A 57,671-nucleotide genomic window follows, 5' to 3' on the forward strand; every position below is an offset into this window, starting at 1 on the left:
TGAGATGGACCATGGTGAGATGGACCATGGTGAGATGGACCATGGTGAGATGGACCATGGTGAGATGGACCATGGTGAGATGGACCATGGTGAGATGGACCATGGTGAGATGGACCATGGTGAGATGGACCATGGCGAGATGGACCATGGCGAGATGGACCATGGCGAGATGGACCATGGCGAGATGGACCATGGCGAGATGGACCATGGCGAGATGGACCATGGCGAGATGGACCACGGCGAGATGGACCATGGAAGTGATGGTTCCGGATCTTGGACACGCGCCGAGGTGCGTAGCCTGCACCGCGGTCAGCGCGCTGTGGTGCTGGCGCATGACATGATCCACTCCATCGGCATGCCACCGATGACCATGGGCTTTTCCGTGGCGCCGGCCGTCAACCTCGAGCCGATCGAGCAGGGCATGACGGTGCGTATCCAGGTCGACATGCCCTCTGACGGGGTCTACCGGGTCACGGCCATGGAGCCACTGCCATGATTGCTGCGCTGATCCGGTGGTCGTTGGCCAATCGTCCACTGGTGCTGCTGGCCACGGCCTTTGTGATCGTCGCCGGTGTCATGGCCGCGCGGGCAACGCCGGTGGATGCGATTCCTGACTTGTCCGACGTCCAGGTCATCATCCGCACGCCCTTTGCAGGTCAGGCGCCGGCCGTGGTCGAGCAGCAGGTCACCTATCCGTTGTCGACCGCCATGCTGGCGGTGCCCCATGCCCGTACGGTCCGGGGTTTTTCCTTTTTTGGGGACTCCTACGTCTACGTCATTTTCGACGATGGCACGGATCCGTACTGGGCCCGATCACGCGTACTGGAGTCCTTGTCTCAGGTTGCGGCTTCGCTGCCGCGTGAGGCCAGGCCGCAGCTCGGACCGGATGCGACCGGGGTGGGTTGGGTCTACGAGTACGTGCTGGTCGACCGCAGCGGGCAGCATGATCTGGCCCAACTGACCAGCCTGCAGAACTGGTTTCTGAAGTTCGAACTGCAAACCGTCGAAGGGGTGGCCGAGGTCGCCACCGTCGGCGGCATGGTGCGTCAGTATCAGGTCATCGTCGATCCCGTTCGGCTACAGGCGCACAGCCTGCCATTGTCCAGGGTGCAGCAGGCCATCGAGTCGGCCAACCAGGAAACCGGTGGTGCCGTGATCGAGATGGCCGAAGCCGAGTACATGGTTCGGGCAACCGGCTATCTGGACTCGGTTGATGACCTGCGCGCCGTGCCGCTGCGCACGGCAGACGATGGTGTTGTCGTGCGGCTGGAAGATGTGGCGCAGATCCAGCTGGGCCCGCAGCTACGCCGTGGGGTCGCCGAGTTCAACGGTCAGGGCGAAGTGGTCGGTGGCATCATCGTGATGCGCCAGGGGGGCAACGCCCAGGCCACCATCGCCGCGGTCAAAAAGCGCTTGGACCAGTTGCAGGGAAGCCTGCCGGCGGGCGTTGAGGTCGTGCCGGTGTACGACCGCTCGGCCTTGATCGGGCGGGCCATCGAGACATTGCAGCGCACCTTATTGGAGGAGCTGGCGATCGTGGCGGTCATCTGCCTGGTGTTCCTGTTCCATCTGCGCTCCGCACTGGTGGCGGTGATCAGCCTGCCGATCGGGCTTCTCGTCGCCATGCTGATCATGCGCGGGCAGGGGCTTAACGCCAACATCATGTCGCTGGGCGGCATGGCCATTGCCATCGGCGCCATGGTCGATGGCGCCATCGTCATGATCGAAAATCTGCACCATCACCTCGCGGCCAAAGATGATCGGCGGCACTGGCAACGGGTGGCCGACGCCGCGCAGGAGGTCGGTCCGGCGCTGTTCTTCTCGCTGGCCATCATCACGCTGTCGTTCTTACCGGTGTTGACGCTGGAGGCGCAGGAAGGCCGGCTGTTCGCACCGCTGGCCTATACCAAAACCTGGGCCATGGCTGCGGCCGCCGGGCTGGCCGTGACGCTGGTTCCTGTGCTGATGGGCTACGTCGTGCGCGGGTCGGTGCGGCCCGAGCAGGACAATCCGCTCAGCCGTGTTCTGGCGGCACTGTACCGGCCGCTGATTGCATGGGTGACCCGTCATCCCTGGGTTGCGGTCCTGCTGTCGGCGGCCTTGGCGTTGACTGCCATCTGGCCGGCGGCACAGCTCGGCAGCGAGTTCATGCCACCGCTGGACGAGGGCGACTGGATGTACATGCCGACCACCCGGCCGGGTCTGTCCATCGGCAAGGCGCGGGAGCTGTTGCAACAAACCGACAAGCTGATTAAATCCGTGCCCGAGGTCGACACGGTGTTCGGCAAGATCGGGCGTGCCGAAACGGCCACGGACCCGGCGCCGCTGACCATGATCGAGACCACGATCACCTTCAAGCCGGAAAGCGAGTGGCGACCCGGCATGACGCTGGAGGCGATCCGCGACGAAATCCGCCAACGCGTGAATCTTCCGGGGGTGACCAATGCCTGGGTCATGCCGATCAAGACCCGCATTGACATGTTGGCCACGGGCATCAAGACCCCGGTGGGGATTAAGATCAGCGGTGCGGATCTGGGCACCATCCAGGCGATTGGGCGGGAGCTGGAGACCTTGCTGGGGGAGGTGCCCGGCACCTTGAGCGTCTATGCCGAGCGGGTTGCAGGGGGGCGCTACATCACCATTGATATCGACCGTCGGGCGGCGGGGCGACTGGGTCTCAACATCGCGGATGTGCAGGCCGTTGTCCGCACGGCTGTTGGGGGGATGGCCGTGACCGAGACGGTTGAGGGCCTGGAGCGGTATCCCGTGAGCCTCCGGTATCCGCAGCACTGGCGCGAGTCACCGGAGGCCTTGAGCAGGCTGCCCATCGTGACCGCAGCAGGCAGGCAGGTTCAGTTGGGCGATGTGGCCGACATCCGGGTCGAGGAGGGTGCGGCGGTGATCAAAAGTGAAAACGCCCGCCGCGCGGGCTGGGTCTACATCGATCTGGACCAACGGGACATCGGTTCCTATGTGGCGGAGGCGCAGCGGCGAATTGCCGAATCGCTGGATCTGCCTGCCGGTTATTCCCTGCAGTGGTCGGGTCAGTACGAATATATGGAGCGCGCCAAGCAGCGCCTGCAATGGGTTGTTCCGGCCACGCTCGCGGTGATCGCCTTGCTGCTGTATCTGGCGTTTCGCTCGGTCACCCAGGCGCTGATCATTCTGGTGACCGTCCCGCTGGCCTTGTCGGGCAGCGTCTGGATGCTGTACTGGCTGAATTACGACCTGTCCGTGGCGGTGGCGGTGGGCCTGATCGCGCTTGCCGGGGTTGCGGTGGAAATTGGCGTGGTGATGTTGACCTACCTGAATCAGGCACGTGCTGCGCATCGGGCTTCGGGCGAGCGCGGACCGCGGGCCCTGGTCGCAGCGGTTCGCGACGGTGCGCAGCGACGCCTGCGGCCGGTGGTCATGACCGCAACCGCCACCATTGCCGGGCTGATCCCGATCATGCTCAGTGACGGCACCGGCTCCGAAGTCATGCGCCGAATTGCCGCGCCTATGGTGGGTGGGCTGGTCAGTACCCTGGTGCTGGCGCTGGTGGTGCTGCCGGCCGTGTATGTCCTGGTGTATCGCAGAGAATCGAGAGGCGGATGAATCGAACCCGAATAACGCGCTGGACCCGAAAATTGCATCGCGGGTTGGGGCTGTTGGTCGCGATCCAGGTCGTCCTCTGGATCGCCGGCGGCCTGATCATGGCCAGCCTTGACCTGCAGCGGGTTCGCGGTCTGCATTACGCCGCCGAGCAGCCGGTGGAGTCGCTGGAGCTCAAGGCGGTCACCGTCTCTCCGGCCCAGGTGCTTGAGGGGCTGGATCTGGGGGCGTCAGCGGTCGCGGAACTCAGACTGGTGCAGTGGCAGGGTCAACCCGTTTACCGCGTGCGGCCGCTTGCAGACACCGCCCGACCGCAGTTGGTCTCGGCGCATGATGGAGTCCGTTTGTCACCGCTGGATGAACCGACTGCACGGCGTATTGCCCAGGCCGATTACGCCGGCCCCGGGCGACTCGTCGATGCCCAATGGCTCGAAACCGTACCGTCGGAGGCCCGTGGCCGCCGGGGCCCGCTCTGGCGCATCCAGTTTGATGACGCCATCGACACCGCGCTCTATGTGTCGGCCGACACGGGGCAGGTTGTGGCGCGAAGAAACAACTGGTGGCGCCTGTTCGATGTCGTGTGGATGCTGCACATCATGGACTACGACACGCGCGATGATTTCAATCACCCCGTGCTGGTTCTAGCCGCTGCCAGCGCCTTGCTGTTTGCCCTGAGCGGCGTACTGCTGCTGGGGCTCGCCTGGTGGCCACGTGGGTCACGCCCAGCGGCGGGCACAGGCCGCTAGGAAGACGCTGATCCAAGCGCTAGTAGCGCGCGATGTCGGCGGCGGCCACGGCCGAGGCGTCATGTCCCCAGGCGCCCCGGATATAGCTGATCACCGCGGCGATCTCCTCGTCACTGAGCTGGTGGCTGAACGGCGGCATGCCATGCGGGCGCGGGTGCGCGGCGGTGCTGGGCGCGAACCCGCCATCTAAGACGATGCGAATGGCGTTATTCGCCGATGGTGCCAACACCAGCGGATTGTTGGCCAGGGCGGGGTAGGTGAAGGGCTGACCCTCGCCGTCACGGCCGTGACAGTCCGCGCAATGGTTCGCGTAGACCACGGACCCCTGTTTGATCAATTCGCTGCGCCGCACGCCATCCACGCGGGTGGTGACCCTGGGGGCTGGGGAGTCCGTGACGGGCAGGCTGGCGATGTAGGTGATCATCGCATCGAGATCGCTGTCGTCGAGATATTGCGTGCTGTTGAACACGACCTCGGCCATGGGGCCGCTGACCGCGTTATCGCGTGAGGTGCCTGCCTTTAGGAGTGCATGCATCTCGCGTCGGTCGACATCGTTCATGCGCCGGTTGAGATTGAGCGGCAGCGCATCCCATTCCATGCCGGCGATCGGGCCGCCGGCATAGGCGTGGGCCTGGCTTTCCTCGCCGAGTGGGCCACGGATGGTGTGGCAGGCGCTGCAATGTCCGAGGCCCTCAACCAGATAGGCGCCACGATTCCAGGCCGCACTGGCCTTGGGATCCGGCTCGAACGTAGACGGTTTGAAGAACAGGCGCTGCCAGCCGAGTCGTGCGAGCTGGGTATCAAACGGAAATCGCATGTCGCTGGGTGGCCGCACGCGTTCGACGGGTGCGAGCGACTGCAGAAACACGTAGAGCGCATCGGAGTCCTCGCGGGTGATCCGGGTGTAGCTTGTGAACGGAAAGGCCGGGAGCAGAAAGCCACCATTCTTGCTGCGCCCGAGGTGCATGGCCCGGTAGAAGTCGGCCGCACTCCACTGTCCGAGTCCGGTGGCGTCGTCCGGCGTCAGGTTGGTGGTGTAGAGACTCCCGAAGGGGGTGGGGACTCGTCGGCCGCCCGCGTAGGGCGGCCCGCTCTTGGCCGTATGACAGCCAATACAATTGCCGGCTCGGGCCAGGTAGGCGCCTCGTTCGATGCGCTCCGGTGTCATGGCTGGCTGGGTGTCGGCGACGGGCGTTGGAAACAGCACCGGCCAGATGAGCCAAAGCCCGGCAATGAGTCCGACCCCCAGGATGCTGGCCGTCGCGAGCTTCAGCCAGTTCATCGGCTTGCCCCGCAGGGTAGCGGCAAGGGCGCGGGCAGCTGTGGCAGGGGCTTGGCGTTTCTCGGATAGGGTTGGCTGGCCAGCCATCGAGATACACGGTCAATCTCCGCCGGGCTCAGGCGGATGGCCACCGTATGCATGCAGTCAGGCGCGGCGGCACGGCGGGTGCCTTCACGCCAGGCGCCCAGTTGGGCCGCCAGATATTCCGAGCGTAAACCCAACAGGCCCGGGATCGTCGGCTTAGCGCCGATCAGGTCATCACCATGACAGGCCGTACAGGCCGGCAGGTTGCGGGTGGCGTCCCCGTGCCGGATCAGCATTTCGATCTCACCGGCGTCGGGCTCCGACAGGCGGGTCGGGGAGTGAAGCTTGGGTGTCTGCGCCGCGTAGTAGACGGCGATCTCGTTGAGATAGCCCTCCGACAAGACCGCAAACATGGCCTGCATAATGTCGTGCTGTCGCCGGCCATGGCGAAAATTGATCATCTGCTCGTACAGATACCCGGCGGGTTTGCCGGCAATTGAAGGAAAGTAGTCTTCGTCGGCCGCAACCCGACCGGACTCGCCATGGCAGGCAGCGCAGGGCTGAACACGCGCGTCCATGTTGTCGGGCGGTGACGGTTGGGCCCAGGCGATTGAAGTCGCGAGCAGCCACACGCTGTGGCGCAGCATGCGGCGGAGTCGTCGCAGGGTCATCAGCGCCGGGATGATCGGTCGATCCATAAAACAGTCCACGGTTGGGGCTTTGGCGTGCTTTCGGTGTGTCCGACCCCCCTCACGTCGACCGTGGAGCACGGCCCAAGTTTACCGGAGACGACCGCGCTCACGAAAACTGCCCGAGCGAATCGCGCCTTCGATACCATGGGCGCAGGCACCCAGGCGGAGCGTCAGCACGACGAGTGCGATTGCGTCTATCGACTAAAATCATTGCAGTGATGTCGGCGTTGGTCATCGTCACCGCAGCCAGTTCAGCGGGCCTGATTCTCAGCCGCCTGACCGACCAGCTGATTGAATCCCGGCTCGGCGAGTTGGATCGTGCCACGGCATTGCAGGCTTCGATGTTCCGGGCACGCATTAACGAGCTACAGCGCGACGTCACGCTGCTGGCCGGCACCCCGCCCATCGAAGGGATTGCGCGGGCCCAGGCCCATGACGGCGCGGACCCCGAGGATGGGTCGACCGTGGCCCAGTGGCAGCGTCGACTCAGCGTCATCTTTGAGCAGACCCTGTTGAGTAAACCAGCCTACCTGCAGGTGCGCTACATCGGCATGGCGGACGATGCCCGGGAACTGGTTCGTGTGCAGCGCCGCCGACCGGGCGAGCCGGTGGAGGTCGTTGCGGACGGGGGGCTGCAGTCCAAGGCCGATCGGAACTATGTCCGGCAGGCCCGCCGCCGGGCGCCGGGGCAGCTCTACCTATCGGCGATTAATCTCAATCGTGAGCTCGGTCAGATCGAGTCACCGGATCTGCCTGTAATCCGCGCGGCCGTGCCGGTGCATATTGATGGCGAGCTGTTCGGTCTGGTGGTCATCAATCTGGCGATCCAACCCACACTGGTCGAGATTGTGGCGGCGACACAGACGCCCCAGGCGGTCTACCTGACCAATGATCAGGGGCAGTTTCTCTGGCATCCGGAACCGGGGCGGGCATTCGCCTTTGAACGCGGTGATCCGGTGACCGTCGACAGCGTCTTCCCCCGTCTGGCCGCTGTATTGACCAACCCGCAGGCGAACGAACGATTGTTACGCGCCGAGGCAGATCGGGTCATGGCGGCACGGTCGGTGGCCTATGGTCCGCCTGACCTGGGTCGTCGCCTCGGCATCTTCATGGTCACGAGCAAGGCCGACGCCACCCTCCCGGCCCGGCAGCTGGCCCGTCAGGCCGCTTTGCTGCTGTTGGCACTGGTCGCCGTGACCATTTTGATCGGCGTCTGGCTGTCTCGGCTGGCGGTCCGCCCGATCGCACGCCTGGCGCAGGCTGTCGAGCATGTGGGCGAGCAGCATCCTACGTTGACGCTGCCGGAGGAGCTCAGCGGCGAAGCCCGTCATCTGGGCAAGGCCTTGAGCGATGCGTTGGGTTCGCTGCGACAGCGGAACCTGGAGCTGCAGGCAGGCAATCGTGAACTCAAACAGTTTGCCTACATCGCCTCACACGATCTGCAGGAGCCGGTGCGCACGATACTGAGCTTCAGCTCCTTGCTGGACAATCAGTACCGGGATCAGCTGGACGCGCGAGGGCAGACGAGTCTGCGATTCATCATCGAGTCCTGTACCCGCATGCAGGCCTTGATTTTCGGTCTGCTTGAATACAGCCGGCTGGGCATTGAGGCCGTCCCGACCCGGGCCGATCTTGGCCTGTTGGCCGCGGGCGTCTGCGATGATCTGTCCGAGGCGATCAAGGCTGCGCGTGCTGAGGTCACCGTCGGCGAGTTGCCGGTTCTCAACGTCTTTGGGGTGGAGATTCGCCTGCTGTTCCAGAACCTGATTGCCAATGCGATCAAGTTTCGTCGTCCGGATGTCGCGCCGGTGATCGAGTTACAGGCCAAGCCCTACGAAGACGGCTGGCTGGTCACCGTGGACGACAATGGGATCGGGATCGAGCCAGCCCATCGCGAGAAGGTGTTTATGATCTTTCAACGCCTTCATAATCGGACTGAATACAGCGGTACCGGCATTGGTCTGGCGCATTGCCGCAAGATCGTCGACATGCACCACGGCAGAATCTGGGTGGAAGACAGCCCGCTGGGCGGCAGCCGGTTCTGCGTTTATCTGAAAGAGATCCGAACATGAACAAGCCCTTGAATGAAGTCCTGCTCGTGGATGACAACGAGGCGGATAATTTTCTGCACCGCGCGGTGCTGGAGGACATGGGGGTTGCCGATCGCATTGTCGAGCGGCTCAACGGCCAGGAAGCGCTGGATTACTTGCTAACGCCCGACGATCAGGGGCGGTTCCCGTCACCGGACCTCATCTGTCTGGACATCAACATGCCGATCATGAGTGGTTGGGAGTTTCTGGATAGCTATGAACAGCTACCGCCGGAGCGCCGGCGCGGGGTTGTGGTGATGATGCTCACGACCTCCCTGAACCCGGAAGATGCGGAGCTGGCGCGCGAGCGCAGCGTGATCGGTGCGTTCTCGAACAAGCCACTGACCTCGACCAAGGTCTTGCAGCTAATCGAGGAGCATTTCCCCGGGCGGAGCTAGCGCCCTAGGGCTCCTAGGGCCTCGGTTGATGCCGGATACGAAAACGCCGCATCCAACTGGATGCGGCGTTTGACGTTCATCGACTTGAGCAGCCGGTATCAGGCAGCCGCTTTCTTTTTCAGGCGATAGCGATGCAGCAGCGGTTCGGTGTAGCCGCTAGGCTGCGTGGTGCCTTCGAAGATCAGCGCTGAAGATGCGGCAAAGGCGATTCCATCGTAGCCCGGCGCCATCGGCGTGTAGCTGGGGTCGCCACCGTTCTGACGATCCACCACCTGGGCCATCCGCTTGAGCGTTTCCTCGACCTGCTCGCGCGTGCAAAGCCCGTGATGCAGCCAGTTGGCAATATGCTGGCTGGAAATCCGCAGCGTGGCTCGGTCTTCCATGAGTCCGATGTCGTTGATGTCCGGCACCTTGGAACAGCCCACACCGGCGTCGATCCAGCGCACCACGTAGCCGAGAATTCCCTGGCAGTTGTTGTCCAGCTCGTGTTGGATTTCCTCGGCTGAGGGACGGTCGTCGCCCAGCAGCGGGATCGTCAGGATGTCGTCCAGGCTCGCATGCTCACGCTTGCTCAGCTCCTCGATCCGCTCGAACACGTTCACATGGTGATAGTGGATGCTGTGCAGTGTTGCACCGGTGGGCGAGGGCACCCAGGCCGTGGTCGCGCCCGCCTTGGGGTGGCCGATCTTCTGGTCCAGCATGGCGGCCATCTCGTCCGGCATCGGCCACATGCCCTTGCCGATCTGGGCCTTGCCAGACAGGCCGCAGCGAATGCCGACATCCACGTTCCAGTCCTCGTAGGCTTTAATCCAGGGCTGGGCCTTCATTTTGGTCTTGGCGATGAAGGGGCCGGCTTCCATCGAGGTGTGGATTTCATCGCCGGTCCGGTCCAGGAAGCCGGTGTTGATGAACACGCAGCGCTCCTTCGCCTGGGCAATACAGGCAGCGAGGTTGACCGTGGTGCGGCGTTCCTCGTCCATGATGCCGATCTTCAGCGTGTGGCGATCCAGGCCCAGGGCATCTTCGATGGCGGCAAACAGGTCATTTGCATAGGCCACTTCCTCGGGACCGTGCATCTTGGGCTTTACGATGTACACCGAGCCCGTGCGCGAATTGCCCTTGTGCTCGGGATCACGTTTGTCGGCCTTCAGGTCATGCATGGCGGCCAGCGACGTGACCATGCCGTCCATGATCCCTTCGAAAATCTCGTTGCCTTCGGCATCGAGAATCGCCGGGTTGGTCATCAGATGACCGACATTGCGCACGAATAGCAGGCTACGACCGTGCAGCCGCAGCTCGTTGCCATCGGCGCCGGTGTAAAAGCGGTCGCCGTTCAGCGTCCGGGTGATGGTCTTGCCACCCTTTTGCAGCGCGGTGGACAAGTCGCCCTTCATCAGGCCCAGCCAGTTGCCGTAAACCTCGATCTTGTCCTCTGCGTCGACAGCGGCCACCGAATCTTCGCAATCCATGATGGTGGTGACTGCGGCCTCGACCAGCAAATCCTTCACGCCGGCGGCGTCGGTCTGACCGATGGGGCTGTCGGCATCGATCTGGATTTCGACGTGCAGGCCGTTGTTCTTGAGCAGGACGGCCGCCGGGGCGTTCGGTTCCCCGTTATAGCCAACGAAACGCTCGGGATTCGCGAGGCCGACCGTTTGATCATCGGCCGTCGTGACCTGCAGGGCGCCGTCGACGATGCGGTAAGCCTTAGAACCCACGTGGCTGCCGCTGGCCAGCGGGGCGACGGTATCCAGATGCTTGCGGGCGAACTCGATGACCTTGTTGCCGCGCACGGGGTTGTAGGCACCACCACGCTCGGCCCCGCCTTCTTCAGAGATGGCATCCGAGCCGTACAGCGCGTCGTACAGGCTGCCCCAACGCGCATTGGCGGCGTTGAGCGCATAGCGCGCGTTCTTGACCGGCACCACCAGCTGCGGGCCGGCCTGCGCTGCAATCTCGGTGTCCACATTTTGGGTGCTGACCTTAAAGGCTTCGGGTTCTGGCAGCAGATAGCCGATCTCTTCCAGAAACGCCTTGTATGCAGCCGCGTCGTGGGACTGGCCACGACGTTGCAGGTGCCAGTCGTTGATCTTGGCCTGCAGCGCTTCGCGGGTTTCCAGCAATGCGCGATTGCGGGGCGCAAAGGTCTTGACGATGGACTCCAGCCCGCTCCAGAACTGATCGGGACTGACGCCGGTACCGGGGCAGATTTTTTCATCGATCAGGGTTTTGAGGCCGCTATCAACCTGCAGGCCACCCGCTTGCGTGTAATTGCTCATAAAGTTCCTTGTCCTTCTGGAGAAAACCGTCGGGCAGGTCTTGTGACCTGCGCCATGCATCACTGCGATCGGAGCCAATGGCACCCGCTCATTCTGGGTCAGGGGGGCGCCGGCCATGTCTGGCGCGCCAAAACAACCCCATGACGGGCGCGGGAGTGTCCCATCGGGCTTACCTGTGAATCAAGCGAGGCCCTGCGGCCGCCCTGAACACAGCCTGCTTTCGGCGCTGTCTGGGAGTGGCTTGTCGAGTGACAGCGGCGCGCGGGCGTGCACGGTCGCCGTGAGGACGGTGGTGCGGTGACAGAGCAACAACCGGACCCGGTTGCTCCGCCGTGGTGTCAGCAGCGGGGGCCAAGCGCACAGGCCACGGTTAGCGCAGGCCAGCGACCGCGCGGTACGGCCGAGCTGCACGGCGGAGACGCCGGGCGTTCAGCGTGCGCGCGTTCTCAGTCCAGGGCCTTGATCCAGCGGACGCCTGACGCCGGCTGTCGCGTCGCGTGTAGAATAAATGGGATCAAAAGCCCACCGCTCGTGATGGCCAGCGTATGACTGCTGGTTTCCGCCGCCAAAAGAAAACCCGGCGCCGCTAGGCCTGCCGGGTTGTCGGAAAGAATGTCCGCTTTTGGCTGCGGAATTCGTTTAAGCAGTCTCGTGCAACTTTTTCACCGGTTCAGGCATCTACAAGATGACTGTGCCCAACCCGCCGGTCCCGACTTCCATGGAGTCTGCCTGCTCGGGGATGTCCCCACCCAGGCGACTTGTTGCCCTCGGACGTAACCGTTCGGGGGTTTTTTTTGTGCGGTCGGTCGGATTTGGCAGTGGCGAATCAGTGGCAGGACGCCTTTGACACAAGACTGCCATATTTTTTTGCACGCGTCTTCTGCCGGCCTGACCCCCTATGTGGCCTGTCTGGGCTGGGCTTCTGGGTACAGTGGTGGCAGGGTCGCGATGGGCGTTGCTGCGGTTGGCCGATCGGGTAATTGCCGGATCGCCTGGCACAGCGATTCGGGCGACCAAGCTCCGGTCATCTGGCCTGCGTAGAGGTGGGCGTCCAGGGCTGTCAGGGCCTGCGTCAGTTGTGGGTCGGCCTCGCGGCGCGCCCAGTCCTCCAACGTGTACACGAAATGGGGCGCATGCCGCTGTCGCGCCCAGCCCAGCAGGGCCTGCCGTGCCTCTGACGGTGTCGCCGACTGCAGTGTTTTGATCAGTTGGCGTGTGGAGGGCGCGGCGGGTTGGGTATCCGGGATTCTCCGGTCCTGGGAGCGGCGACGAGACGCAACAAACCAGGCGCCGATGGTGAGCAGCCAGCCCAGCCCCAGAAACGCCGCCAGCCACGGCCAGATCCCGGAGTCGGCGACTGACCGCAGCGGGGGGGTATACGGGGTGGTCGTAACATCGGGTTCACTGGTGACCGCTTGCGAAGGGGGCGGGGGCGTGGTGGCCATGGCGCCTGGCTCCACCTGGATGCGGCGCTCCGGAATCACGGTTTCCCGTGGACGGTCAGCGGTGGTGTCCCACCAGCGCAGTCTGATTTCCGGAAGGACCAGCTCGCCGGCCTGGTTGGCGATCAGTGCCCATTGCTGGGCCAAACGGGCTCGTACCCCGTTGCGGGACTCGCTGGTCTGGGTATCGGCGGGCTCGCCATAGGCCTGGACGCCGTCGGGCTGTTGTGGGGTTAGCGGATCAATCTGCGTGTGTAGCTGACCGTCGATGACCAGTTCGGTGATTCGGCTGAATGGTTCGCCTGCCACAAAGGGGCCGCTGTTGGGCACCAGGGACTGTTCGAGTTCAACATTGGATGCAGGCAGCCACGGGCCCGTCCAGTCTGCAGGGGGCGGTTGGATGCTAAGCGTCATCGGCTCGCCTTCTGCGAATATCTGCCGGGTCTGGCCAGCAAACTGCCCCAGATTGAACATCGATGAGCGCCGACGCCCGGTCGAAATTTCGCCTGTGAACTGCGGTGCGGTGATGACCAGCTCGCCGGGCTGCTCCGCGAAGAGCACGTAGCGGCGCTCGAAGAGGTGGTAGCGCTGGCCGTCGCGAATCGCGCGGGATTCGGATTGTTCACCAATCTGTTCGATCACCGCGTTGGGAGCGCTGGGCTCACCGAGCTGGCCGGAGACCAGGTCTCCGCTGACATAAAGCCGCACGGTGAGCAGGGCCTGTTCCTGGACGTAGGCACTGTCGCGATCGACCTCGAACTCGATAAATGCGTCACGGGGCCCATCGCCGGCCTCCGGGGCCACCACGGTGAGCGGGATCGGGTTCGTCGAAGTACTGCCCACCTGGATGGATGGAATCTCGTAGTCCCCCGGGCGCGTGGCAACCAGCGTGACCGTCCAGTGCCGGCTTCGCGAAGCCCGTCCGTTGATCAGGCGATACTCCGATCCGCTCACCGTGTTGAGGACCCGGAACCGGCCCTCCAGCGCAGACCAGTCCGGGTTGCCCTCACGCTCATCCGTGGAGCGCAGCGTCAGATTAAAGGTCTCGCCGACCATGACCGGATTCCGGTCCACCGTGGCGTTGACCGCAGCGATGGCCCCGCCGGGCAGTCCGCAGAGCAGCAGGGTCACGAGCGCGAGCAGCACCGGCCAGCTGCCGGCATCCGTCACGGCGCTTGCGAGGCGGCGGGGGCGTCTTCGGATGGGCTCACTCATTGGCTTCACGTTGGCGTCTGGCCTCACGGCGCTGTTGTTCGAGCAGGAACTTGTTGCGTAATAAACCGCCTGGGTCATCCGGCACACGGCGGAGCCATTGCTGGACTGCGGCTTGTTCGGCCTCGGACGCCGGGTCAGGCAGGGCCGGGTTGCCGGCCGCTTGATCGGGCGGGCTGTCGGCATCTGCCGCCGGGTCATCCTCGGTGGACGCGGAGGGTGCGTCCGCCGACTCGGCGGGGTCGTTCTGCGTGGCATCGTCCGGGGCGGGCGACTGCGGGTCGCTGTCCTCCGCCGACGGGGTGCCCTGCGAGCGCTGATCATCACCCGGCGGGTCCGACGGATTGCCCTCGGCATCCTCTGCGTCCGATTCGCCACCCTCCGATGGATTGGCGTTGTCCTGCCCTGATTCAGACGACTCCGATGGGTCTTGCGATGGCGACTGCTGTGAGGCTTGCTGCTGCTGGAGTTGTTCCACCAGCGCCTTGTTAAAGGCCGCGTCTTCCAGCGTTGGATCGAGCGCCAGGGCCTGGTCATAAGCCTCGATGGCGGCATCCAGCTGCCCGGCCCGGGCCAGGGCATTGCCCAGGTTGTAGGCTTGGTCGGCCGTTGTGGGGGCTGAGAACGCATCGATGGCCGCCTCGTAGTCGCCGGCCTGGTAGGCCGCCGTGCCTTTCCAGTTCGGGTCTTTGAACGTTTGCATGGCCGCTTCGGGCTGTCCGGCCTGCAGCTGATCTTGACCGCGCTGATCTGCGTTTCGCCACAGCCAGTCGGGGCCTAGCGCGTACACGGGGTCGGTGAGCGCAAGTGTCAGTGCCACGGTGGCCAGCCAGGGCGCGCCCCGACGGAAGCCAAGCAGCGCCAGTGGTAGCACCAGGAGCACCAGCCAGGGGCCTGCGTCTTCGCGGCGCCGGGTCTCGTTATGGTCAGCGGAGTTCGAAGAGCCCCGGGCGACGGCCTGCACGCCCAACATCTCCAGGGTCAGTGCCTGGTTTGGAAGCGGCTGATATTGACCGCCGCCAGCGGCAGCGAGTCGGCGCAGACCGGGTTCATCGAGCCGCGCGAGTGTCATGCGGCCGGATCGATCGTGGACCCAGCCCCCGCGGTCGCTGGGGATTGGGGCGCCATCCCGTGTGCCAAAACCGACCACGCTGAGTCGGTAGCCGGCGTCCGCCAACTGCTGCGCGGCCGCTTGGGCGGCCTCGTCCGGCGCGGAGTCGGTGAGCAGGATCACGTCGCCCGACAGCGCCTGCCCCTGTTCCATGAGCGCCAGGGCTTGTCGCAGGCCGGTGGCGATGGCGCTGCCGGGCACCGGCATGAGGTCTGGGGCCAGGGTGCCGATCAAATGCTTGGCCGTGCGGTGATCAGTGGTCAAGGGCACGACGGCATGTGCGGTGCCGGCGAATGCCACGACGGCCAGGCGCCCATCACTGGCCGAGTCGATCAAATCCATGGCTGCAAATCGTGCCCGGGCCAAGCGGCTGGGCGGCAGGTCTTGCGCATTCATGGATTGCGACAAATCCAGCACCAGCACACGCGCCGTACTCGCCTGGAACACGGGCGCTGGCTGCTCGCGCCAGCTGGGTCCGGCCAGCGCCACAATGCCCAGCAGAACCGCCAGGCGCAGTGCCCAACGCGACAGCCGATCGACCCAGTCGTGCCCGCCGGTGGCCGGGCCGGTCGCCAACGCATCGAGTAGCTCTGGTTCGATGACCTGTGACCAGCGCGGATCGCGTGTCCGGCTGAGATGGCTGTGGAGCACCCAGATCAGCCAGGGCAGTAGCGCCAGCAACCATCCCGGGCGTAGCAGCTCTAGTTGTTCAATGGCTGCGATCATGCCCGTGCCCCGCGTTGCTCTCGCCAGCGGCGGAGCAGGAGCAAGGTCGTCGCCAGCAAACCGGCTGCCGCGAGTGGCCACAGAAACAGTTCGTCCTGCGGTCGGACACTCAGGGCATCGACCTCCACGGGTTCGATATCGTCTAGCAAACGATAAATCGCCTCCAGCTCATCGGTGTCGCGTGCGCGGAAATAACGTCCGCCCGTTTGTTCGGCGATGTGCTGGAGCTGCCGCTCGTCGATCTGCGCCTGCTGGATCTGGAAGAAGCCGCCCAGGGCGCGTGTCCCGCCTCCGAAACCGATGGTGTGAATGCGGATGCCCAGCGTGGCCGCGAGTTCGGCCGCCTTGTCCGGCTCGAGTTCACCCGCCGTGTTGACGCCATCGGTGAGCAGGACCAGCACACGTTCCTTGGCAGGGCTGTCCTGCAGCCGCTTGGCCGCCAGGCCAATGGCATCGCCGATGGCGGTTTTCTGTCCGGCCAGACCCACCAGGGCGTCGCCGAGCAGGGTGGCGACGGTTTCGCGGTCAAGGCTAAGCGGTGAGTAAACGTAAGCGCGGTCACCGAACAGAATGAGTCCGACCCGATCACCGGTCCGTCGTTGGATGAAATCCGTGGCCACCGATTGCACGGCCCGCAGCCGGTTCACCCGCCGGCCGGCTACCTCCATGTCCGCCTCCTCCATGGAGCCAGAGACGTCCACCGCAAGCATCAGGTCCCGTCCGCTGGTGGGCAACCGGATCGGTTCGCCCAGCCACACCGGCCGGCAGGCCGCGAACACCAGCAGCGCCCAGACCAGACCGGCGGCCAGCTGACGGGCATTCAAGCGTCGCCGGCGCTGCGTATCGGCCGCCGCCGCTTGGGCCAGTTCAGCGTGGATGGGCAGGTGCACGGCCTGTCCGCTTCGTACCGGCGGTGCCCAACGCAGCATCAGCCACGGCAGGGGCAGAGCGGCCAACCACCAGGGCCAGAGCAGCTGAATCATCGCAGTGCCTCGCGTGCCCAGCGGCGACTGATCTCCAGCAGCTGCCGGGCATCGGTTTGAGTGCCTGGCTGCGGCTCGTAGCGGGCTTCAAACAGGTCTCTGTGGACCGAGCTGATATCCACCTCGGGGGCGGCCTGCTGTAGCTGCTGTTTCCAGCGATCACCTGTCAGGCCGGCCACCTGCTGACCATCACGTGCCATGGCACATCGCCGCCACCAAGCTGCGAGCTGGTCATGAAAGTCGTCGTGCTGCCGGCAGTTCTGCAGGCGCTGGAGTTCGCGCAAGGCCAGGCGCCGGGCGGTTGGGCGACGCCACCAGCGAATCAGCCAGATCAGTCCCAGGCCGGCCAGTAGCACCAGCAATGCGAGGAGCCACCAGCCGGGTGCCAGCGGCCATGCGCTGGGGTCTGGAGGTGGGTGCAGGCCACGCAGCTGGGCCAGAGGATCTGGAGTCGTGCCGGGATTCATGGACTAAGCGACCTGACGCCGGCGCCCAAGCGCGGTTGATAGCGCATCCAGTGGCTCGCCATCCGTAGACAACTCGACCCAGTGTGCGCGGCAGCTTCGCGCCGCCGATTCGGCAGCCGCCCGTCGCTGCGCGTACTGCTCGGACCACCGACGTCGATGATGCGGATCGCCGGTATCGATCCAGCGAATCTGACCGGTTTCATCGGCCAGTGGGTAGCGTCCTGCTGGAGGCAGGCGCTGCTCAATGGGATCGACGACAAAGCCTAAAATCAGCTCCACACGTTGGCCCAGCTTGCGCAATAGCGCCGACTCCATTGGACCGAGCTGGCGGAAATCACTGAACAGGCCCACCAGCGTGCCGGGTCGTGCGGTGCGCAGCAGCCGCCGCAGGAGTTGGCTCAACGCATCCGCGCGAACCGGGCCGTGCGCCGGCGTGGAGTCAGCGAGTGTGTGCAGCCATTGCAGCAGCTGGCGTCGCCCACCAGGGCGAATTTCTGCATGCCGCTGACCATCGAAGCTCAACCCGCCCACACGATCCCTGTTGTCCAGGGCCGCCCATCCGCAAAGGGCCGCAGCCTGGGCGGCCACGACCGACTTGAAGCGACCGCGTGTGGCAAACCACATCGCCGGGCGCAGGTCCACGCAGAGCATGACCGGACGTTCGCGCTCTTCGTGATAGAGGCGGACGTGCGGGGTGCCGGTTCGCGCAGTCACCCGCCAGTCCATCGCCCGCAGGTCATCCCCTGGCTGGTACACGCGGTAGTCGTCAAATTCCATGCCGCGGCCACGGAAACCAGATGCGTGCGCCCCCGCCAAGTCGGTCATCACCCGTGGTCGGGATGACAAATCCAACGCGGCGGCCTGCCGGCGCAGGCCGGTCAGTGCTTCCATGTCGATGCGCGTTCGTCCGGCCACGATGTCAGGCAACCGGCACACGCTCGAGCAAGTGATTGACCACGGCATCGCTGTCGACGCCGTCGGCCTCCGCCTCGAAACTCAGCAGTATGCGATGGCGTAAGACATCGGCTGCAATGGCCTGGACATCGTCGGGAGAGACATAGTCTCGGTCACGTAGCCAGGCGTGGGCACGGGCGCAACGTTCCAGGCCCAGGGTTCCGCGTGGACTGACACCGAATTCGATCCAGCGGGCAAGGTCCTCGCCGTAGTGTGCCGGCGTCCGCGTGGCCTGGATGAGCTGGACAATGTAGGTCTCGACGGCGTCGTCCAGATGCAAGTCCAGGCAGGCAGCGCGCATGGCCATAACCGACGCTTGGTCGATCCGTGTCGCCGGAGTCGGCGGCGCAGTTTTGCGATCCGTCGCCCGACTCAGTCGCAGAATTGCGCGCTCGGTCCCGGCGTCGGGGTATCCCACCTTCACGTACATCAAAAAGCGATCGAGCTGGGCTTCAGGGAGTCGATAAGTCCCTTCCTGTTCAATCGGGTTTTGTGTGGCCATGACCAGGAACAGGTCGGGGAGGGCGTAGGTGGTCTGCCCCACGGTGACCTGTCGCTCAGCCATGGCCTCCAGCAGCGCTGACTGAACCTTTGCAGGAGCGCGGTTGATCTCGTCGGCTAATAGCAGGTTGTGGAAGATCGGGCCGTGGCGAAACTCAAAAGCCCCTTGCTCCGGTCGAAAGATTTCCGTGCCGACCAGATCGGAGGGCAGCAGATCAGGCGTGAACTGCAGGCGGTGGAAATCCGCCTCCAGGTGATCCGACAGCGTCTTGATTGCCGTGGTCTTGGCCAGGCCCGGCGCCCCTTCTACCAGTAGATGACCGTCGGCCAGCAGTGCGATAAGAATCCGTTCCACCAGATGCGTCTGGCCGAGAATGCGTGCCTCCACGGCCTCGCGTAACGCATTGATCACAGCGTGATGGGTCATGTTGGTCTCGTCGATGAAGTGCATAGCTCCGCACCAAGGCCGGTTCCGACCCTGTACAGCAGACGTGCGGTAAATCACGCGCGATGACGATCCTCTGTCAGCGCGGCAGTGGCTGGCCGAGCCAGTCATTGGTGGCTGTAGTGAGGCCCTGGCTGCGCAGATTCAAGCATGCGGCCAGGCCATCGCGCCGTGGTCCCCACAACATGGTGGAACATGTTGGCTTGAGGAACCAGCCCTTCCGAGCCGCGGTGCTGTAAGTGAGTTCTGCATCAAGAATACAAACGATTCTCATTTGTTACACTCCGCGCCGCGGCAGTCAGGGTGGCTGCCGAATCATTTTCAACAACAGGATGACGACATGACGCGACGACACCTTGCTCCACTGGCTGCCGGGCTGGGCAGTTTGGCGCTGCTGGCCGCCTGTAGCGACACCGACGGCACCATTGCGGTGTCGGGCGACGAGTTCATGGTTCCGACGACCTACAGCTTCGAGTCGCAGTTCGAGGCGGGCGCCTCCAGTGTCAGCTACCAGGGGCAGGTTTGCCGTCAGACGTTGATTATTGCCCTGGATAACGCGGTGCGTGATGCCAGCGAGATCAGTAGCAGCGAGTACCGTGGAAGCTCGGTGCCGTACTTTGATGACACCATTGCCGGCGACATCGCGGCGCAGAACACGCAGACCGTGTTGGGTACCACGCTTCCCGTGCCCGAGGCTGTCGATACGCTGGGCGAGCTATGCGGCACCAAGCACCTGAAGGAAAAGTTTGCGGGCAACGATACCGTGACCGACTGGAAAGATTGGAACACCGAGTTCCAGGGTGTGTCCGGGCAGAGCAACGCCGAAGCGTTTTTGCGTGATCTGATTACGGCGGTCTCTAATCAGGCGGAGCAGGGCACCAATGCGCCCGGCGAGCCGCATTACGTCTCGACCACGGGCATTGATTACGCCCAGTACATCCAGAAGTTCCTGTTGGGCGCCGTGGTCTTCGCACAGGGGACGGATGACTACCTGGATAATGATCCGGCCACGCCGGGCAAGGGGCTGCTGGCGTCGGCAGAGCAGGCCGGAAGCAATCCGTACTCGGCGCTGGAGCACCAGTGGGACGAGGGCTTTGGCTACTTCGGGGCGGCGCGTCGCTACGCCGACCGCAGCGATGACGTCAACCGCGATGGCGTGGTGGACGACAATAACGATGGCTTCATCGACGTGCGTTCCGAGCACAATTTCGGGGCATCGACCAATGCGGCCAAGCGCGATGTGGGTGCCGATCCATCCAGCCCGACGGATTTCACCACGGCGGCATTCGAAGCGTTCTTGACGGGCCGTGCCGTGATCACCGCCGCCGGCGTCGGGTTCGATGACATGAGCAGCGACCAACAGGCCGCATTGCTGACAGCGCGCGACGATGCCGTGAGCACCTGGGAGCAGGCCATTGCGGCCACCATCGTGCACTACATCAATGATGTGCTGGATGCGATGGCTGAGCGCGATACCAATGCTTCGGCGGGGCTGGCTGACCTGGCCAAGGCCTGGGCGGAAATGAAGGGCTTTGCGCTGGGGCTGCAGTTCAATCCGGCCTCACCGATGAATGTCGGCTCGCGCTTTGCCGATCTCCACGCCCTGCTGGATGACCAGCCGGCCTTGACCAACGATCCGACGTATCGCCAGGACCTGCTCGAAGCCCGTGCCCTCATCGGCACGACGTATGGCTTTAGCCAGGCGAATTTGGAGGCCTGGTAATGCCTGGCTGGAGCAAGGGCCTGATCGCCATCGCCACGGCCACGCTAGTGGCCTGCGGTGGAGGGGGCGATAATGGCGGCGGCGTCATGCTAGGTGATGAAGCGCGACGTGCCGTGCTCGCCGATCTCGGAACCTCGGTGATCCTGCCGGCACTGCGGGTGTTCGCCACCGAGGCTGCGGAGCTGGAGACTGCGATGGTCGCCCATGCGGCCGATCCGGCCGACGCCGCAGCCCGTCAAGCCGCGCAGGCGGCCTGGGCTGAGGCCATCGTGCAGTTCCAACGCGTCGAAGTGGTGGCCGTCGGTCCAGCGGCGCCCTCGGATGCTCCCGGTGGGCAGGACCTGCGTGACCTCATCTACGCCTATCCCGCGTTCAACGCCTGTGCGGTGGATCGCTCTGCCTATGCCGGCGACCCGGTCACCGCGTCCACGCGGATCGATGCCATGGGTCTGGGTGCCATCGAGTATCTGCTGTACTTCGATGGTCCGAACAGCGCCTGCCCGCCTGATAGCGGGGTCGACGTTGCCCAGTCGCGTGCCGACTACGCCGCTGCAGTGGCGGCATTCATTGCCGCACGTGCCGAGGAATTGCGCGATGCCTGGGAAGCGGGTGAGGGCAATTTCATCGCACAGTGGTCGCAGGCGGGTGCCGGCAGCGATGTCTACATGACGCCGCAGGATGCTCTGGACGCCTTATCCACCTCGCTGTTTTACGTAGAGAAGGAAACCAAGGACCGGAAGATCGCCTGCCCCACGGGAATCGGCGCGACCGGGCTGGTGTGTTCGGGGAATGATGTGTCGCGGGTGGAACACCCGTATGCGCGGGCTTCGACTCCATCGCTGCGGGCCAATGTGCAGATGTTCCGGGACGTGTTCACGGGCCAGGCCGGCGGCATGGGGATGAATGATCTGCTCGCCGGCATTGATCGCCAGGACATCGTCGACAAGCTGCTCGCCCGTCTGGACGTCACGTTGGACCAGATCGACACCCAGATCGACCCGGACTTCGAAACTGAAGTCGAGGCCATCGACGATTCAGCGGCATGCACCAACGCATCGGCCAATGCCACGGGAGAGCCGGCCGCCTGTGCGCTGCACGGGGCGATTCAGGATGCGATGGATACCTTCCGCACCGAGGTTGTCAGCGCCTTGTCGCTGGCCACACCGGATCGCGCTGCCGGAGATAATGACTAGCCACCCTGCAAAAGCATCGCCGCCGCCGGATGCCTCATCAGCCTGGCGGCGGCTGCTGGTCGCTGCCAACAAGCCCCGGGATATTGCCGCGCTGGCGGCGTTCCGGGTGCTGTTTGGCCTGCTGCTATGTGTGGGCACGCTCCGGTTTATGGCGCTGGGGTGGGTTGATCGTCTCTACGTCGAGCCGAGCTTCCACTTTAAGTACTGGGGGTTCGCCTGGGTGGCCGTGCCGGAGCGGTGGCTGCTCTACAGCTTGTTCGGCGGTATTGCCGTCGCAGCCCTCTGCATGGCGCTGGGATTGTTCTATCGCCTTGCGGCCATCGCTTTCGTCCTGCTGTTCAGCTATGCGGAACTGATGGACGTGACCACCTACCTGAATCACCATTATCTGGTGATTTTGCTGGCGTTCATCCTGTGCTGGCTGTCGCCACACCGCGCCTGGTCTTTGGATGCTTGGCGGCGACCGTCCCTGCGTGCAGAGACCTTGCCGGCCTGGCAAACCTGGTGGCTGCGTTTCCAGGTCGGTCTGTTGTACTTCTATGCTGGTTGGGCCAAATTCGAAAGCGATTGGCTACTGCATGCCCAGCCGCTGAATATCTGGTTGCCGCCGCTGGAAGGTTTGCCGCTGATTGGCTGGTTGCTAGACGAAGTCTGGGTGCATTTCGCGTTCTCCTGGTTCGCATTCGTCTTTGACGTCACGATCATCGGATTCATGTTGTGGCGCAGGGCAAGGCCCTGGGCCTTCGCCCTGATCGTGCTGTTCCATGTGCTGACGCACCTGTTTTTCAGCATCGGCCTGTTTCCTTTCATCATGGTGCTGTCCGTGCTGGTGTTCTTCGACGCCGACTGGCCGCGCCGGCTGGTGGCCAAACTGCGTGCTGGTCAGGGCACAACCCCACTCCGCGCCGAGTCCGCGGATCAGCGGGTGTCCCCCTTGCGGCCGGCCATGGCCGTGTGTCTACTCGGGTTCTGTTTGGTGCAGTTTCTGCTGCCACTGCGGCACTGGGCCTATCCGGGCACGGTGCTCTGGCATGAGCAGGGCATGCGATTCTCTTGGCGGGTGATGCTGCGGGAAAAGTCGGGCTCGCTGGCTTATCGCGTCGTGGATCGAAGCGGGCGCACGCAGGTCGTGTCGCCCTATGACTATTTGACCGAAATGCAGTACCGCGAAATGGCCGGCCAACCCGACCTGATTCTGCAGCTGGCGCATCGCATCCGTGATGATTTCAATCAGCGCGGCGTCGGACCGGTTCAGGTGTATGCGGACTCCTGGGTTTCACTGAACGCCCGGCCAGCTCGCCGTTTGATCGATCCGGATGCCGATCTGGCACAGGTGAACGATGGCTTGGGCGTCGCGGACTGGATTACCGCCCCCCCGAGCTCGGCGCCGAAGACCCACCCCCAGCTGCGGCTTAGCACCACAGGACGCCCCGGCGTCGACGATGATGGATAGACCGGGCACACATCCCGTCATCCTCTTCGATGGCCATTGCGGCTTATGTAACGCGAGCATTCGTTTCGTGCTACGCCACGAGGCGGAACCCCTGTTTCGGTTTGCGCCGCTGCAATCGACCTGGGCCGGAACGCAGGCGCCGGACGGGCTGGACGTGCAACAGCTGTCGACGGTTTATCTGTTGGACGCCGACGGCGTGCATGCGCGCTCAGAAGCCGCACTGCGCATCGCGCGTCACTTGCGTGCACCATGGCGCTGGATCGCGATATGCCTGATCATCCCGCGGCCGATTCGCGATGCGGTTTATCGTGTGGTCGGGCGCTTTCGCTACGCCCTGTTCGGGCGCAGCGCTTACTGTGCGGTGGCGACGCCTGCCGTGCAGCAACGATTTCTCGCGACCGATAGGCGCGAGCAGGAACGCCGCTAAGATCACGGCGAACGACACCGGAGACTGCATGAATTTGATTGCCCGTCGGCTGCTCATCGCCGCCGTTTTGCTGCCAGCTGGTGCCTGGGCCCAGGCACCGGAGACGTCGGACACGGACACCGAAACCTCCGTGGAGCTGCAGCAAATGACCATTTTCGGTACCGCGGAAGCCCTGCAGCGCGCGACCGGATCAGCGCATCTGGTGGACGAGCAGACGCTGGAAGCCTTTGATTACGCAGATATCCACCGCATTCTCAATGTTGTGCCCGGCGTGTATGTGCGGGGTGAGGACGGCTATGGGCTGCGTCCTAACATCGGAATTCGCGGCGGCAATTCTGATCGTAGCCAGAAGGTCACGCTGATGGAGGATGGCGTGTTGTTCGGGCCCGCGCCGTACGCGGCGCCTGCGGCTTACTACTTCCCGCTCAGCCAGCGCATGACCGGTGTCGAGGTCTTCAAGGGGCCTGCGGCCATCCAGTACGGCCCCCAGACCATCGGTGGCGCGATCAACCTGCTGTCCGCACCGCTGCCCGATCGCCGTGCCGGCTTGTTGGCGCTGACGGGAGGCAGCGATGCAGACCGCAGCCTGCATGCGCGCGCGGCCACGCCGCTTGGAGACCATGCCCTGCAAGCTGAGCTGGTCTACCTGGGCAGCGATGGGTTCAAGACCCTTGATGGCGGCGGCGATACCGGATTCGACAAAGCCGAGGGCTTGTTGAAGTACGGCCGAGAACTGGGGCAGGGGCGGCTGGTGCTGCGGGTAGGGGCGGCGACGGAGACCTCGGATGAAACCTACCTGGGCCTGACAGAAGAGGACTTCCGGTCCGACCCCACGCGGCGTTATCGCGGCAGCGCCCTGGACGAGATGACCTGGGACTGGCACGGCCTGCGGGCGGATATCGAACATCCGCTCTGGGGTGGTGACCTGCACGTCACCGCCTATGACCACCGGTTCGACCGTGCCTGGACCAAGTTCAACAACTTTAGGGGTGCCGACATCCGGGATGTGCTGGCGAACCCGGACACCCCGCGTAACCAGCTCTTTTATCAGGGGCTGACCGGTGAAGCGGATACCACGCCTGGGGCGGGGGACGATGACCTGCTGATCGGGACCAATGACCGATCGTTTCGATCATCCGGTCTTCAGGCCCGATATGTCCGTCATCTTGGCGGACGACTGGATCACAGCCTACGGCTTGGGCTGCGCCTGCATAGCGACCGGATTCGGCGGCTACATGATGAGCTGGCCTACGAGATGGTTGATGGTCAGCTAGAGCGCAACAACGCGCCCCGAAGCATCACCGCCAACAACACCGGGCGCGCCAATGCACTGGCCTTGTGGGTGCAGGATGAGATGGTGGTAGGTCGTTGGACCATCGTGCCGGGTCTGCGCATGGAGGCCGTGCAAACCGAGTTCGTCGATCGTCGCGCGGGTGCCAAGAACCGGAATCGCAACGTCACCCTGCTGCCTGGCATCGGTGTCAGCTTCGCCCAGACGCGGTCGCTGACCTGGATCGGTGGGGTCCACCGCGGTTACTCGCCGGCTTCACCCGGGTTGTCGGATGCCGAACCGGAGGATGCGTGGAATGCCGAGGCAGGGTTCCGGTGGCAGGGCAGCCCGGTGGCTATCGAACTAGTGGCGTTTCTGAGCGATTACAGCAATCTGACGGGCATCTGTACGTTTTCATCTGGCTGCGATGACGCCCAGCTTGGTGAACAAACCAATGCCGGCTCAGTCAGCGTCGCCGGCCTGGAAACCACGGTTAGTCGCATGCAGCTGCTCACGGCGGGTTTGACGCTACAGCTAGAGGCCAGCCATACATGGACGAATGGCGAGTTCGATGAATCTTTCGATTCCAGCAATCCACAATTCGGTGCCGTCGAAGCGGGCTTCGAACTGCCGTATGTGCCGGAGCACCGCGCCAACCTGTTACTGGGACTGCGCGCCAATCGATGGCAGGCAGATGCCTCGGTGACCTACGTGTCGGCCATGCGTGATCAGGCGGGTCGCGGCGAGATTCCGGACGATTCCGGTAGTGATGCCTACACCGTCCTGGATGTCGCCGGCCGATACCAAGTGACACCCCGAGTCGATATCACCGCCCGGGTCGACAATCTGTTGGACGAAGTCTACGTCGTCTCGCGGCGGCCCTTTGGCGCCCGGCCAGGCCGACCGCTGGCGGCGCGTGTTGGCGTTGAGATGCGCTGGTGACGCCCATGTCCGGCGCAGCGTTTCACCTGGCCATCCCGGTGACGGACTTGGCCGCCTGCGAGCGGTTCTACGGTGAAGTCCTCGGCTGCCCGCAGGGCCGGCGTGACCGCCACTGGATCGACTTCGATTTCTTTGGCCATCAACTGGTGATTCATGAAGTCGAGTCGTCCGTAACCGATGCCGGGAGCAACGCCGTGGACGGGCATGGCGTACCTGTTCCACATTTTGGTGTCGTCCTGTCGTTGCCGCAGTGGGAGACGTTGGTCGCAGGATTGCGTGCCGCCGGGGTGGAGTTTGTGGTTGAGCCGCACCGACGCTTCCTGGGGACTGCGGGTGAACAGGCCACCTGTTTTCTGCGAGATCCGGCCGGCAATGCGCTGGAATTCAAGGGCTTCGCAGACCCGGACGGGCAGCTATTTGCGACGGATTCTGGTGCTGATTAGTCGGCGTTGATCGCGCGCTCTGCGCAGTTTGGGCGCACTCTGCGCGAACCAGCCGACACGTTCGGCGATCAGCGGCTTCGGTGACGGATTCCTCGGACGAGATCCGGGGCTGCTGAACAAAACGGGAAATAACTAATTGAAACAGTCAATTAGGACAGTTCGATTGGTTTGATATGGGCCGGTTTTGCAGCGGTCAGCGCGGCAGTGTGCGTGAACAGAAGGTTTTGCGTTGGCTCGCTGTTGAGGCCGGCTCATTGGTCGCATACAATCCGCGCCCCTCATGCGCCGATTGACGTTGGCGCGGGTTTGCCGTTTTCCGGATAGAGATACGCCGGGAAAGGCGTTGGAAACTGGTTTTGTTCGGAGGACGAAGGTATCGCCCGGGAAAGACAGGACAGGCGCAATGATCAGATCACTGTGCCCAAGGTTCGGTTGGTGGACGCAGACGGTGAGCAGGTTGGCATCGTCGGCATCGAGGATGCACTGAGCAAGGCCGCGGATGCGGGCTTGGATCTCGTCGAGGTGGCGCCGCAGGCCGATCCACCCGTTTGCCGCATCATGGATTACGGCAAACATATCTTCGAGAAGCAGAAGTCTCAGCAGAACTCCCGGAAGAAGCAGAAGCAGATTCAGGTCAAGGAAGTGAAGTTCCGGCCTGGAACTGACGAGGGCGACTACAAGACGAAGCTTCGAAACCTCAAACGGTTTCTGGAAGACGGTGACAAGATCAAGGTGACGTTGCGGTTCCGCGGGCGCGAGATGGCGCACCAGGAAATCGGAATGCGCCTGCTCGATCGCGTTCGAGAGGAGCTGGAAGAAATGGCCAGCGTCGAGCAGCGACCGAAGATGGAAGGACGGCAGCTGATCATGGTGATGGCGCCGCGTAAGAACTAAGAATCGACAGAGAGTTGTCATGCCGAAGATGAAGACCAACCGGGGCGCTGCCAAGCGTTTCAAGCGCACCGGCAGTGGTGGTTTCAAGCGGATGCAGTCCCATCACCGCCACATCCTGACCAAGAAGAACGCCAAGCGTTGCCGCCAGCTGCGCAAGGTGACGCAGGTCGCTAGCTGCGACACCAAAGCCGTAGAGCGGATGCTGCCCTACGTTTAATGTTTGTTTCGGCCTGACCATAGGCCGATGACCACGAGGAAATCGTCATGCCACGAGTCAAGCGCGGCGTAACCGCCAAGGCACGACACAAGAAGGTTCTTAAGGCTGCGAAGGGCTATTACGGTGCCCGGAGTCGCAGCTTCCGCGTTGCCAACCAGGCCGTTACCAAGGCCGGTCAGTACGCTTACCGTGATCGCAAGGTTCGCAAGCGCGAGTTTCGCGCGCTGTGGATCCAGCGTATTGGCGCCGCCGCCAAGGAGAACGGCCTGTCCTACAGCCGTTTCATCCACGGCCTGAAGGAAGCCGGCGTCGAGTTGGATCGCAAGGTACTGGCTGATCTGGCGGTGCATGACGCTGCGGCGTTTGGCCAGCTTGCCGAGCAAGCCAAGGCCAGCCTCTAACTAACGCCCCTCGCCATCCCGGCGAAGGTGGTGTAACCGCTTGAGAAGAAGGGGAAGGCTGTGGCCTTCCCCTTTTTTTGTGGCCAATGTCGTTGCGCCGACCGTGGCAGCAACGGTGCATTATTCAAAAAAGATAGCCGGATCAATAAGATGTCGGAAGATCTGAAACAGTTACATGAAGATGCTGCTTCGCGCATCGAGGCCGCCTCGGACCTCTCTGCCCTGGATGACGTGCGGGTCGAGATGCTGGGGAAGAAGGGGCGGATCACGGGCTTGCTCAAGACCCTGGGTGGCATGGAGCCAGACCAGCGCCGCCAATTTGGTGCCGAGGTCAACGCCGCCAAGCAGGCCCTGATCGAACAGATCAACACGCGTCGTGCGGTGCTGGAGCGGGCCGCCATCGACGCCAAGCTGGCGGACGAGGCGATCGACGTGAGTCTGCCAGGCCGCGGAGACGGTTACGGCGGCGCCCATCCCATCCGTCGGGTGATTGATCGCATCTCGGCCTTGTTCGGGACCATTGGCTTCGAAGTGGTCGAAGGGCCGGAAATCGAGGACGACTACCATAACTTCGAGGCGCTGAACTTTCCGCCGAATCATCCCGCGCGTGCCATGCACGATACGTTTTATGCGGGTCAGGGCAGTCGTGTGCTGCGCACGCATACCTCTTCGGTACAGATCCGGATGATGGAAGAGCGTGAACCGCCACTTCGCATCATCGCCCCGGGACGGGTGTATCGATGCGATTCGGATCGCACCCACAGCCCGATGTTCCATCAGCTGGAAGGGCTTTATGTCGCGCGCGGTGTGAGCTTTGCCGATTTACGCGCTGATTTGCAGGCGTTCCTCTCCGCGTTCTTTGAACGGGACGTCAAAACGCGGTTCCGTCCGTCGTATTTCCCCTTTACCGAGCCGTCCTGCGAGGTGGATATCCACTACCAGGACCTCAACGGCCGTGAGGGTTGGATGGAGATTTTGGGTTGCGGCATGGTGCACCCCAACGTGCTGCGTGCTGTGGGCATCGATCCGGAAATCTATACGGGCTACGCCTTCGGCATGGGGATGGAACGCATGGCCATGCTGCGATACGGCGTCGATGATCTGCGTCTTTTCTTCGAGAACGATCTGCGCTTTCTCGCGCAGTTTCAGTAGGGCGGACTGGCGATGAAAGTAAGTACACAATGGCTTGCCGAGTGGGTGTCGGTGACGGATGCCCCGGCTGCGCTGGCTGAGCGCTTGACCCTGGCCGGTCTTGAGGTGGATTCCGTGGAGCCGGTTGCTCCGGCCTTCTCAGGGGTTGTGGTCGCCCGTGTTGACGCCGTGGAGCTACACCCGGATGCAGACCGACTGCGCGTCTGCCAGGTCGATTCCGGCGATGCGACGGTTCAGATTGTTTGCGGCGCGCCCAATGTTCGGGCCGGCATGCTGGTGCCACTGGCCACCGTGGGCGCGGAGCTGCCGGGTGGGGTCAAGATCAAGCAGGCCAAGCTGCGTGGTGTCGCCTCTGCGGGCATGCTGTGTTCCGCACGTGAGCTGGGTCTGGGCGAGGCGGCGAGTGGCCTGATGGAGCTGCACGGTGACTATCAGCCCGGCCAGGATTTTCGGGCCGCGATTGGTGCCGATGACCAGATCATCGAGATCGAGTTAACTCCCAACCGGGGCGACTGCGCCAGCGTGCGGGGTGTCGCGCGGGATGCGGCGGTGCTCTACGAGAGCGACTGGATGCCGGTGGACTGCGCGCCCATCGCGGCGACGCACGAGCAGGGGCGCGATGTGGCGGCGGTTGATCCTGAGGATTGTCCGGTGTTCTGCGGCCGACTGATTCAGAACGTGGATGCGGCCCGGCCCACGCCGACCTGGATGCAGGAACGCCTTCGTCGGGCGGGGTTGCGACCGAAACACGCCCTGGTCGACATCACCAATTATGTGTTGCTGGAATTGGGCCAGCCCATGCATGCGTATGACGATGCGCAGCTCCAGGGCAACTTGGTGGCCCGCAGGGCGGCGAAAGGCGAGTCGCTGACACTGCTGAACGACCAGACGGTTGAACTCGATCCGGCCTGTCTGGTGATTGCGGACGACCAGGGTCCGGTCGGTTTGGCCGGAGCCATGGGCGGCGCGGGCTCCGCGGTGACTCCGGCCACTCGGGATGTTTATCTGGAGTCGGCCTGCTTTGCGCCTGATGCCGTTGCCGGCGTTGGTCGCCGGTTCAAGCTGGTTTCCGATGCCCTGTACCGTTACGAGCGTGGCGTCGATCCCGCGCTACAGGCCGCCGCGCTGGAACGGGCCACCCAGCTGGTGCTGGCGATTTGCGGTGGGCAACCGGGTCCGGTGCGGCAGGTGGGTCAAGCGCCTGAACAAGCACCCGTCACTCTGCGGCTATCGCGGTTGGCTGCCCTGCTGGGAGGCGCCATCGAAGAGGACAAGGTCCGCAGTATTCTCGTCCGCCTGGGCTGTTCGGTCCGTCAGGATGGCGGTGACCAGTTGCAGGTCACGCCGCCCAGCCACCGTTATGACCTGCGCATCGAGGAAGACCTGGTCGAAGAAGTCGCCCGCGTGATCGGATACGACCACTTGCCTGGTGGCGCCCGAACGGTGGAAATGCGGTTTGGTGCGGTGGCGGAGGACGCGGTCGACAGGGCACGTGTTCATGATGTGCTCTGCGGGCGGGGCTATCACGAGGTCATCACCTATAGCTTTGTGGATGCTGCGGTCGATGCCGCATTGTCTGGGGGGCTGCCGACGGTGGCGGTGGACAATCCCATCGCCGAACAGATGTCCGTCATGCGTACAACGCTTTGGAGTGGCCTGGTGGGCGTGCTGAAGCACAACCGTGCTCGCGGAGCCGATCGATTGCGTGTGTACGAGCTGGGCCTGCAGTTCCATCCTGATGGCCAGGACGTTCGCCAGCCCCAGATGCTGGCTGGATTGGCGAGTGGTCGGCGCCATCCCGAGCATTGGGATGCGGATCAGACCCCAGTTGATTTTTACGACATCAAAGGTGACCTGGATGTGCTGGTGCAGCAGGCCGGGCGCGCGCTGGACTGCGAAGCGCAACCCCATCAGGCGTTGCACCCCGGCCAATCCGCGCGCCTGATGGTCGACGGGCGTCCCGTTGGCTGGTTGGGGCGGTTGCATCCAGCGGTGGCGCGTCAGCTGGATCTGGGGCCTGCGCCCATCGTGTTCGAGATCGAACTCGGGGTCCTCTTGCAGGGGCACGCGCCAGCCTACGAGCCGGTGGCGGATCAGCCGGCGGTACGTCGTGATCTGGCAGTGGTCTGTGACGAAGCGATGCCGGTTGGAGATTTGTTGCGTGTCTGTCGCTCGGCGGGGGGTGAGAATCTTCGACAAACGGGCGTGTTCGACGTCTACCGTGGTGCTGGCTTACCTGATTCCTCCAAAAGCGTCGCTTTGAGCTTGATTTTCCAAGATAAAACACGCACGCTAATTGATCGGGAGGTGGATGATGCAGTCGCCGGTGTGCGATCAGCGCTGTCCACTGAGTTGGGGGTTGGTTTCAGGGAATAGGCGTGGCGTTGACCAAGGCAGACCTTGCGGAGACGCTGTTCGAGGAGCTAGGACTCAATAAGCGGGAAGCCAAGGAATTCGTCGAGTTGTTCTTCGAGGAAGTCCGAAGCGCACTGGAGACAGGTGATCCAGTCAAGCTATCCGGGTTCGGGAACTTCGAGCTGCGTAACAAGCGGGAGCGACCCGGGCGCAACCCGAAAACGGGGGAGGAGATTCCGATCTCAGCCCGTCGCGTCGTGACGTTCCGTCCTGGTCAAAAACTACGCAGCCGAGTCGACGAAAGTGCCCGCAACCGCGCCTGAACGCATTCCGGTTCCCACGCTGGAACTGCCAGAAATTCCTGCAAAACGGTATTTCTCCATCGGCGAAGTCAGCGAGCTTTGCGCCGTCAAACCGCATGTGCTGCGGTACTGGGAGCAGGAGTTTACCCAGCTGCGTCCAGTCAAGCGGCGCGGCAACCGCCGCTATTACCAGCGCCGGGATGTCGAACTGGTGCGCCAGATTCGACATTTGCTCTACGACAAGGGGTTCACCATCGGGGGTGCCCGCCAGCAGCTGCAGGAGAACGTTGCGGGCGATGCGCCGAAGTCGCCTGCCCGAAAAGCGCTGGAAGAGATTCGTCTGGAGCTGGAAGCGATCATCCGGCAGTTGTAATCCGGTGACTCAGGGCGGCGCTGCATGCGCGCCGCAGGGGTCTGTGCCCGCAAAAATCAGGCGGTCCACAACAATCAACGTCTAACGGTGGAGTCAGTCGGATAATCCCGGTATGATCCCGCCTCCTTCGGGGTGTAGCGCAGCCTGGTAGCGCACCTGCATGGGGTGCAGGTGGTCGGAGGTTCAAATCCTCTCACCCCGACCAAATAACCAATAAAACAGCCACCTACGGGTGGCTTTTTTATGTCCAGCAGCACAGGGCGTCTACCGCAGACAGCGCTAGCTGCTGCGAGGGTGCCGACCGATTAGGTTGCGGCCAAAGTGGCGAAGCGGCCTGGTTTGGCGTGCTGGATTCCTGAGTTCAGCCGCTCGCCCCGAGTTCCTGAGCTTTGCAAGCGCGACGCGATGCCTGACCTCAGGCATGCTTGCACTCATGAGTCAGTCTACGGTGATGTCCGAGTTCCGCACCCTGCCCGAATCCGGGGAGTTAATGGAGGGGGTTAAGCTGACGCTGCGCATTGCACGTCAGGCGGGTGCTGTGGATGTCTGCTGGTTTCAGCCGGCCAGTTCCGCGTTACCGCAGATCAGGCAGATTGCCCCACAGTGTTCAATGACGCCTGCGGATCGAAGTGACTGCGAAGAGCTGGCACTCTGGTTTCTTCGCTCCGGTCAGGCGCAGGTCATCAGCCCAAACGTGAAGGTGGATGCGGCGCTGAATCGATTACGGGCGACACGACGCGCAGGGGATGTTCGCGGTTTCTCCGCGTGGCGCATCCGCACAGATGACCAGACGGTTGGAGCGCTTTGCATGGCTCAGTTCGGTGCGGCCGTGCTCTCTGCAGACGCCTTGCGCTGCGCACGTGACGCCACCCAACTGTTGTCGATCTGGTTTGGCGCCATGCACACGGCCTTGTTCGACGAAATGACCGGATTGCTGGAACGCGGTTACGCCGAAACAATGCTGGAGAAGGCCTTGCGTCGGTCACAGCGACGGCTGGAGCCGGTGACATTTGCGATGTTGGATGTGGATCATTTCAAAGCCTTGAACGACGCCTTGGGCCATCCCGCTGGAGATCGCGCGCTTGCGGGTATCGCAAAACGGATGTCAGCGCATTTCGAGCGGGCCGGGGATCTAGTGGCGCGTTGGGGTGGCGAGGAGTTTCTGATTCTGCAGGCAGACTCCGGACATGACGAGGCTGTGGATCAGATCCAAACGCTTCTTGACGCTGTCCGGGCCGCCGAAATCGTCAATCCGGATAGCGAAACCGGGGTGGTGACACTGTCCGCAGGCGTGGTTTCCTTCCAACCCGAACCCTCTGGCGGCGAGGTCATCGATCCCGGGCAACTGCTGGGAAGATTGGTCAAGTGCGCCGACGAGGCGCTCTACCAGGCGAAGCAGTCCGGCCGTGATCGCCTGGTCGATGCGGGTGCCATCCGCTGGCGCGACGTGCAGAACCGATCGTCGCAGGGTGAGGGCGCGCGCGGGGCCTGAGGCGACAAAGCCCGGCCCAAACAAAGCGGGGCGACCACTGGCCGCCCCGTACGGATACCGAATGGCCCATGGGTCGGGCCCGACTCGGCTAGTCGTCGTCTTCGGCCGAGTCTTCCAGGTCTTCCTTGGTCTGCTCGTATTCCTCTTCCACTTCTTCCGTGGTCTCGTCCACCTGCTCGCCGAATTCTTCGGCCGGGCCGTCGTTGCTGTCGCAGGCCGAGAAGGCGCTAATCATCAGGGCGGCGAGGAATGCGAGAAATGCTGTGCGGGTCTTCATGGTTCACTCCTTTGAATCGATAGGTCGTTGAGGAAGTGGGGCGGCCTGAGCGTCCGATCGACACCCAGGCGACCGGTGTCTAGACGGGCGGTCGTCCGCGAACCGCGCCTGCGAGCAGGGCCAGCACGAACAACACCAGGAAGATAAAGAACAGAATCTTCGCGATGTCGGTGGCCGCGGCCGCAACTCCACCAAAGCCGAAAATGGCGGCGATGATGGCGATTACGAAAAACGCGATGGCGAGTCTCAACATGGTTGGCCTCCTTGCGTGTGAATCGGTCGTAGGGGAATGTGTCGGGTTAGAAGCTCAGCTGGGCTTCGAAAAACAGGGTCTGACGAATTTGCTCCAGTGCTTGCCGATCAGCCGTGTCCCGCTGGGTGGGGTGGGCTGAGGTGAGCGCGAGTTGTCCGTCGAGCAAGCGGGTCGTCAGGCTGATGCCGGCATCGGCTATGGTCTGACGCGGCGTGTCGATCCGCTGCTCGAATTGAGCCGTTCCGTACTCGTAGAACAACTTGGCATCCAGCTTGGCCAGAGTAAGGGGAATCTGCTCGTAGGCGATCTCGAAGCGGCTATAAAGACCTTCGTCGCCCTCCAGGGCGCCCGGCAGATAGGCGGCAATTCGATTCGGGCCGCCCAGGACCCATTCCTCATTCTGTGGGAGGGGGTCAAAGGCCCATTGGTGCTCGGCCATCAGCGTGGCGGATAGCTGCTCGCTGAGGTCCACGCCCAGGCTGCCCTGGACCAGTGCTAGCGTGAAGCCGTCGTCGGCGTCTGCGCGGCCGGCGCCGGTGTCTTGCGTCTCGGCCGAGAGGGCATGCAGGCCTTCGGCGGTCAGGCCCATGGACACCTGACGTTCCTGCCAACTGAAGTCATGCGCCACTGTGCCGCGGAGTCCGGCAACCGTGTATTGCTCGTCCAACACCATGGCTTGCGCGGTCCGGTCCATGACTTCGTCGTCGGCGTAGCGGATGGATTCAGCAACAATCCATCGGGTGCCCTCGCCGACGTACAGTAGTTGCGTGGCTTCGGCGGAAAGCTCTAGCGTCGAGCCCTCATACTGCCGCTGCTGCGCGCCCAGGTCGGGAAAAACCGGGCGGAACTCACGGCCGGTATCCACGACGTAGTCGTAGTCGGCGTAGCTTGCATCCAGCGCGATCTGGCCCAGCGGCGAAATGCGGTCATACCCCAGACCACCCTTAATCAGGTCGCCATCATCCTCCGAGGTGCCGGCGCCCTCGAAAGCCGCGTCGACGCTGGCACGGTATCGGTTGCCATCGACATCGGCATAACTGACGTCCGCCATGGCGAAGTACTCGCCGACGAACCGGTTGCCATAATTCGACAACCCAACGCTGAGTTTGTAGGGCTCGTGAAGGCTGTCGTCCACCTTGATATCCAGTGTGACGTGCTCGGGTTGACCCTCTTTTTGCGGATAGAGGGCGAAGGGCTCGTATCCGGCTTGGCGTGCGTGGGTTTGCGCAAGCACGGCAGCACGGCGGAAGCGATGTGCCTTGAGCCCGACTTCGTCCTCAAACGGGGCAAAGTAGGGATGCAGTGGGTCCGGGACGTCCAGCTCGGTGATGCGGCGTTCCTGTACATAGAGGTTCGTACCCCGGCTGGTCTCCAGCGCCCGAACGCTGACCAGGAAGTACCCCTGGTCGCGGTAGGTTTGAGCCAGCGCTTGCAGCGCATCTTCGGTGGATTCCGCGGGCTCCAGCGCGCGGCTTAGCGTCGTCTGATCGAGCAGCGTGTTGCCATAGATCTGGAAGAACCGATCACCGTCCGACAACGCGAGCGCCTGCCCAACCTCAGCAGCAGGTTCAGCGGTGATGAGTTCAGTGGGTACGACGGGTGGCAGATCAATTGCCATGCAGACAGTCCTTGTCGTTCAAGCCTTGATGAGTCGCTGCGAGTACCTGCAGCGAGCGAGTTGCAGGCGGCTTACTCCGCCATTTCCTCTTCGAACGAAGCGACCAGTGCATCGAATTCAGTCGCTGAGAGCATGCGGTCCCCGTTTTGATCTGCGCGATCGAACTGCGTCAGGACCGGCCGGCTGGACGTGGACTCACCGGCGGAGATCATGCCGTCACCGTCGCGATCAAGCTTCGCGAAGGATTTGTCAGGGGCGCTGACCACCTGATCCTTGGAGACCGAGAGGCGGCCGCGCATGCTGGCCCGGGCAGCCTGCTGGCCACCGTCGTAGCGGAACTGCCCGCGGTTGGCCGTGCTGGCAGCAGCGCGGCTGTCTGGGCCATGGCCTGGGTCCATTTCCGTTTCTGCGCTGGTGCCGGACGTTCCGCTGGCAGCCAGTGCGGTGCTGCTAGCCATCAATGCGCTCACAAGTAGAGAGAGTTGGGCTTTCATCCTTGAAACTCCTATCGCAGATCGAGAGATTGCCCCCTGTGTCGCATGCGCCGTGCCAGAAAAATATTAATTAAAAACAGTGACTTATCGGGTCGCTCCTGTCGCATATGAGACACAGCCGGATGGGCCTAGTCGGGGGGAATAGGCGGCAAAGCCTTGACTGACAGCGTTTTTCGGGCTGTCTCCAAGACACGACAGTTGGCTGGAGTCCAGAGCGGACAGCGGTGTGCGTCAGACGGGCGGGTGCGCGATACTCCTCAACCCATTTTTAGCAGGCATGCTTGCATGAGCGAGTCTTTCGACATTGTCGTATTCGGAGCCACCAGCTTCGTCGGTCAGATTCTCTGTCGCCATCTGTTCGCGCGGCACGGTGCATCGGGTGGTGAAATCCGCTGGGCCATGGCCGGGCGTTCACGAGGAAAACTGGAACGGGTTCGTCAGGACTTGGGCGCAGGCGCCGGTGATATTCCCCTCCTGCTCGCCAATGCCGATGATGAGACCGCGCTGACCACGCTTTGCCAGCAGACGCGTGTGGTGATCTCGACGGTTGGCCCCTATGCGCTTTACGGATCCGAGCTGGTTCGGATCTGCGCCGAGTCGGGGACCGACTATTGCGACTTGACCGGCGAGGTGCAGTGGATTCGGCGAATGATCGACGCCAACGAGGCTGCTGCCAAGCGCAGTGGTGCCCGCATTGTGCATTGCTGTGGCTTTGACTCCGTGCCGTCCGATCTGGGGCTGCAGTTTTTTCAGCAGGAGGCCCGCAATCGCTTCGGCGCACCCGTGGAGCGGGTCAAGATGCGCGTCAAGGCGGCGCGCGGCGGTTTCTCGGGAGGGACGGTCGCCAGCCTGATGAATGTGGTCAAGGAGGCCAAGCAAGATCCCGGTCTGCGCAAGCAGCTGGCAAATCCGCATCTGTTGTGTCCGCCCGATGCCCAGCGCGGCGCACGCCAGCCAAATGTGACGTTTGCGGAGTATGACGAAGATGCCCGCAGCTGGGTTGCACCGTTTGTGATGGCGGCGATCAACACGCGGGTGGTTCACCGGTCCAATGCCATCGCCGGCTTTCCGTACGGCCAGTCATTTCAGTACGACGAGGCGATGATGACGGGCATCAGCTCAAAAGGGCGCTTGATGGCCATGTCCGTCTCGTTGGGATTGGCAGGGTTCATGGCGGCGTCGGTGATCCCGCCTTCGCGTTGGGTGCTGGAACGATTCGTCGTGCCGAAGCCGGGCGAGGGGCCAACGCCGAAAGAGCAGGAAGCCGGGTTCTTCGATCTTCGTTTTCTGGGTCACGGACCCGACGGCGAGTTGCTCGTCACCAAGGTCACTGGGGATCGCGACCCGGGCTATGGATCGACTGGCAAGATGCTGGGCGAGGCAGGCGCCTGTCTGGCCTTGGACCTGCCGGAGGACGCCGAGGGCGGCTTCTGGACGCCGGCCACCTTACTGGGCGATGCCTTCGTGGAGCGGCTGCAGGCGCACGCCGGCCTTAAGTTTGAGGTCGTCTCCAGCTAATCGATGTGTCGGGGCTGCGGGCGTCACCGCGTCATGGCCCCATCCCTTAGCAAACGCCCCGGTCGCTTCGACCGGGGCGGCATCTGGCATGCGGCTTAGTCTTCGAGCGTCCCGCGGCGGCGCTTCCGCGCTTCAATCTGCTTGAATTCCACGGCGGTCAGCACGATACCAACCAAAGTCATGGCGAATGCGGCGGCACCGATCGCCAACAAGATGTCGTCATTCATCGAGTCGCCCCATGATGCTGCTGGCTTTGAAGTAGATGCCAAAGCAGAGAATGGAAGGCACCCACATAGCAGTGAACAAACCTTCTTCACGGTAGCCGTTGAACCACAGAAACCCCGAGACGAGGAATGATGCGGCGACCGCGAGAAGAATGAAGAGGTCAGATAGTCGGAACACGGCGATCTCCTATTGGCAGTCCCGCCAATGCGCTCTATTCGGCGGCTGGCAGGTCGGTTGAGAGGATGGAGCAACGGGTTCGAACCAACGTTTCAATCGGTTGCCCAATGAGTGGATGCAGTGAAGCATTTGCCGACCTCGTGGTGTGTACATGAAGTGCACGAAGAATGAACACACCTTGTCGCTAACCCCAATCGTGAACAGGCTAGGCCGCCATGGATAGAGAATCTGTCATCGTGAGCCTGGACCGGCCCGGACCGCGGCAGCATCGCTGGATGCATCGGATCGGCGTGCTGGGCATCTTGCTGTCCGTGCCAGCACTCCTGGTGTTGCTCGGACTGATGGGGTCGGTCGCTTTCGACGCCGTGCCGCTGGATGAAGCGGCGGCGGGCATCAAATGGGCTTGCCGCATTGTCATCACGGGTTTTCTGCTGAGTGCGGTGGGCTTCTGGAATCGATGACATGAGCGATGAACCGAACGACGCGCCAGCGGAGCCCCGGCTGAACACCGATGTCGCCATCGTGGGTGGCGGGATGGCCGGCCTCGCCATTGCGCGGGAGCTGCAGGGCCGTGGCCGCCAGGTGCTGCTACTGGACAAGGGCTGGCATCCCGGCGGCCGTTTCGCATCGCGTCGACTCGCGGGTGGCGCGGCATTCGTTGATCACGGAGTGCAGCGATTCATTTTGCCGAGTGCGCATCGCTGGTGGTCCGGGACCTCGATCCGCCGTGTGCGCGGCGTCGAAGATGGCGCCGAAGCCATGCTGGCCACGCCTGCCCGAACCTTTGTCAGCGCGCTCGCCGACGGGCTGACGATTCGCCTGCGCCATCGCGTTGATGGTCTACGAGCGCTGCCGGATGGTCAGTGGTTGCTGCGCAGCGAAGACGGCATACCTTCATGCCAGGCGCAAACGGTCGTGCTGGCCTGTCCAGGACCACAAGCGGCAGACCTGCTGGCGAGCGCCGGTCTGGAGCAGCCGGATGCTGCGGTGCTGAGGTATCGACCACGTTGGGTGATCACCGGCTCGGTCCCCCGCAGTGCACGAATCCGGATTGGTGATCTGATGCCCGCAATGGATGGCATCGACCGCGGCCCAGAGATTCCCGGCCACGGTCGCCAGTGCCTCCGCTTGCAGGCGAGCGAAGCCTGGTCGCAGCAGCGCGTCGATTGGCCGGAGGCCCAGGTGGTTGAGGCGGTGGAGCAAGCGCTGATCGAGGCGGGTGCCGAGGATTTGCAGGAGCTTCATGCCAAACGTTGGCGTTACGCCCAGGCAGCGTCGCATGGCGAATCCGTCGAACTTCGCCGGGCCCCCGGTCTTTACATCGCCGGAGATTGGACGCAGCCCGGCGATGCTGACCGCGGCGTGGATCGTGCGCTGACGGCCGCGGCACAGGTCATCAGCCAGTTGATCGAGGGCGCCGCCTGAGATGACTGCCTCGGACTCCAAACAGCGGTCGCGGTCAGCAGCTAGCCAGGCCGCCGATGATGACGCCACCCTGGTCCATCGCAACGAGATCAAGGAGCAGCACACCACGCACTGGGATCTCGATGTTCTGACCAACGAAGAGCTCGATCAAGTCTATGCGCGCGAACGCGCGCAGGTCCGGCGTCGTCAGCGGCTGCGTCGACTGGCGATCTGGGCGGGGTGCGTCGGTGCCGTCATTCTTGTGGTGACCGCGATCCTCTGGTGGGTGCGTTAGCCCGGGCGGGGCGGGCTGCGGGTAGAATCCCGCGCCCCTGGGTTCGATCCGTTTGCCATGAAACACATGAATCGCGCGATTGATCGCGCGCTGCAAGCCAACCGTGTCGCGGCCCGTGTGGCCAACAACGCATTCGACCGGATGTTCCGTCCGGGCGCGCTGATCCGTTCCAATCAGACGCCGTTCGAGGAGATCGGCGCATCAGGTCCGATGCGTGTTCGCTACTACCCGCCGCTGGCCGAGTCGAGTATCCCGCTGTCTGACGGCCAGCAGATGCCGGTGGCGCCCATCGAGCATGCGGTACCGATTGTCATCGTGCCTCCGTTGGCCGCTACGTCGCTAATCTTCGATCTCATGCCGGAACGCAGCTTGGTGCGCTACCTGCGCGCCTGCGGGTATCGCGTGTATCTCGTCGACTGGGGGTCGCCGGAGCGCCGTCATACCCACTTCGGCATTAAACACTACGCGGAGGAGATGCTCGGCCATGCCTTGGGCTGTGTAAGGGCACATGCCAACACCCGCCCGGTGTCCTTGCTGGGATGGTGTATGGGCGGTCTTTTTGCGCTGATCTACGCAGGGCTTTCGCATGATCGCGACATTCAGAATTTGATCACCATCGCCAGTCCCATCGATTATCGCCAGGGCGGGATTGCGGCGCGGATCACGCGGGCCATGGAGCTACCTGCCTACCTGATTCGCAAGTACACCAGTTTTCGGGTGCATAACGTCGACCCAGCGTATTTGCAAGTGCCCGGCTGGGTGAATGCATTGGCGTTCAAGCTCACGAATCCCGTTGGCAGTCTCACGGCGTACTGGGATTTGTTTGCCAGATTGGCAGACCGTGAGTTTCTGGTCTCGCATACGACGACGTCACATTTCCTCGAGAACATGGAGGATTATCCCGGCGGCATCGTGCAGGACTTTATCGTCAAGGTCGGCGTCGACAACGACTTGTCGCGTGGCCGTATCGAGGTGGGCGACCGGGTCTCCCAGTTTGATCGCATTGAATGCTCGCTGCTGGTGTTCGCGGGGGAGGCCGACGCCATTGTGACCCCCCAATCGGCGCAGACTATTTTGAATCTGGTGCAATCACCCGATAAGGAGTTCGTCATCGCGCCGGGTGGCCACGCCGGTGTGGTGATGGGCAACAAGGCGCAATCGGCGGTCTGGGCGGTGCTGGCGCAATGGCTGGAAACGCGCTCGGGCTCGCAGCAGGCGGGGGTTACAACAGCAGAAACCACAGCGGCACCGTCAACAGCGACAACGTAATGCCCACAGCGAGCATGGCGGTGGCCAGCGGCGGCTCCAATCGCGCGTCAGCGGCCATGATGCCGGCAGTGATCATCGGCGCCATCGCAGTTTGCGTGATGGTGACGTCTCTGAGTTCGCCGTCGATCCCCAGCGCCAGCCCGAAGCCCAGCACGCAAAGCGGTGCCAACAAGAGCTTCCAGGACAGTCCGGCGAGGATGGGTTGGCGCAGGCGCCAGGCATCGCCAAAGCGCATTTGAAATCCAACGGTGAACAGCGCGACCGGGGTGAGGGTCTCGCCCAACCGGTCCAGCACCGTTTCCAGCCAGCTTGGCCAGCCCGGTGTCAGCGCCACCAGCAGCGCCAGCACCAGGGCGCCGAATGGCGGAAACAGCAGGACTCGCTTGGTAATCGCGCCGCCGCGCACCGATTGGCCGCTAAACACCGCTGCCACGATGACGCCCACGGTCGACAGGGCCATGAAGGAACCCAGCTGGTCGGCGATGACCGCGGTGCCGACCGCCTGGGGGCCGAACAGCGCCTGGGTCATTGGCAGTCCCATGAACGCCGTGTTGCCCAATCCGCAGGTCAGCAAGACCGCGCCGATGCGCGGCCGGTCCCAGCGCAGTAGCCGGCCAATGAGCGGAATGACGACACAGGCGCCCAGAGCCACAATCCACGGACCCAGCGCCGCGAAAGCAAGCTCGGGTGCAAAGTCGATGCGCGGAATCTGGACCAGTACCAGGGCGGGCAGGGCGATACGGATGACCCAGGCATTGAGCACGCTGGGCGCATGGGCGGGCATCCACTGGCGGCGGGCAAACAGGTATCCCAGGAGCAGGGCTCCCAACAGCAGTGCAAAGCTGCTCATGTGGTGGTCCGGCGGCGGTTCACGGCGCGCAGACTGACGGATTCATGTGTGGAACACCAGTGGACTTTAGGCGGGGGCGTCACTGAGCTGGCGAGCGCTGATCAGCGCCTGGGTGAGTTGGGCCGTGCGCAGCGCCTGTTCGGCGGGTGTTTGGCTGCGCAGGATCGCCGTAGGGTGCCAGGTGGTTACGCAGGGTGTGGCATTGCGACCGGCCGTGGTCTGACCATAGTTGCGGTTGTCCTGTGGCTGACGTTGCTGAACCGCGGCAGCGGCGGTTTGGCCCAGGGCCACCGGGACGCGGGGCGCAGCAGGCTGACCTCGGCATCCAACCAGGGCCGACCGGAGTCGACCTCTGCAACCGATGGCCGCTGGTGCAGGCGCCGTTTGCCGCGACGAATCCACTTAAAGTGCTTGACCGCGCGTTGGTCAGATAAACCGTGTTGCGGTCCGATGCCCTGCCTGTGTCGTGTTCAGCCCCCTGAGAGCGAATGGTTACGGGTTGGCAGGGGCAATGGAGTAGGCCGCGACGGTTTCGTCAAAACCCTTGAGCGTCATCGGGGGCTCGGCCTCGAATTGCGCGTCTGCGGGGGGCTGGGCCACGGCGGCCCGACAGGCCGCGTCCAACAAAATCTGTCCCGGTGCGGCCGCGTCGCAGAGCCGGGCGGCGCGGTTCACGACCGATCCGACGGCGGCATATTCCAGTCGTGAGACGCTGCCGACAATGCCCACGGTGGCTTCTCCGGTGGCAACACCAATCCCCATGCCCAGGGGGAGATCGGGGACGGACCAACTGGCCAGCAACGGGGCGACCTCCCGCCGTAAATCGCAGGCCAGTGCGACGGCGGCATCGGCATGCGCCGCGCTGGCCACGGGGGCTCCCAGGAGCATGAGCACGCCGTCACCGGCGTAGTCTTTAATCGTGGCGCCGTGCCGGGCGGCAATGGTGCCAATGCGATCGTAATAGCTGCGCAGGCCCTGGATAACCTGCCGGGACGGCATGGCTTCGGCGAATCGGGTAAAGCCGCGCACGTCGCAGGCCACCACGGAAATGTCGAGCGTATCGCTCGCCATGGTGTGCTGCAGTCCCTTGCGCCGTACGAGATCGGCAACCTGCGGGGCCATGAAGCGCTTCATGAACCCACCTTTTTGGCCCTCCAGCACGTGATATTGCACCGCGCCGACCAGCAGGCTCATCAAGCCGGTTGAGGTCGTATATGCAGCCAGCTCAGGCGGTAGGACCAAGCCGAGCGCAATCAATGGGGATCCGACAAAAAAGCCTAGCAGCCGGATCGCTTCGGACGGCTCCGGGCGCCGGAACATGATGAGCCGGATGACCAATGCCATCGAGAACATGGAGAGCATGACCGGGATGGCGAACAGCCAGAACGCGGGCGGAAATGCCGGCGGCCAGTGGTCCAGCGAGGTCAGGAATACCGTGGCTCTGAGCTCGGGGGCCGCCAAGGACGCCAACAGATACAGCAGTGCAAATCCCTGGGCCCAGCGAACCAGCCAGTCGCCGGCGCGGGTGTCGAGATTGCCCGCAGGAATGGTTCGGCGGATGTACAGCAGCCACTGCGCGCTGAATATGAGTGCCAGTGCATCGGCCAGGGCGCATAGCCCGGACCAGGGCGGCAGATCGGCCGGATCCACGGGCTCGACCCAGTTCGTGTTGGCGAAGATGGATACGCTGATGCTAACCAGGGCCGCAGCCAGCATGCGGCTGCTCATCGAGCGCCGATCCGACAGGACAAACGCCAGCGCCATGCCAACCGAAACAATGCTCAGGACATTGGGTGCCGTATTTGCAAAGTCCATTGCGCTCCCCTTCGCCGTGGACGCCTGGTGCCCGACGACGTGCGACGTCGACGGTGCCTGATCCTGTCAGGACACAATGGCCAGTTTACGCGCGGCCGTGCTCTCGACGAGGGTCGAACGAAAAAGCTGCGGCCATGCGCTCGTAGAGTTCTCGTTGTTCGCGTGTTTCTGCGCGCGGCGTCTGGATTTGCAAGGTCACGAATTGATCGCCCGCGGGGGAGCCAGGCATGCCACGGCCGCGCAGCCGCAGGGATTGGCCGGTCCGGGCACCGGGCGGCACTTTGAGCGTGACGCTACCCGCCAGGGTCGGCACTTCCAGCTTGCTGCCCAGCGCGGCCTCCCAGGGGGCAATGGGCATCAGCACGCGAATATCGGATCCGTCCAGTTCGAAGACGTCGTGAGGTTTGATGTCGACTTCCAGCAGCAGGTCGCCGCGCTGACCGGAAGGACCCGCACGGCCCTGGCCGGAGAGCCGGATCTTCTGGCCGCTGCGTATGCCCTTCGGAATCTGCACGTCCACCTGTCGCGCGCCGTGGCTGTCATTGAGCGTCAGCCGGCGCTTGATTCCATTGAAGGCATCTTCCAACGAAATCGAGATGCGCGCCGTTTGCGGTGACGGGCGCGCAGCCCGCCCGCCAAACGGATTCTGGCCGCCGAAATCTCCGGCCTGGAAGCCCTGTCCAAACAGGGTCTCGAAAAAGTCCGAGAAGCCGGACGCACCGCCAAACCCGCCTGCGCCAGCGTCCCAGCCGGGCGGGGGACGGAATTGCTGGCCGTTTTGCCAATTCGCGCCCAGCGCGTCGTATTGCTGGCGCTTTGCAGGGTCTTTCAGCACTTCGTAGGCCTCTGATATGGCCTTGAACCGATCTTCCGCGCCGCTATCCGTGTTCCGATCGGGGTGATACTGGCGAGCAAGCTTGCGGTAGGCGGCTTTGATCTCCGCATCGCTGGCACTGCGGGAGACGCCCAGTGTTTCGTAGTAGTCCTGAAATTCCATACGGGTCTTGCGTGCACCGAGTAGAGGGCTGCCGCAGTCATGGTGCCAGATCAGGCGAGTTTCAATGTCAGCGTCCAGTCGTTGGCGCTTGATGTCCGCGACCAAGGGGGCGCCCATGGCCACGGGCGTGCAGGGGGGCCGGCGGTCGACACCATCGGGGTGTCAGAAAAGCTGGCGCGCGATTTGCTGTCAAATTTCTGTAAACTTACCCGGCGTTCTGGGTCATCTTTCTTGGCGCAAGGCGTAGCCGCGATCGGTTCCGATCCTGCCGGCTGCGAGCGACTCGGACGCACTCCCACTACCGAAGCCCGGGCGTTTGGCGTCCGGGTGCGTCGCGTGTGCTTGTGCCCACGCGTGACCCTGGCATGACCCGAGGTTTGCATGATCGATTGGACCCGTTTACTCACCGCGCTTTGCGTTAGCGCTTCCCTGGCCGCCTGTTCCGGCACCGAGAGCCTCAGCCCTGATGACGGCGATTCTCCGGTCGGGGATGGCCAACCTCCAGTCACCGAAGCGCCGGGGATCGGCACGACCCAGCTCTTCAATGTGGAGGGCAGCATGGAGGGCTACACGCCCCCTTCCACCAAGTCGCATGGCGAGGGGCCCAGCCTGGAGTTCGTGGCGAATCTGCCGGCAGCCGAGCCGGGGTATCTCTATATCGACGCCGCGCTTTACTGGGACGATATCGAGGATTCACTGAGCCTGGAGGTCTTCGGCCCGGATGGCGCTGTCGTCGCCGAGGCGCTGGCCGAACCCGCGATTGATCAGACCATCCGTGTGGAAACCCCTGTCGAGGGTGCCTACCGCTTCGTCATCCATGAGCGCGAGACACGACCGGGCGAGCGTTTCAAGTTCGTCGCCTTTGTGACACGGGGAGAGGACGCCGGGGATGTGGTTGCAAACCTTTGCATGCAGGAAGGCGAAGAACAGGTAATCGCCGAATGGACGGGGACTGCGCCGAGTTCCGTGGGGGGCGTTCCGGGTACGACGGTTGATGAGGTGCTACCCATACCTGATGGCTGCGCCTACGACGAGTTGCAAGTGGATATCGCCTGGGATGTCGCCGCAGAAGATCTGGATCTGGACGTGCTGGACCCGAACGGAAGCGTCGTCGCCAGCTCCGGAAACCTGAATGCCGAGACCGGGGTGGCCGCAGAATCCGCCACGGCTGTGGCTCCACGCGCCGGTGACTATGTCGCGTCCACCAAGAGCTACAGCAACTTCGAGACGCCGTTTTCCGGTGTCGCAACCCTGCGCTGCGTCACGGTTGGTGGTTGCTACGAGTTGGTCGACGACACGGTCACCGAGTACCCGGTGCCGGTCCAGTCGACGCGAGTCATCGTGGGCGTGATGGACAGTGCGACCAACCCCTACCACGACTTCTTCTACGCCGGCAGCGAAATCTATCCGGAGCATGCGCCGACCGCTGTGACGCCCGCCGTCCTGGCCGAGCTTGGGGTCGAGCCGGAGAACCAGATCGAGTTGACGCGGACCGGTGACATCGCTGCCGACATCGAGGCCGACGCCGCCATCTGGTCGCGGGTGAAGCGTGGGGAGTTGGTCTGGTTCAAGGGCACAAACCTGCTGGCCATTTCCTTTGCCGGTACGGATGTCGAACCCCTGGTCCCGCAGCCGATCAAGTCATCTCATGGTGTGGGGACCAGTGCAGCCGTACTGAAGGCGAACCCCGAGGCCGTGGTGATCATGGTGGAGCAGGGCAACGACATCGGCAACGACCCCAGTCATGAATGGACCTTCCTGAATCCTTCGATTGATATCGTGTCGACCAGCTACGGCGTTTCGCTGGCCCTGGGCCTTTTGCCGGTGCCGGAGACGCGTGCTTTCCATGCCGGTTTTGACGGTGTGGTGGGGCAGGGCAAGCTGCATTTCAGCTCATCCGGTAACGGACCGGGTTTGTCACCCGCACGTGCAGGTGCCGGGCCTTGGTGGTCCATCGGCGTGTCGGGCAGCGAGGAGGACTCCTCCGAGGGCCGGACCATCACATCGGGTCGGTTGCCCGATTTCGTGTCGGACTTCGTGCAGCAGCTGCCGTATTGCATGGACTGTCAGTCGGAGATCGACACATCGGTGGGTGGGACCAGTTTTTCGACGCCGCGCGCGGCTGGTGTGGCCTCACGCGTCCTGCTCGAGGTGCGTCGTAAGTATGGCCATCGTGGCGGAGTGATTGATGTGGATGGCGTCCCGACCATGGCAGTCGGCGGCGAGATTCCACTCACCAACTGGGTGCTGCGCCGAGCACTGGAGGAGGCCGCCTGGGTACCGGGTACGCTGGGCGACCCCATCGAGATTGCGCTGGACCTGGCGACGCCGGTGATTCCCCAGCTGGCCTGGTTGGATTATGGCTGGGGTGATCTGTCCGCCCGCAGCGACAAACTGGTGGTTGAAGCTGCACTGACGCACCTGAGTCTGGGCGCATTGCCGCGGACCAAGCCTGTCGGTTTCTGCGAGTTCCAGACCGAGATCATGCTCGAGCGTATGACCTACTGGAACGAGATCGCCCCCTCGCTGCCCGACGTGTTTGGTGGCGACAGTGCGCAGCCGCTAGACAGCAATCCGTTCATCTTCTGTGACTCGGGCTTGCCACATCATCCGGCCAGCAATGATCCGGGTGGCAACTATGACCCGGCCGCTGATTTCGACGGCGACGGCGTGGCCAACGGCGACGACAATTGCCCTGAAGACCCCAATGCGGATCAGGCGGATGAAGACGGCAATGGCGTGGGCGATGCCTGCGATGCCCCGCCCAGCGATATCGATGGCGATGGTGTGGTCGACAGCGAGGATAACTGTCCGAATGCGGCCAACCCGGAGCAGACGGATACCGGTGATGACGGTGTCGGCGATGCCTGTGAGTCTGCTCCGGAGACCCCGATCGCCGAGCCGGGTCCCGGCACGGTCGAGGTGGTCAGCTATGACGGACCCACCGGGATCACGACTCCCGTGGTCTGCCTGGGGTGCGGCAGTGGCTCGGATGGCTTTGCCACGCACGAAGTTCGTTACGAGTTACCTGCGCTGGCCGCGTTGACCAGCTTGGACTTCACGCTGACCGCCGCGCCTGCTGAGCAACTGGATATGGTGATTTATAACCCGGCCGGAGAAGAAGTGACGGCGCCGGTGACCGACCCGATGCCGGGGTTGTACCTGGCGCAGATCACCGAGCTTGTCGCCTTTGAAGGGGGCTTTAACCTCAGCATCTCAACAACCTGTCCGGACACCGGCTGCAATTAATCGCGAGCGCGGCGCCTCGGGCGAGTGAGCGGCCGGCGGGTTTCCCCGTCGGCCGTTTTTTTGTTTCGGCGCTATGGGGGTGGCGTTCTACGGGTCAAGGCCCGTGAGCGCGAATACAGGCGCTCAGGGTGGTATAGTGGCCTGAGAAATCGCGCGCATAGACGCACGACCACCCTAAAAAAATCCACAGAACCAAGTGAAGTGAGCGGATGAGCGAGTTCGCAAAAGAAGTCCTGCACGTCAATCTTGAAGACGAGATGAAGCAGTCCTACCTCGACTACGCCATGAGCGTGATCGTGGGACGGGCACTGCCGGATGTACGAGATGGCCTCAAGCCCGTACATCGACGCGTCCTCTACGCCATGCGCGAACTCGGCAACGATTACAACAAGCCTTATAAGAAGTCGGCGCGTGTCGTCGGTGATGTGATTGGTAAATACCACCCGCATGGCGACACCGCCGTGTACGACACGATCGTGCGCATGGCGCAGCCGTTCTCCATGCGCTACATGCTGGTTGACGGGCAGGGCAACTTCGGATCGGTGGATGGCGACTCGGCCGCTGCCATGCGTTACACCGAGGTCCGCATGGCCCGCATTGCACACGAGATGCTGGCGGACATCGACAAGGACACCGTCGACTTCGTCCCCAACTACGACGAGTCCGAGTCCGAGCCGGCCGTACTGCCGACCAAGATCCCGAACCTCTTGGTCAATGGTTCGGCGGGTATCGCCGTGGGGATGGCGACCAATATCCCGCCGCATAACCTGACCGAAATCGTGAATGCCTGTGTGGCGCTCATCGACGATCCGGAGATTACGATCGAGGGCCTGATGGCGCATGTGCCCGCGCCGGATTTCCCCACGGCCGCCCTGATCAATGGCACAAGTGGGGTTCGTGAGGCCTACGAAACCGGCCGGGGGCGTGTCTACATGCGTGCCCGCGCCGAGATCGAAGAGCTGCCCAGCGGGCGTCAGGCCATTATCGTCACCGAGTTGCCCTATCAGGTGAACAAGGCGCGTCTTCTGGAAAAAATTGCCGAGCTGGTCAAGGAAAAGAAGATCGAGGGCATCACGGAGCTGCGCGACGAGTCCGACAAGGACGGCATGCGCATGGTGATCGAACTGCGGCGCGGCGAAGCCGGTGAGGTCGTCCTCAACAATCTTTATCGTCAGACCCAGCTGCAAACCGTGTTCGGCATCAACATGGTCGCACTGGATGGCGGCCAGCCGCGGACGCTTAACCTCAAGCAGGTTCTGGAAGCCTTCGTGCGCCATCGTCGTGAGGTCGTGACACGGCGGACCATGTACCTGCTGCGCAAGGCGCGTGACCGCGCCCATGTGTTGGAAGGGCTCACCGTTGCGCTGGCCAATATCGACGAGGTCATCGAACTGATCAAGGCAGCGGCCTCACCGGCGGAGGCCCGGGCTGCATTGGTCGCACGCCCCTGGGCACCTGGCCAGGTGCGCGACATGCTGGGTCGCGCCGGTGCCGAGGCATCTCGGCCGTTGGAGCTGGCCGAGGGGCTAGGCCTGACGGACGACGGCTATATGCTGTCCGAAGCCCAGGCGCAGGCGATTTTGGATTTGCGCCTGCACCGACTCACCGGCCTGGAGCAGGAGAAGCTGGTTGGCGAGTACCGCGAGATTCTCGAGCAGATCGCTGAATATCTCGAAATTCTCGGCAGTATCGCCCGTTTGCTGGAGGTCATCCGTGAAGAACTGATCGCCGTTCGGGAAACCTATGGCGATGTCCGCCGGACCGAGATTCTCGAAGACTTCATCGGCCTGGATCTCGAAGATCTGATCACCCCGCAGGATGTCGTGGTGACGTTGTCGCACGAGGGTTACGTCAAGAGCCAGCCGCTGGACGTTTTCCAGGCGCAGAAACGCGGTGGTCGCGGCAAGCTGGCATCCAGCTTCAAGACGGATGACTTTATCGATGCGCTGTGGGTGACCCACACCCATGACACGCTGTTGTGTTTTTCGTCGGCGGGCAAGGTTTACTGGCTTAAGGTCTATCAGATTCCACAAGGCAGTCGGGGTTCACGCGGCAAGCCCATCGTCAATCTGCTGCCGCTCGAGGGCGATGAGCGTATTTCGGCCGTGCTACCGATCAAGGATTTCGGCACGGGCGAGTCGGTGTTCTTCGTCACCCGTCAGGGCGTGGTCAAGAAGACCGAACTGGAGGCATTCTCGCGGCCCCGCGCCAGCGGCATCATCGCGTTGGCGCTGCGGGACGACGATGCCCTGGTCGGCGCGGCACTCACAGATGGCACCCGGGACATTTTGCTGGTCGCCGACAACGGCAAAGGTATTCGCTTCCCCGAGGCCAATGTTCGCTCCATGGGACGCACGGCGGCGGGTGTGCGTGGCATGAAGCTGGGCAAGGAACAGTCGGTCATCTCGCTGCTGATCTGCCAGGACGGCGACGTGCTCACGATGTCCGAAGCCGGCTTCGGCAAACGCACGCCGGTGGATGACTATCCACTGCGTGGGCGGGGTGGCCAGGGCGTGTTCGCGCAACGACTCACCGATAAGACCGGCAAGCTGGTCGCCGCGATTCAGGTTGGCGAAGACGACGAGATCATGCTCATCACCGAGTCAGGCAATCTCAATCGTCAGTCGGTATCAGGCATCTCCCAGCTGAGCCGCAATACGCAGGGCGTCAAACTGATTCGTCTGGCACAAGGGGACCGTCTGGTCGGTGTCGACCGGATCGCCACCGAAGCTGAGGACGACGACGATGGTGAGGCGGGCGCCGGGGACGGAGCAGCCGAGTAGGTTGCGCTTTTTCGCTCGCCCGCGGTCACTTTGTCGCCCGGGCGAGCGGCTGGCGTCGCACATGTTGCAGGGCGACATGAACGCCTGATCGGTGTACCCTCCCGCGCCGCAATGCCACTCGGCCAACCCATTGGGAGTCCCATGACGCGCGTCTTTAATTTCTCCGCCGGCCCGGCCACGTTGCCGATTGATGTGCTTGAGCAGGTACGCAATGACCTGCTGGACTGGAACGGTTCCGGTATGTCCGTGATGGAAATGAGCCATCGCGGTAAGGAATTCGTCGCCATTGCCGAGCAGGCCACGGCCGACCTGAAATCTTTGTTGGGCGTGCCGGACAACTACAGCATTCTCTGGATGCAGGGCGGCGCGACCGGCCAGTTCTCGGCCATCCCTATGAATCTACTCCGGGGTGGGTCGACGGCCGACTACGTTGTGACCGGTAGCTGGGGCAAGAAGGCCATTAAGGAGGCGGGTCGCTTCTGCACCGCGAATACGGCGGCACGACCGGTGGACGACGTGTTCACCCATGTGCCCGCGCGCGAACAGTGGAATCTAGACCCCAACGCCGCTTACGTGCATTACACGCCGAACGAGACCATCGAAGGTGTGGAGTTCCCCGAGGTGCCCGACGTCGGTGACGTTCCGCTGGTTGCGGACTTTTCATCTACGTTCTTATCCCGGCCTATCGATGTCGAGCGTTTCGGACTGATCTACGCCGGCGCGCAGAAGAACCTGGGCCCGGCGGGCGTCACCATTGTGATCGTCCGTAACGATCTGCTGGGTCAGGCGCTGCCGCAAACCCCGACCGTGCTTGATTATCAGCAGATTGCAGCAGCCGATTCCATGCTCAACACACCCCCGTGTTTTGCCTGGTACGTGTGCGGGCTGGTCCTGCAGTGGATCAAGGCGCGTGGGGGGCTGCCGGCCATGGCCGAGCGCAACGCCCGTAAGGCCGGCAAGCTTTATGACTACATCGATGGCTCCGGCTACTACCGCAATCCGGTGCGCCCCAGCGACCGCTCGTGGATGAACGTGCCGTTCACGTTGCCCGATGCCGGGCTGGATGCCGCGTTTCTCGCCGGCGCCGGCGAGATCGGCTTGTCAACCCTGAAGGGCCACCGAAGCGTCGGGGGAATGCGGGCAAGCCTCTATAACGCCATGCCCGAAGCAGGCGTCGATGCGCTGATCGATTACATGAAAGAATTCGCCAGAACGAACGGCTAACGCTTTGAATAAATACAAGATTCAGACGCTTAACAATATTTCGCCGAAGGGACTGGGCCGGTTTCCTCTGGAGCGGTACGAAGTGGCTTCGGACCTGTCGGAGCCTGACGGCCTGGTGCTTCGGTCTGCAAGCCTGCATGGCATGGCAATCCCTCCCTCACTGAAAGCCGTGGGGCGGGCCGGTGCCGGTACGAACAACATCCCCGTGGCGGAGATGAGCAGTCGGGGGGTGGCCGTCTTCAACGCGCCAGGGGCCAACGCCAACGCCGTCAAGGAACTGGTGGTCACTGGGATGCTGCTGGCGGCTCGCAACATCATTGCGGCATGGGACTTTGTTCATGGCCTGGACGGTGATGCCGACACCATGGGCCAGGCCGTCGAAGCAGGCAAGAAGCAGTTCAAGGGCTTCGAGCTGCCGGGGCGCACCCTGGGCGTGGTCGGTCTGGGCGCGATCGGCGTCAAGGTGGCCAATGTTGCGCAAGACCTGGGCATGCAGGTGATTGGCTACGACCCGGCCATTACCGTGGGCAATGCTTGGCAACTGGATGCCAGCGTCGAGCAGGCGCATACGGTGGAGGAGTTGCTTTCGCGGTCGGATTTCGTGTCCCTGCACGTGCCGCTTATCGACGCAACCCGCGGGCTGATCAATGCCGACCGGCTCAAGCTGATGAAGACCGGGGCGACATTGCTGAATTTCTCGCGGGCGCCCATTGTTGACGAGACGGCCGTGCTCCAAGCCCTGGAGCAGGGCGGTTTGCATCGCTATGTCTGCGATTTTCCGACGCCCGAGGCGCGGGGGCGTGCTGGGGTCATCGCGTTGCCGCATCTCGGTGCATCGACACAAGAGGCCGAGGATAACTGCGCGGTGATGGTGGCGGATCAGCTCCGTGATTACCTGGAAACCGGCAACGTGCGCAACTCGGTCAATTTTCCCGAGGCCGTCCTGCCGATGACGGATGGTGCGGCTCGACTGGCGGTTGCCAATCGTAATGTTCCGAACATGGTGGGGCAGATTTCCACCGTGCTGGCGCAGCGCGGTCTGAATATTGCGGATTTGCTGAATAAATCACGTGGTGACCTGGCATACACATTGGTCGATGTCGACGGCGAGCTGCCCGATGCGGTACTCGATGAGTTGCGAGGCATTGATGGCGTGCTTTCCGTGCGCGCCATTGACCATTGATCCAGCACGAGACCGAGGCGGATGACGGACCATCAAGACAGACTGGCGGCAGCCCGTAAGTCGATTGACGAGCTGGATCAATCGATTCAGCGACAGATTTCCGATCGGGCGCGTCTTGCGCAGGAAATCGCGATCATTAAACAGAAATCGGGTGACGTCGGCGATATGTATCGACCGTCACGCGAGGCCGAAGTGCTGCGTCGCGTCATGGATCGCAACGAGGGGCCGCTGACCGGTGAGACGATGGCCAGGCTCATGCGCGAGATCATGTCCGCCTGTCTGTCGCTGGAGTCGCCGTTGACGGTGGCCTATCTGGGACCGGAGGGCACCTACACGCAGGGTGCTGTGCATAAGCATTTCGGCCATGCCGTCCGTTCACGGCCGATGGTGGCGATCGACGAGATCTTCCGTGACGTTGAGGCCGGGAACTCCCATTACGGTGTCGTGCCCATCGAGAATTCCTCCGAAGGGGTGGTGAGTCATACCCTGGACTTGTTCGTGTCCAGCCCGCTGCGTATCTGCGGTGAGGTGACCTTGCCGATCCACCACCACCTGCTCAGCGATCAAGAGCTGCCAGATGGCATCACCAAGGTGATCGCGCATCCCCAGTCGCTGGCCCAGTGCCGGACTTGGCTGCAGACACGGTTGCCCGCAGCCGAACTGGAAACGGCATCCAGCAATGGCAAGGCCGCGCGCCTGGTTTCGGACCACCCCGGGCAGGGCTGGGCAGCCATTGCAGGGCGGCCAGCCGCAGAGCTCTACAAGCTCAAGATCGCGGCTGCGAATATCGAGGACGAGTCGGACAACACGACCCGATTCCTTGTGATTGGGCGCCAGCAAACTGACCCGACCGGCGACGATATGACGTCCTTCGTCTGCTCGGCCCATGGTGGCGACCAGCGCCCCGGCGCATTGTTCGAGTTGCTCAAGCCGTTCTCGGATGCCGGGGTCAACATGACGCGGATTGAGTCACGGCCATCGCGGCGGGGCAACTGGAACTACAATTTCTATATTGATGTCGCCGGCCATGCCGACGAAGCGCCCTTGAACAAGGTGTTGAAGGCGGTGGAGTCACGGTCCGACCTGTTCAAGATTCTCGGGTCGTATCCACGTGCACCCCTGGGCTAGCGCGCGGCGCTCACCACGACCGACGAGTAGGTAGACCATGATCGATTTCAAGCAGCTAGCAATGCCCGGGCCCGTGGCGCTCAAGCCGTACACACCCGGCAAGCCGGTGGAGGTGCTCGAGCGCGAACTCGGGATCACCGGGTCGATCAAGCTGGCCAGTAACGAAAATCCCCTGGGGTGTAGTCCGGCGGTCACCGCTGCGGTGCAGTCTGCGCTAGGGGGCGAGTTCTTCGCACGGTACCCGGACGCCGCAGGCCACGAGCTGAAGGCGGATCTTGCGGCCTACCATGGCATTGAGGCCGAGCGCATCACGCTGGGTAACGGGTCCAACGATATTCTGGTGCTGCTGGCGCAGGCCTTGCTGGGTCCTGGACGCGCGGCCGTGTTTTCGGATTACGCGTTTGCGGTCTACCCGATTGCCACCGCTGCGGCCAGTGGGCAAGCACGAATTGCCAAGGCGTTGGGGGCTGATAGCGACATGCCCTACGGGCACGACCTGGACGCCATGGCTGCCCTGATCGATGACACAGTGCGGCTGGTTTTTGTGGCCAACCCGAATAACCCCACCGGAACCTGGATCGAGCCAGACGCCTTCGAGGCATTCCTGCGTGGGGTGCCGCAAGACGTCGTTGTGGTGTTGGACGAGGCGTACTACGACTATCAGCCCGAAGAATGGCGCATCGACGCCCGCCGGTTGCTGGATGCCTACCCGAATCTTGTAGTGACCCGGACCTTCTCCAAGGTCTACGGGATTGCCGCGATGCGTGTCGGCTACGGGCTGTCTCATCCAGGTCTGGCCGACATTCTCAATCGTGTGCGTCAGCCCTTTAACAACAACGCGGTTGCGCATGTCGCCGCTCGCGCCGCGCTGGCAGACAGCGATTTTGTCGATGAGTCGGTTGCACTGAATCAGACTGGGCTTGCGCGACTTCGGCAGGGTCTGGACCAGCTGGGTCTGGGGTATCTGCCCACCCATGCCAATTTCCTCACCTTCGATCTCGGCCGCGACGCGGCGCCCGTCTATGAAGCCTTGCTGCGCGAAGGCGTGATCGTCAGACCCCTGGCTGGATACGGGATGCCGCAGCATCTGCGCGCAACGGTGGGCACGGCAGATGAGAACGAGCGATTTCTCACGGCGCTCAGCCGTGTGATCGCTGCCAGTTAAGCCGGGATGATTCAGGCGTCATCGGTCGCCATTTATGGCGTTGGTTTGATTGGTGGGTCGGTTGCGCTGGCGTTGCGTGCCGCCGGCTATACCGGGGAAATCATCGGCTATGGGCGGCGAGCGTCCGAATTGGCGCGGGCGGTCGACTTGGGGGTCGTGGACCGATACGGCCTGGATGCCGGCGACGTGGCCGCCCAGGCGCAGCTGCACCTGGTCTGCGTACCCGTGCTGGCCATGCGCCAAGTCTTCGATGCGATCGCAAGCCAGCTCAAACCGGGCGATGTGATCAGCGATGTCGGTTCGACAAAGCAGTCCGTGATTGAGGCGGCGCGGGCGGCCTTTGGCGAGTTGCCGGGTGGGTTCGTGCCTGCGCACCCCATTGCGGGGACGGAGCGGACCGGGGTGTCGGCCGCATTCGATTCGCTTTATCGCAATCGGCTGGCGATTCTGACGCCGACCGAGGCCAGCACGGAAGCTGCCGCCATGGAGGTCGAGCGACTGTGGCAGGCCTGTGGTGCGCGCACGATTCGCATGGGTGCGGCGCACCATGATGACGTGCTTGCAGCCACCAGCCATCTGCCTCATATGCTGGCATTTGCGCTGGTCGAGTTGCTGGCTACCCGTCCGGATCACGACGAAATTTTCATGTACGCCGCGGGCGGATTTCGCGATTTCACACGCATCGCCTCCAGTTCACCGGACATGTGGCGTGATATCGCACTGGCCAACCGGGGGGCGGTCGCCGCCAATCTGGATGCCCTGATTCTGCGGCTACAGGACCTACGGTCCGCCATTGCCTGCGAAGATGCCGATCAAATCGAGTCTGTCTTCCGTCGCGCCAAGCAGGCACGCGACGCCTATGTGAATCTCACCGAGCAAACTCCGGACCCATGACCGAACCGTCCAGCGTCATTCGAGTAAAAGCAGGCGGGCCACTGCGCGGCATCGCGCAGGTGCCGGGCGACAAGTCCATCTCTCATCGGGCGGTCATGCTGGGCGCCCTGGCCGATGGTGTGACTTCGGTGGAAGGCTTCCTCCAGGGCGAGGACTGTCTCGCGACCCGGCGCGCTTTCGAAGCCATGGGTGTGCTCTGCGAGGACAGCTCAGCGACGGGAATGCGCATTCATGGGGTCGGCCTGCATGGCCTGTCGGCTCCGGCGCAGGCCTTGGACCTGGGGAACAGCGGTACGTCCATGCGGCTGATGTCCGGCCTGCTATCCGGGCAGGCTTTCTCCTCCACGCTGACCGGCGATGCCTCCTTGTCGCGACGCCCCATGCGGCGCGTCAGCGAACCGCTAGCACGCATGGGGGCTTATATTGAAGCCAGCGATGCCGGGACCGCGCCGCTGCGTATTCACGGCGGGCAGGCCCTCAAAGGTCAGCCGTTCGAGTTGGCCGTGGCCTCGGCCCAGGTGAAGAGTGCTTTGTTGCTGGCAGGCTTGTACGCCGATGGCGTGACCTGCGTCACCGAGCCGGGCATTAGTCGCGATCACACCGAGCGCATGCTGGCCAGCTTCGGGGTGGATGTTCGGGTCCAGGGCCGTCGATGTGAGTTGCGTGGCGGTCAGCGGCTCGCCGCCACCACCATCGATGTTCCGGCGGACCTGTCGTCGGCGACGTTTCCGCTGGTGGCTGCAGCGATTACCTCGGGTTCCGACGTCAAACTGCCCAATGTTGGCGTCAACCCCTCGCGGGCCGGGGTGCTGAAAATTCTGGAGATGATGGGCGCCCAGATTGAGCTGCAGAATGTGCGTGCCGCGGGTGCCGAACCCGTGGCGGATTTGCGGATTCTTGCGAGCACGCTGCATGGGGTCGAGGTGCCGGCTGCGCTGGTGCCGCTGGCCATTGACGAGTTTCCTGCCTTGCTGGTCGCAGCCGCCTGCGCGCAGGGTGAGACCCGGATTTCCGGTGCCGAGGAGTTGCGTGTCAAGGAATCGGACCGGATTGCTGCGATGGCCGCCGGTCTCAAGGCCGTCGGTGTGCAGGTCGAGGAGAGACCCGACGGCATTATCGTGCAGGGTGGGGCGGTCTCCGGTGGAGTCGTCGAGTCCTTTGATGACCACCGCATCGCAATGGCCTTCGCGGCATTGGGGGCGGTCGCACCAGACGGAATAGAAATTCGTGATGTGGCCAATGTGCGGACATCGTTTCCGAACTTCGTGCC

The 57,671-nt window shown here is 63.2% G+C and carries 51 protein-coding genes and 1 tRNA gene (1 of these 52 running past the window's edge); 33 read left to right on the forward strand and 19 right to left on the reverse strand.

The window, feature by feature from the left end; all coding sequences use genetic code 11:
• The 3 genes from DEH80_RS04610 to DEH80_RS04620 all read left to right on the forward strand — a co-directional run.
• On the forward strand, positions 1-496 hold a 496-nt coding region (locus DEH80_RS04610; RefSeq protein WP_207774473.1), incomplete at its 5' end, for a copper-binding protein.
• Positions 493-3,597, forward strand: coding sequence for an efflux RND transporter permease subunit (locus DEH80_RS04615; RefSeq protein WP_109719318.1), 3,105 nt, complete (start codon positions 493-495; stop codon positions 3,595-3,597). The genes DEH80_RS04610 and DEH80_RS04615, both read left to right, overlap by 4 nt.
• The gene (locus tag DEH80_RS04620; RefSeq protein WP_133249116.1) at positions 3,594-4,340 is read left to right on the forward strand and encodes a PepSY domain-containing protein; all 747 of its coding nucleotides are present in this window, start codon (positions 3,594-3,596) and stop codon (positions 4,338-4,340) included. The genes DEH80_RS04615 and DEH80_RS04620 overlap by 4 nt, the downstream gene beginning before the upstream one ends.
• A 19-nt stretch (positions 4,341-4,359) precedes the next feature.
• Here DEH80_RS04620 and DEH80_RS04625 read toward each other — a convergent pair whose 3' ends face one another.
• Both DEH80_RS04625 and DEH80_RS04630 read right to left on the reverse strand, forming a co-directional pair.
• A complete protein-coding gene (locus DEH80_RS04625; RefSeq protein WP_109719320.1) occupies positions 4,360-5,622 on the reverse strand; it encodes a cytochrome c in 1,263 nt (420 codons plus the stop codon).
• Positions 5,619-6,344, reverse strand: coding sequence for a c-type cytochrome (locus tag DEH80_RS04630; RefSeq protein ID WP_207774474.1), 726 nt, complete (start codon positions 6,342-6,344; stop codon positions 5,619-5,621). The genes DEH80_RS04625 and DEH80_RS04630 overlap by 4 nt, the downstream gene beginning before the upstream one ends.
• A 182-nt stretch (positions 6,345-6,526) precedes the next feature.
• On the opposite strand from DEH80_RS04630, the gene DEH80_RS04635 reads away from it, so the two are divergent.
• Together DEH80_RS04635 and DEH80_RS04640 are read left to right on the forward strand one after the other, a co-directional pair.
• Positions 6,527-8,410: a sensor histidine kinase gene (locus DEH80_RS04635; RefSeq protein WP_165831289.1), complete on the forward strand. Its 1,884-nt coding sequence runs from the start codon at positions 6,527-6,529 to the stop codon at positions 8,408-8,410.
• Positions 8,407-8,826, forward strand: a complete 420-nt coding sequence (locus tag DEH80_RS04640) for a response regulator (RefSeq protein WP_109719322.1) — start codon at positions 8,407-8,409, stop codon at positions 8,824-8,826. Before DEH80_RS04635 ends, DEH80_RS04640 begins: the two co-directional genes overlap by 4 nt.
• 98 nt (positions 8,827-8,924) lie before the next feature.
• Here DEH80_RS04640 and DEH80_RS04645 read toward each other — a convergent pair whose 3' ends face one another.
• The 7 genes from DEH80_RS04645 to DEH80_RS04675 all read right to left on the reverse strand — a co-directional run bounded on the left by DEH80_RS04645 (position 8,925) and on the right by DEH80_RS04675 (position 18,928).
• Positions 8,925-11,105: a malate synthase G gene (locus tag DEH80_RS04645; protein WP_109719323.1), complete on the reverse strand. Its 2,181-nt coding sequence runs from the start codon at positions 11,103-11,105 to the stop codon at positions 8,925-8,927.
• Between the two features lie 896 nt (positions 11,106-12,001).
• Entirely contained in the window at positions 12,002-13,762 is a 1,761-nt protein-coding gene (locus DEH80_RS04650; RefSeq protein ID WP_165831290.1) for a BatD family protein, read from the reverse strand.
• Positions 13,755-15,596, reverse strand: coding sequence for a vWA domain-containing protein (locus tag DEH80_RS04655; protein WP_109719325.1), 1,842 nt, complete (start codon positions 15,594-15,596; stop codon positions 13,755-13,757). The genes DEH80_RS04650 and DEH80_RS04655 overlap by 8 nt, the downstream gene beginning before the upstream one ends.
• Positions 15,593-16,579 (reverse strand): vWA domain-containing protein, encoded by a 987-nt coding sequence (locus tag DEH80_RS04660; RefSeq protein ID WP_109719326.1) that lies wholly within the window; start codon positions 16,577-16,579, stop codon positions 15,593-15,595. The genes DEH80_RS04655 and DEH80_RS04660 overlap by 4 nt, the downstream gene beginning before the upstream one ends.
• Entirely contained in the window at positions 16,576-17,046 is a 471-nt protein-coding gene (locus DEH80_RS04665) for a DUF4381 domain-containing protein (RefSeq protein WP_109719327.1), read from the reverse strand. The genes DEH80_RS04660 and DEH80_RS04665 overlap by 4 nt, the downstream gene beginning before the upstream one ends.
• A 3-nt stretch (positions 17,047-17,049) precedes the next feature.
• Positions 17,050-17,937 carry a DUF58 domain-containing protein gene (locus DEH80_RS04670; protein WP_165831291.1) on the reverse strand — a complete coding sequence of 296 codons (888 nt, stop codon included), beginning with the start codon at positions 17,935-17,937 and terminating at the stop codon, positions 17,050-17,052.
• 28 nt (positions 17,938-17,965) lie between these two features.
• Entirely contained in the window at positions 17,966-18,928 is a 963-nt protein-coding gene (locus tag DEH80_RS04675) for an AAA family ATPase (protein ID WP_109719521.1), read from the reverse strand.
• Between the two features lie 358 nt (positions 18,929-19,286).
• Here DEH80_RS04675 and DEH80_RS04680 point away from each other — a divergent pair, with 358 nt between their 5' ends.
• The 15 genes from DEH80_RS04680 (at position 19,287) to DEH80_RS04750 (ending at position 33,583) form a co-directional block, all read left to right on the forward strand.
• A complete protein-coding gene (locus DEH80_RS04680) occupies positions 19,287-20,669 on the forward strand; it encodes a DUF4856 domain-containing protein (RefSeq protein WP_109719329.1) in 1,383 nt (460 codons plus the stop codon).
• A complete protein-coding gene (locus tag DEH80_RS04685) occupies positions 20,669-21,862 on the forward strand; it encodes an imelysin family protein (RefSeq protein ID WP_109719330.1) in 1,194 nt (397 codons plus the stop codon). The genes DEH80_RS04680 and DEH80_RS04685 overlap by 1 nt, the downstream gene beginning before the upstream one ends.
• Complete coding sequence (locus DEH80_RS04690; RefSeq protein WP_109719331.1) at positions 21,855-23,315, forward strand: HTTM domain-containing protein; 1,461 nt, start codon at positions 21,855-21,857, stop codon at positions 23,313-23,315. Before DEH80_RS04685 ends, DEH80_RS04690 begins: the two co-directional genes overlap by 8 nt.
• Positions 23,305-23,742: a thiol-disulfide oxidoreductase DCC family protein gene (locus DEH80_RS04695; protein WP_165831292.1), complete on the forward strand. Its 438-nt coding sequence runs from the start codon at positions 23,305-23,307 to the stop codon at positions 23,740-23,742. The genes DEH80_RS04690 and DEH80_RS04695 overlap by 11 nt, the downstream gene beginning before the upstream one ends.
• A 28-nt stretch (positions 23,743-23,770) precedes the next feature.
• Positions 23,771-25,954, forward strand: a complete 2,184-nt coding sequence (locus DEH80_RS04700; protein ID WP_165831293.1) for a TonB-dependent receptor family protein — start codon at positions 23,771-23,773, stop codon at positions 25,952-25,954.
• Positions 25,955-25,959: 5 nt separating this feature from the next.
• Positions 25,960-26,397, forward strand: a complete 438-nt coding sequence (locus DEH80_RS04705; RefSeq protein WP_109719333.1) for a VOC family protein — start codon at positions 25,960-25,962, stop codon at positions 26,395-26,397.
• 375 nt (positions 26,398-26,772) lie between these two features.
• Entirely contained in the window at positions 26,773-27,291 is a 519-nt protein-coding gene (gene infC / locus DEH80_RS04710) for a translation initiation factor IF-3 (protein ID WP_109719334.1), read from the forward strand.
• A gap of 19 nt (positions 27,292-27,310) precedes the next feature.
• Positions 27,311-27,508: a 50S ribosomal protein L35 gene (gene rpmI / locus DEH80_RS04715; RefSeq protein WP_109719335.1), complete on the forward strand. Its 198-nt coding sequence runs from the start codon at positions 27,311-27,313 to the stop codon at positions 27,506-27,508.
• A 47-nt stretch (positions 27,509-27,555) separates the two neighbouring features.
• Positions 27,556-27,909, forward strand: coding sequence for a 50S ribosomal protein L20 (rplT, locus tag DEH80_RS04720; protein WP_109719336.1), 354 nt, complete (start codon positions 27,556-27,558; stop codon positions 27,907-27,909).
• 150 nt (positions 27,910-28,059) lie between these two features.
• Positions 28,060-29,061, forward strand: coding sequence for a phenylalanine--tRNA ligase subunit alpha (gene pheS / locus DEH80_RS04725; RefSeq protein ID WP_109719337.1), 1,002 nt, complete (start codon positions 28,060-28,062; stop codon positions 29,059-29,061).
• Between the two features lie 12 nt (positions 29,062-29,073).
• Positions 29,074-31,437: a phenylalanine--tRNA ligase subunit beta gene (gene pheT, locus DEH80_RS04730; RefSeq protein ID WP_109719338.1), complete on the forward strand. Its 2,364-nt coding sequence runs from the start codon at positions 29,074-29,076 to the stop codon at positions 31,435-31,437.
• 2 nt (positions 31,438-31,439) lie between these two features.
• A complete protein-coding gene (locus tag DEH80_RS04735) occupies positions 31,440-31,739 on the forward strand; it encodes an integration host factor subunit alpha (RefSeq protein ID WP_109719339.1) in 300 nt (99 codons plus the stop codon).
• Positions 31,720-32,091 (forward strand): MerR family transcriptional regulator, encoded by a 372-nt coding sequence (locus tag DEH80_RS04740; protein ID WP_330408657.1) that lies wholly within the window; start codon positions 31,720-31,722, stop codon positions 32,089-32,091. The genes DEH80_RS04735 and DEH80_RS04740 overlap by 20 nt, the downstream gene beginning before the upstream one ends.
• Before the next feature lie 128 nt (positions 32,092-32,219).
• Positions 32,220-32,296, forward strand: a tRNA-Pro gene (locus DEH80_RS04745).
• A gap of 228 nt (positions 32,297-32,524) precedes the next feature.
• Positions 32,525-33,583 (forward strand): GGDEF domain-containing protein, encoded by a 1,059-nt coding sequence (locus tag DEH80_RS04750; protein WP_165831294.1) that lies wholly within the window; start codon positions 32,525-32,527, stop codon positions 33,581-33,583.
• Positions 33,584-33,671: 88 nt separating this feature from the next.
• On the opposite strand, the gene DEH80_RS04755 is transcribed toward DEH80_RS04750, so the two are convergent.
• From DEH80_RS04755 to DEH80_RS04770, 4 genes are all read right to left on the reverse strand, one after another.
• Positions 33,672-33,860, reverse strand: coding sequence for a hypothetical protein (locus DEH80_RS04755; RefSeq protein ID WP_109719341.1), 189 nt, complete (start codon positions 33,858-33,860; stop codon positions 33,672-33,674).
• A 79-nt stretch (positions 33,861-33,939) separates the two neighbouring features.
• Positions 33,940-34,113 carry a DUF1328 domain-containing protein gene (locus DEH80_RS04760; RefSeq protein ID WP_109719342.1) on the reverse strand — a complete coding sequence of 58 codons (174 nt, stop codon included), beginning with the start codon at positions 34,111-34,113 and terminating at the stop codon, positions 33,940-33,942.
• A 46-nt stretch (positions 34,114-34,159) separates the two neighbouring features.
• Entirely contained in the window at positions 34,160-35,731 is a 1,572-nt protein-coding gene (locus DEH80_RS04765) for a ShlB/FhaC/HecB family hemolysin secretion/activation protein (RefSeq protein WP_109719343.1), read from the reverse strand.
• 71 nt (positions 35,732-35,802) lie between these two features.
• A complete protein-coding gene (locus DEH80_RS04770; protein WP_133249117.1) occupies positions 35,803-36,225 on the reverse strand; it encodes an EF-hand domain-containing protein in 423 nt (140 codons plus the stop codon).
• 285 nt (positions 36,226-36,510) lie between these two features.
• Here DEH80_RS04770 and DEH80_RS04775 point away from each other — a divergent pair, with 285 nt between their 5' ends.
• Positions 36,511-37,743, forward strand: a complete 1,233-nt coding sequence (locus DEH80_RS04775; RefSeq protein ID WP_109719345.1) for a saccharopine dehydrogenase family protein — start codon at positions 36,511-36,513, stop codon at positions 37,741-37,743.
• Positions 37,744-37,838: 95 nt separating this feature from the next.
• Here the strand turns inward: DEH80_RS04775 and DEH80_RS17680 are convergent, their stop codons facing one another.
• On the reverse strand, positions 37,839-37,970 hold the full coding sequence (locus DEH80_RS17680) for a hypothetical protein (protein WP_279323113.1): 132 nt from the start codon (positions 37,968-37,970) through the stop codon (positions 37,839-37,841).
• Positions 37,963-38,145, reverse strand: a complete 183-nt coding sequence (locus tag DEH80_RS04780; protein ID WP_109719346.1) for a hypothetical protein — start codon at positions 38,143-38,145, stop codon at positions 37,963-37,965. Before DEH80_RS04780 ends, DEH80_RS17680 begins: the two co-directional genes overlap by 8 nt.
• Positions 38,146-38,360: 215 nt before the next feature.
• On the opposite strand from DEH80_RS04780, the gene DEH80_RS04785 reads away from it, so the two are divergent.
• From DEH80_RS04785 to DEH80_RS04800, 4 genes are all read left to right on the forward strand, one after another.
• On the forward strand, positions 38,361-38,606 hold the full coding sequence (locus DEH80_RS04785; RefSeq protein ID WP_109719347.1) for a hypothetical protein: 246 nt from the start codon (positions 38,361-38,363) through the stop codon (positions 38,604-38,606).
• 1 nt (position 38,607) lies between these two features.
• Positions 38,608-39,570 carry an FAD-dependent oxidoreductase gene (locus DEH80_RS04790; RefSeq protein WP_109719348.1) on the forward strand — a complete coding sequence of 321 codons (963 nt, stop codon included), beginning with the start codon at positions 38,608-38,610 and terminating at the stop codon, positions 39,568-39,570.
• Position 39,571: 1 nt separating this feature from the next.
• A complete protein-coding gene (locus tag DEH80_RS04795) occupies positions 39,572-39,844 on the forward strand; it encodes a hypothetical protein (RefSeq protein WP_109719349.1) in 273 nt (90 codons plus the stop codon).
• 66 nt (positions 39,845-39,910) lie between these two features.
• Positions 39,911-41,113: an alpha/beta fold hydrolase gene (locus tag DEH80_RS04800; RefSeq protein WP_207774475.1), complete on the forward strand. Its 1,203-nt coding sequence runs from the start codon at positions 39,911-39,913 to the stop codon at positions 41,111-41,113.
• Here the strand turns inward: DEH80_RS04800 and DEH80_RS04805 are convergent.
• The 4 genes from DEH80_RS04805 to DEH80_RS04820 all read right to left on the reverse strand — a co-directional run bounded on the left by DEH80_RS04805 (position 41,067) and on the right by DEH80_RS04820 (position 44,892).
• Positions 41,067-41,963 carry an AEC family transporter gene (locus tag DEH80_RS04805; RefSeq protein WP_109719351.1) on the reverse strand — a complete coding sequence of 299 codons (897 nt, stop codon included), beginning with the start codon at positions 41,961-41,963 and terminating at the stop codon, positions 41,067-41,069. The two genes, DEH80_RS04800 and DEH80_RS04805, sit on opposite strands and share 47 nt — an antisense overlap.
• A 66-nt stretch (positions 41,964-42,029) precedes the next feature.
• On the reverse strand, positions 42,030-42,254 hold the full coding sequence (locus tag DEH80_RS04810; RefSeq protein ID WP_109719352.1) for a uracil-DNA glycosylase family protein: 225 nt from the start codon (positions 42,252-42,254) through the stop codon (positions 42,030-42,032).
• A gap of 201 nt (positions 42,255-42,455) precedes the next feature.
• Positions 42,456-43,778 carry an adenylate/guanylate cyclase domain-containing protein gene (locus DEH80_RS04815; RefSeq protein WP_109719353.1) on the reverse strand — a complete coding sequence of 441 codons (1,323 nt, stop codon included), beginning with the start codon at positions 43,776-43,778 and terminating at the stop codon, positions 42,456-42,458.
• Between the two features lie 85 nt (positions 43,779-43,863).
• Entirely contained in the window at positions 43,864-44,892 is a 1,029-nt protein-coding gene (locus DEH80_RS04820) for a DnaJ C-terminal domain-containing protein (RefSeq protein WP_243412751.1), read from the reverse strand.
• Positions 44,893-45,156: 264 nt separating this feature from the next.
• Between DEH80_RS04820 and DEH80_RS17890 the strand changes: the two genes are divergently transcribed.
• The 8 genes from DEH80_RS17890 to aroA form a co-directional block, all read left to right on the forward strand.
• Positions 45,157-48,024, forward strand: a complete 2,868-nt coding sequence (locus DEH80_RS17890) for a thrombospondin type 3 repeat-containing protein (protein WP_207774476.1) — start codon at positions 45,157-45,159, stop codon at positions 48,022-48,024.
• Between the two features lie 209 nt (positions 48,025-48,233).
• Entirely contained in the window at positions 48,234-50,807 is a 2,574-nt protein-coding gene (gene gyrA, locus DEH80_RS04830) for a DNA gyrase subunit A (protein ID WP_109719354.1), read from the forward strand.
• Positions 50,808-50,948: 141 nt separating this feature from the next.
• Positions 50,949-52,031, forward strand: coding sequence for a 3-phosphoserine/phosphohydroxythreonine transaminase (serC, locus tag DEH80_RS04835; RefSeq protein ID WP_109719355.1), 1,083 nt, complete (start codon positions 50,949-50,951; stop codon positions 52,029-52,031).
• Between the two features lie 4 nt (positions 52,032-52,035).
• A complete protein-coding gene (locus tag DEH80_RS04840) occupies positions 52,036-53,214 on the forward strand; it encodes a phosphoglycerate dehydrogenase (protein WP_109719356.1) in 1,179 nt (392 codons plus the stop codon).
• A 21-nt stretch (positions 53,215-53,235) separates the two neighbouring features.
• Positions 53,236-54,342 (forward strand): prephenate dehydratase, encoded by a 1,107-nt coding sequence (gene pheA, locus DEH80_RS04845; protein ID WP_109719357.1) that lies wholly within the window; start codon positions 53,236-53,238, stop codon positions 54,340-54,342.
• Positions 54,343-54,379: 37 nt separating this feature from the next.
• Positions 54,380-55,507 carry a histidinol-phosphate transaminase gene (hisC, locus tag DEH80_RS04850; RefSeq protein WP_109719358.1) on the forward strand — a complete coding sequence of 376 codons (1,128 nt, stop codon included), beginning with the start codon at positions 54,380-54,382 and terminating at the stop codon, positions 55,505-55,507.
• A gap of 6 nt (positions 55,508-55,513) precedes the next feature.
• The gene (locus DEH80_RS04855; RefSeq protein WP_109719359.1) at positions 55,514-56,401 is read left to right on the forward strand and encodes a prephenate dehydrogenase; all 888 of its coding nucleotides are present in this window, start codon (positions 55,514-55,516) and stop codon (positions 56,399-56,401) included.
• A protein-coding gene (aroA, locus tag DEH80_RS04860; protein WP_109719360.1) for a 3-phosphoshikimate 1-carboxyvinyltransferase crosses the window boundary here: on the forward strand, positions 56,398-57,671 show its 5' portion. 43 nt of this gene lie beyond the right edge of the window; only the first 1,274 of its 1,317 coding nucleotides appear in the window; its start codon is at positions 56,398-56,400; its stop codon lies off the right edge, out of view. The genes DEH80_RS04855 and aroA overlap by 4 nt, the downstream gene beginning before the upstream one ends.

The organism is Abyssibacter profundi, assembly GCF_003151135.1.
GTDB classification, from domain to species: Bacteria; Pseudomonadota; Gammaproteobacteria; order Nevskiales; family OUC007; genus Abyssibacter; species Abyssibacter profundi.

Coding starts and splice junctions, on each gene's coding strand:
- DEH80_RS04615 (WP_109719318.1), top strand. CDS start 493: ATGATTGCTGCGCTGATCCGGTGGTCGTTGGCCAATCGTCCACTGGTG.
- DEH80_RS04620 (WP_133249116.1), top strand. CDS start 3,594: ATGAATCGAACCCGAATAACGCGCTGGACCCGAAAATTGCATCGCGGG.
- DEH80_RS04625 (WP_109719320.1), bottom strand. CDS start 5,622: ATGAACTGGCTGAAGCTCGCGACGGCCAGCATCCTGGGGGTCGGACTC.
- DEH80_RS04630 (WP_207774474.1), bottom strand. CDS start 6,344: ATGGATCGACCGATCATCCCGGCGCTGATGACCCTGCGACGACTCCGC.
- DEH80_RS04640 (WP_109719322.1), top strand. CDS start 8,407: ATGAACAAGCCCTTGAATGAAGTCCTGCTCGTGGATGACAACGAGGCG.
- DEH80_RS04645 (WP_109719323.1), bottom strand. CDS start 11,105: ATGAGCAATTACACGCAAGCGGGTGGCCTGCAGGTTGATAGCGGCCTC.
- DEH80_RS04650 (WP_165831290.1), bottom strand. CDS start 13,762: ATGAGTGAGCCCATCCGAAGACGCCCCCGCCGCCTCGCAAGCGCCGTG.
- DEH80_RS04655 (WP_109719325.1), bottom strand. CDS start 15,596: ATGATCGCAGCCATTGAACAACTAGAGCTGCTACGCCCGGGATGGTTG.
- DEH80_RS04660 (WP_109719326.1), bottom strand. CDS start 16,579: ATGATTCAGCTGCTCTGGCCCTGGTGGTTGGCCGCTCTGCCCCTGCCG.
- DEH80_RS04665 (WP_109719327.1), bottom strand. CDS start 17,046: ATGAATCCCGGCACGACTCCAGATCCTCTGGCCCAGCTGCGTGGCCTG.
- DEH80_RS04670 (WP_165831291.1), bottom strand. CDS start 17,937: ATGGAAGCACTGACCGGCCTGCGCCGGCAGGCCGCCGCGTTGGATTTG.
- DEH80_RS04675 (WP_109719521.1), bottom strand. CDS start 18,928: ATGACCCATCACGCTGTGATCAATGCGTTACGCGAGGCCGTGGAGGCA.
- DEH80_RS04680 (WP_109719329.1), top strand. CDS start 19,287: ATGACGCGACGACACCTTGCTCCACTGGCTGCCGGGCTGGGCAGTTTG.
- DEH80_RS04685 (WP_109719330.1), top strand. CDS start 20,669: ATGCCTGGCTGGAGCAAGGGCCTGATCGCCATCGCCACGGCCACGCTA.
- DEH80_RS04690 (WP_109719331.1), top strand. CDS start 21,855: ATGACTAGCCACCCTGCAAAAGCATCGCCGCCGCCGGATGCCTCATCA.
- DEH80_RS04695 (WP_165831292.1), top strand. CDS start 23,305: ATGATGGATAGACCGGGCACACATCCCGTCATCCTCTTCGATGGCCAT.
- DEH80_RS04700 (WP_165831293.1), top strand. CDS start 23,771: ATGAATTTGATTGCCCGTCGGCTGCTCATCGCCGCCGTTTTGCTGCCA.
- DEH80_RS04705 (WP_109719333.1), top strand. CDS start 25,960: ATGTCCGGCGCAGCGTTTCACCTGGCCATCCCGGTGACGGACTTGGCC.
- rpmI (WP_109719335.1), top strand. CDS start 27,311: ATGCCGAAGATGAAGACCAACCGGGGCGCTGCCAAGCGTTTCAAGCGC.
- rplT (WP_109719336.1), top strand. CDS start 27,556: ATGCCACGAGTCAAGCGCGGCGTAACCGCCAAGGCACGACACAAGAAG.
- pheS (WP_109719337.1), top strand. CDS start 28,060: ATGTCGGAAGATCTGAAACAGTTACATGAAGATGCTGCTTCGCGCATC.
- pheT (WP_109719338.1), top strand. CDS start 29,074: ATGAAAGTAAGTACACAATGGCTTGCCGAGTGGGTGTCGGTGACGGAT.
- DEH80_RS04750 (WP_165831294.1), top strand. CDS start 32,525: ATGAGTCAGTCTACGGTGATGTCCGAGTTCCGCACCCTGCCCGAATCC.
- DEH80_RS04755 (WP_109719341.1), bottom strand. CDS start 33,860: ATGAAGACCCGCACAGCATTTCTCGCATTCCTCGCCGCCCTGATGATT.
- DEH80_RS04760 (WP_109719342.1), bottom strand. CDS start 34,113: ATGTTGAGACTCGCCATCGCGTTTTTCGTAATCGCCATCATCGCCGCC.
- DEH80_RS04765 (WP_109719343.1), bottom strand. CDS start 35,731: ATGGCAATTGATCTGCCACCCGTCGTACCCACTGAACTCATCACCGCT.
- DEH80_RS04770 (WP_133249117.1), bottom strand. CDS start 36,225: ATGAAAGCCCAACTCTCTCTACTTGTGAGCGCATTGATGGCTAGCAGC.
- DEH80_RS04775 (WP_109719345.1), top strand. CDS start 36,511: ATGAGCGAGTCTTTCGACATTGTCGTATTCGGAGCCACCAGCTTCGTC.
- DEH80_RS17680 (WP_279323113.1), bottom strand. CDS start 37,970: ATGAATGACGACATCTTGTTGGCGATCGGTGCCGCCGCATTCGCCATG.
- DEH80_RS04785 (WP_109719347.1), top strand. CDS start 38,361: ATGGATAGAGAATCTGTCATCGTGAGCCTGGACCGGCCCGGACCGCGG.
- DEH80_RS04790 (WP_109719348.1), top strand. CDS start 38,608: ATGAGCGATGAACCGAACGACGCGCCAGCGGAGCCCCGGCTGAACACC.
- DEH80_RS04795 (WP_109719349.1), top strand. CDS start 39,572: ATGACTGCCTCGGACTCCAAACAGCGGTCGCGGTCAGCAGCTAGCCAG.
- DEH80_RS04800 (WP_207774475.1), top strand. CDS start 39,911: ATGAATCGCGCGATTGATCGCGCGCTGCAAGCCAACCGTGTCGCGGCC.
- DEH80_RS04805 (WP_109719351.1), bottom strand. CDS start 41,963: ATGAGCAGCTTTGCACTGCTGTTGGGAGCCCTGCTCCTGGGATACCTG.
- DEH80_RS04815 (WP_109719353.1), bottom strand. CDS start 43,778: ATGGACTTTGCAAATACGGCACCCAATGTCCTGAGCATTGTTTCGGTT.
- DEH80_RS04820 (WP_243412751.1), bottom strand. CDS start 44,892: ATGGGCGCCCCCTTGGTCGCGGACATCAAGCGCCAACGACTGGACGCT.
- DEH80_RS17890 (WP_207774476.1), top strand. CDS start 45,157: ATGATCGATTGGACCCGTTTACTCACCGCGCTTTGCGTTAGCGCTTCC.
- gyrA (WP_109719354.1), top strand. CDS start 48,234: ATGAGCGAGTTCGCAAAAGAAGTCCTGCACGTCAATCTTGAAGACGAG.
- serC (WP_109719355.1), top strand. CDS start 50,949: ATGACGCGCGTCTTTAATTTCTCCGCCGGCCCGGCCACGTTGCCGATT.
- pheA (WP_109719357.1), top strand. CDS start 53,236: ATGACGGACCATCAAGACAGACTGGCGGCAGCCCGTAAGTCGATTGAC.
- hisC (WP_109719358.1), top strand. CDS start 54,380: ATGATCGATTTCAAGCAGCTAGCAATGCCCGGGCCCGTGGCGCTCAAG.
- DEH80_RS04855 (WP_109719359.1), top strand. CDS start 55,514: ATGATTCAGGCGTCATCGGTCGCCATTTATGGCGTTGGTTTGATTGGT.